Source organism: Nonomuraea sp. NPDC049649 (assembly GCF_040675175.1).
Lineage (GTDB): Bacteria > Actinomycetota > Actinomycetes > Streptosporangiales > Streptosporangiaceae > Nonomuraea.
Genome location: NZ_JBFAOH010000044.1, coordinates 1 through 53,740, shown reverse-complemented (window position 1 = coordinate 53,740; position 53,740 = coordinate 1). Strand labels below are relative to the sequence as shown.

The 53,740-nt window shown below is 70.2% G+C and carries 63 protein-coding genes (1 of these 63 cut by a window edge); 32 read left to right on the top strand and 31 right to left on the bottom strand.

Annotation, left to right across the window (positions count from 1 at the left end; genetic code table 11):
- On the bottom strand, positions 1-346 hold the 5' portion of the coding sequence (locus tag AB0J42_RS32865; RefSeq protein WP_364301435.1) for a TetR family transcriptional regulator C-terminal domain-containing protein. 284 nt of this gene lie to the left of the window's left edge; only the first 346 of its 630 coding nucleotides appear in the window; the start codon lies at positions 344-346; its stop codon lies beyond the left edge, outside the window.
- Between the two features lie 98 nt (positions 347-444).
- Between AB0J42_RS32865 and AB0J42_RS32860 the strand changes: the two genes are divergently transcribed.
- Both AB0J42_RS32860 and AB0J42_RS32855 read left to right on the top strand, forming a co-directional pair.
- The gene (locus tag AB0J42_RS32860) at positions 445-654 is read left to right on the top strand and encodes a hypothetical protein (protein ID WP_364301433.1); all 210 of its coding nucleotides are present in this window, start codon (positions 445-447) and stop codon (positions 652-654) included.
- On the top strand, positions 654-2,213 hold the full coding sequence (locus AB0J42_RS32855; protein WP_364301431.1) for a carboxylesterase/lipase family protein: 1,560 nt from the start codon (positions 654-656) through the stop codon (positions 2,211-2,213). The genes AB0J42_RS32860 and AB0J42_RS32855 overlap by 1 nt, the downstream gene beginning before the upstream one ends.
- Here the strand turns inward: AB0J42_RS32855 and AB0J42_RS32850 are convergent.
- Positions 2,203-2,607, bottom strand: coding sequence for a RidA family protein (locus tag AB0J42_RS32850; RefSeq protein WP_364301429.1), 405 nt, complete (start codon positions 2,605-2,607; stop codon positions 2,203-2,205). The genes AB0J42_RS32855 and AB0J42_RS32850 overlap by 11 nt on opposite strands.
- A 95-nt stretch (positions 2,608-2,702) precedes the next feature.
- Between AB0J42_RS32850 and AB0J42_RS32845 the strand changes: the two genes are divergently transcribed.
- On the top strand, positions 2,703-3,080 hold the full coding sequence (locus AB0J42_RS32845) for a helix-turn-helix domain-containing protein (protein ID WP_364301427.1): 378 nt from the start codon (positions 2,703-2,705) through the stop codon (positions 3,078-3,080).
- A 41-nt stretch (positions 3,081-3,121) separates the two neighbouring features.
- Positions 3,122-4,780 carry an alpha-amylase family protein gene (locus AB0J42_RS32840; RefSeq protein ID WP_364301425.1) on the top strand — a complete coding sequence of 553 codons (1,659 nt, stop codon included), beginning with the start codon at positions 3,122-3,124 and terminating at the stop codon, positions 4,778-4,780.
- Position 4,781: 1 nt separating this feature from the next.
- On the opposite strand, the gene AB0J42_RS32835 is transcribed toward AB0J42_RS32840, so the two are convergent.
- Positions 4,782-5,372, bottom strand: coding sequence for a TetR/AcrR family transcriptional regulator (locus tag AB0J42_RS32835; RefSeq protein ID WP_364301423.1), 591 nt, complete (start codon positions 5,370-5,372; stop codon positions 4,782-4,784).
- A 66-nt stretch (positions 5,373-5,438) separates the two neighbouring features.
- On the opposite strand from AB0J42_RS32835, the gene AB0J42_RS32830 reads away from it, so the two are divergent.
- Positions 5,439-6,170, top strand: a complete 732-nt coding sequence (locus AB0J42_RS32830; RefSeq protein WP_364301421.1) for an SDR family oxidoreductase — start codon at positions 5,439-5,441, stop codon at positions 6,168-6,170.
- 52 nt (positions 6,171-6,222) lie between these two features.
- Here the strand turns inward: AB0J42_RS32830 and AB0J42_RS32825 are convergent, their stop codons facing one another.
- From AB0J42_RS32825 to AB0J42_RS32810, 4 genes are all read right to left on the bottom strand, one after another.
- A complete protein-coding gene (locus AB0J42_RS32825) occupies positions 6,223-6,963 on the bottom strand; it encodes a cytochrome d ubiquinol oxidase subunit II (protein ID WP_364301419.1) in 741 nt (246 codons plus the stop codon).
- A gap of 9 nt (positions 6,964-6,972) precedes the next feature.
- Entirely contained in the window at positions 6,973-8,223 is a 1,251-nt protein-coding gene (locus tag AB0J42_RS32820; RefSeq protein WP_364301417.1) for a cytochrome ubiquinol oxidase subunit I, read from the bottom strand.
- Positions 8,224-8,322: 99 nt separating this feature from the next.
- Complete coding sequence (locus AB0J42_RS32815) at positions 8,323-8,991, bottom strand: response regulator transcription factor (protein WP_364301415.1); 669 nt, start codon at positions 8,989-8,991, stop codon at positions 8,323-8,325.
- Positions 8,988-10,115 (bottom strand): sensor histidine kinase, encoded by a 1,128-nt coding sequence (locus tag AB0J42_RS32810; RefSeq protein ID WP_364301412.1) that lies wholly within the window; start codon positions 10,113-10,115, stop codon positions 8,988-8,990. Before AB0J42_RS32810 ends, AB0J42_RS32815 begins: the two co-directional genes overlap by 4 nt.
- An 81-nt stretch (positions 10,116-10,196) precedes the next feature.
- Here AB0J42_RS32810 and AB0J42_RS32805 point away from each other — a divergent pair, with 81 nt between their 5' ends.
- Positions 10,197-10,409, top strand: a complete 213-nt coding sequence (locus AB0J42_RS32805; RefSeq protein WP_364301410.1) for a hypothetical protein — start codon at positions 10,197-10,199, stop codon at positions 10,407-10,409.
- A 9-nt stretch (positions 10,410-10,418) separates the two neighbouring features.
- On the opposite strand, the gene AB0J42_RS32800 is transcribed toward AB0J42_RS32805, so the two are convergent.
- The 8 genes from AB0J42_RS32800 to AB0J42_RS32765 form a co-directional block, all read right to left on the bottom strand.
- Positions 10,419-11,432, bottom strand: coding sequence for an acyl-CoA desaturase (locus AB0J42_RS32800; RefSeq protein ID WP_364301408.1), 1,014 nt, complete (start codon positions 11,430-11,432; stop codon positions 10,419-10,421).
- 79 nt (positions 11,433-11,511) lie between these two features.
- Positions 11,512-12,249: a hypothetical protein gene (locus tag AB0J42_RS32795; RefSeq protein ID WP_364301406.1), complete on the bottom strand. Its 738-nt coding sequence runs from the start codon at positions 12,247-12,249 to the stop codon at positions 11,512-11,514.
- Between the two features lie 125 nt (positions 12,250-12,374).
- Positions 12,375-12,587, bottom strand: a complete 213-nt coding sequence (locus AB0J42_RS32790) for a hypothetical protein (protein ID WP_364301404.1) — start codon at positions 12,585-12,587, stop codon at positions 12,375-12,377.
- Positions 12,588-12,658: 71 nt separating this feature from the next.
- Positions 12,659-12,976: a DUF3140 domain-containing protein gene (locus AB0J42_RS32785; protein ID WP_364301402.1), complete on the bottom strand. Its 318-nt coding sequence runs from the start codon at positions 12,974-12,976 to the stop codon at positions 12,659-12,661.
- Between the two features lie 28 nt (positions 12,977-13,004).
- On the bottom strand, positions 13,005-13,664 hold the full coding sequence (locus AB0J42_RS32780; RefSeq protein ID WP_364301399.1) for a response regulator transcription factor: 660 nt from the start codon (positions 13,662-13,664) through the stop codon (positions 13,005-13,007).
- A 424-nt stretch (positions 13,665-14,088) separates the two neighbouring features.
- The gene (locus tag AB0J42_RS32775) at positions 14,089-15,243 is read right to left on the bottom strand and encodes a histidine kinase (protein ID WP_364301397.1); all 1,155 of its coding nucleotides are present in this window, start codon (positions 15,241-15,243) and stop codon (positions 14,089-14,091) included.
- Positions 15,244-15,284: 41 nt separating this feature from the next.
- Positions 15,285-15,881 carry a hypothetical protein gene (locus AB0J42_RS32770; protein ID WP_364301395.1) on the bottom strand — a complete coding sequence of 199 codons (597 nt, stop codon included), beginning with the start codon at positions 15,879-15,881 and terminating at the stop codon, positions 15,285-15,287.
- A 183-nt stretch (positions 15,882-16,064) separates the two neighbouring features.
- Positions 16,065-16,868 carry an alpha/beta fold hydrolase gene (locus AB0J42_RS32765; RefSeq protein WP_364301394.1) on the bottom strand — a complete coding sequence of 268 codons (804 nt, stop codon included), beginning with the start codon at positions 16,866-16,868 and terminating at the stop codon, positions 16,065-16,067.
- Positions 16,869-16,971: 103 nt separating this feature from the next.
- Here AB0J42_RS32765 and fdxA point away from each other — a divergent pair, with 103 nt between their 5' ends.
- Genes fdxA through AB0J42_RS32745 form a run of 4 tightly spaced genes read left to right on the top strand, consistent with a single transcriptional unit; the run spans position 16,972 to position 20,067 of the window.
- Complete coding sequence (fdxA, locus tag AB0J42_RS32760; RefSeq protein WP_364301391.1) at positions 16,972-17,313, top strand: ferredoxin; 342 nt, start codon at positions 16,972-16,974, stop codon at positions 17,311-17,313.
- Positions 17,310-17,966: an ArsR family transcriptional regulator gene (locus AB0J42_RS32755; protein WP_364301389.1), complete on the top strand. Its 657-nt coding sequence runs from the start codon at positions 17,310-17,312 to the stop codon at positions 17,964-17,966. The genes fdxA and AB0J42_RS32755 overlap by 4 nt, the downstream gene beginning before the upstream one ends.
- Positions 17,957-19,594, top strand: coding sequence for a cytochrome c oxidase subunit I (gene ctaD / locus AB0J42_RS32750; RefSeq protein WP_364301387.1), 1,638 nt, complete (start codon positions 17,957-17,959; stop codon positions 19,592-19,594). Before AB0J42_RS32755 ends, ctaD begins: the two co-directional genes overlap by 10 nt.
- A complete protein-coding gene (locus AB0J42_RS32745; RefSeq protein ID WP_364301385.1) occupies positions 19,486-20,067 on the top strand; it encodes a nitroreductase family deazaflavin-dependent oxidoreductase in 582 nt (193 codons plus the stop codon). Before ctaD ends, AB0J42_RS32745 begins: the two co-directional genes overlap by 109 nt.
- Here the strand turns inward: AB0J42_RS32745 and AB0J42_RS32740 are convergent.
- Genes AB0J42_RS32740 through AB0J42_RS32730 form a run of 3 tightly spaced genes read right to left on the bottom strand, consistent with a single transcriptional unit; the run spans position 20,054 to position 21,149 of the window.
- Positions 20,054-20,602 carry a DUF488 domain-containing protein gene (locus AB0J42_RS32740; RefSeq protein ID WP_364301383.1) on the bottom strand — a complete coding sequence of 183 codons (549 nt, stop codon included), beginning with the start codon at positions 20,600-20,602 and terminating at the stop codon, positions 20,054-20,056. The two genes, AB0J42_RS32745 and AB0J42_RS32740, sit on opposite strands and share 14 nt — an antisense overlap.
- The gene (locus AB0J42_RS32735; RefSeq protein ID WP_364301381.1) at positions 20,599-20,928 is read right to left on the bottom strand and encodes a cupin domain-containing protein; all 330 of its coding nucleotides are present in this window, start codon (positions 20,926-20,928) and stop codon (positions 20,599-20,601) included. Before AB0J42_RS32735 ends, AB0J42_RS32740 begins: the two co-directional genes overlap by 4 nt.
- A gap of 44 nt (positions 20,929-20,972) precedes the next feature.
- On the bottom strand, positions 20,973-21,149 hold the full coding sequence (locus AB0J42_RS32730; protein ID WP_364301379.1) for a DUF6203 family protein: 177 nt from the start codon (positions 21,147-21,149) through the stop codon (positions 20,973-20,975).
- Positions 21,150-21,298: 149 nt separating this feature from the next.
- On the opposite strand from AB0J42_RS32730, the gene AB0J42_RS32725 reads away from it, so the two are divergent.
- On the top strand, positions 21,299-21,787 hold the full coding sequence (locus AB0J42_RS32725; protein ID WP_364301377.1) for a hypothetical protein: 489 nt from the start codon (positions 21,299-21,301) through the stop codon (positions 21,785-21,787).
- A gap of 23 nt (positions 21,788-21,810) precedes the next feature.
- Here AB0J42_RS32725 and AB0J42_RS32720 read toward each other — a convergent pair whose 3' ends face one another.
- Positions 21,811-22,341: a hypothetical protein gene (locus tag AB0J42_RS32720; RefSeq protein WP_364301375.1), complete on the bottom strand. Its 531-nt coding sequence runs from the start codon at positions 22,339-22,341 to the stop codon at positions 21,811-21,813.
- A 142-nt stretch (positions 22,342-22,483) separates the two neighbouring features.
- Between AB0J42_RS32720 and AB0J42_RS32715 the strand changes: the two genes are divergently transcribed.
- Together AB0J42_RS32715 and AB0J42_RS32710 are read left to right on the top strand one after the other, a co-directional pair.
- The gene (locus tag AB0J42_RS32715) at positions 22,484-24,298 is read left to right on the top strand and encodes an ABC transporter ATP-binding protein (RefSeq protein ID WP_364301373.1); all 1,815 of its coding nucleotides are present in this window, start codon (positions 22,484-22,486) and stop codon (positions 24,296-24,298) included.
- A complete protein-coding gene (locus tag AB0J42_RS32710) occupies positions 24,298-26,115 on the top strand; it encodes an ABC transporter ATP-binding protein (RefSeq protein WP_364301371.1) in 1,818 nt (605 codons plus the stop codon). Before AB0J42_RS32715 ends, AB0J42_RS32710 begins: the two co-directional genes overlap by 1 nt.
- Here AB0J42_RS32710 and AB0J42_RS32705 read toward each other — a convergent pair whose 3' ends face one another.
- Entirely contained in the window at positions 26,116-26,622 is a 507-nt protein-coding gene (locus AB0J42_RS32705) for a hemerythrin domain-containing protein (protein ID WP_364301369.1), read from the bottom strand.
- 296 nt (positions 26,623-26,918) lie between these two features.
- On the opposite strand from AB0J42_RS32705, the gene AB0J42_RS32700 reads away from it, so the two are divergent.
- On the top strand, positions 26,919-27,044 hold the full coding sequence (locus AB0J42_RS32700; protein ID WP_364301367.1) for a hypothetical protein: 126 nt from the start codon (positions 26,919-26,921) through the stop codon (positions 27,042-27,044).
- Between the two features lie 56 nt (positions 27,045-27,100).
- Positions 27,101-29,125: a hypothetical protein gene (locus tag AB0J42_RS32695; protein ID WP_364301364.1), complete on the top strand. Its 2,025-nt coding sequence runs from the start codon at positions 27,101-27,103 to the stop codon at positions 29,123-29,125.
- A 35-nt stretch (positions 29,126-29,160) separates the two neighbouring features.
- On the opposite strand, the gene AB0J42_RS32690 is transcribed toward AB0J42_RS32695, so the two are convergent.
- Entirely contained in the window at positions 29,161-29,655 is a 495-nt protein-coding gene (locus AB0J42_RS32690; RefSeq protein ID WP_364301362.1) for a hypothetical protein, read from the bottom strand.
- Positions 29,656-29,926: 271 nt separating this feature from the next.
- Here AB0J42_RS32690 and AB0J42_RS32685 point away from each other — a divergent pair, with 271 nt between their 5' ends.
- The 8 genes from AB0J42_RS32685 to AB0J42_RS32650 all read left to right on the top strand — a co-directional run bounded on the left by AB0J42_RS32685 (position 29,927) and on the right by AB0J42_RS32650 (position 36,787).
- The gene (locus tag AB0J42_RS32685; protein ID WP_364301360.1) at positions 29,927-31,447 is read left to right on the top strand and encodes an ATP-binding protein; all 1,521 of its coding nucleotides are present in this window, start codon (positions 29,927-29,929) and stop codon (positions 31,445-31,447) included.
- On the top strand, positions 31,444-32,112 hold the full coding sequence (locus tag AB0J42_RS32680; RefSeq protein ID WP_364301358.1) for a response regulator transcription factor: 669 nt from the start codon (positions 31,444-31,446) through the stop codon (positions 32,110-32,112). Before AB0J42_RS32685 ends, AB0J42_RS32680 begins: the two co-directional genes overlap by 4 nt.
- Before the next feature lie 123 nt (positions 32,113-32,235).
- Positions 32,236-33,633 (top strand): hypothetical protein, encoded by a 1,398-nt coding sequence (locus AB0J42_RS32675; protein ID WP_364301356.1) that lies wholly within the window; start codon positions 32,236-32,238, stop codon positions 33,631-33,633.
- Positions 33,630-33,971, top strand: coding sequence for a hypothetical protein (locus AB0J42_RS32670; protein ID WP_364301354.1), 342 nt, complete (start codon positions 33,630-33,632; stop codon positions 33,969-33,971). Before AB0J42_RS32675 ends, AB0J42_RS32670 begins: the two co-directional genes overlap by 4 nt.
- A 1-nt stretch (position 33,972) precedes the next feature.
- Positions 33,973-34,818: a class III extradiol dioxygenase family protein gene (locus AB0J42_RS32665; protein WP_364301352.1), complete on the top strand. Its 846-nt coding sequence runs from the start codon at positions 33,973-33,975 to the stop codon at positions 34,816-34,818.
- Positions 34,815-35,519, top strand: a complete 705-nt coding sequence (locus tag AB0J42_RS32660; RefSeq protein WP_364301350.1) for an alpha/beta fold hydrolase — start codon at positions 34,815-34,817, stop codon at positions 35,517-35,519. Before AB0J42_RS32665 ends, AB0J42_RS32660 begins: the two co-directional genes overlap by 4 nt.
- Positions 35,520-35,639: 120 nt before the next feature.
- Positions 35,640-36,029: a hypothetical protein gene (locus tag AB0J42_RS32655; RefSeq protein ID WP_364301347.1), complete on the top strand. Its 390-nt coding sequence runs from the start codon at positions 35,640-35,642 to the stop codon at positions 36,027-36,029.
- A 59-nt stretch (positions 36,030-36,088) separates the two neighbouring features.
- Positions 36,089-36,787: a ThuA domain-containing protein gene (locus AB0J42_RS32650; protein WP_364301345.1), complete on the top strand. Its 699-nt coding sequence runs from the start codon at positions 36,089-36,091 to the stop codon at positions 36,785-36,787.
- Here the strand turns inward: AB0J42_RS32650 and AB0J42_RS32645 are convergent.
- Together AB0J42_RS32645 and AB0J42_RS32640 are read right to left on the bottom strand one after the other, a co-directional pair.
- Positions 36,784-38,154 (bottom strand): plasmid pRiA4b ORF-3 family protein, encoded by a 1,371-nt coding sequence (locus AB0J42_RS32645; protein ID WP_364301342.1) that lies wholly within the window; start codon positions 38,152-38,154, stop codon positions 36,784-36,786. The two genes, AB0J42_RS32650 and AB0J42_RS32645, sit on opposite strands and share 4 nt — an antisense overlap.
- A 57-nt stretch (positions 38,155-38,211) precedes the next feature.
- Complete coding sequence (locus AB0J42_RS32640) at positions 38,212-38,649, bottom strand: anthrone oxygenase family protein (protein WP_364301340.1); 438 nt, start codon at positions 38,647-38,649, stop codon at positions 38,212-38,214.
- Between the two features lie 91 nt (positions 38,650-38,740).
- Here AB0J42_RS32640 and AB0J42_RS32635 point away from each other — a divergent pair, with 91 nt between their 5' ends.
- The gene (locus AB0J42_RS32635; RefSeq protein ID WP_364301338.1) at positions 38,741-39,274 is read left to right on the top strand and encodes a hypothetical protein; all 534 of its coding nucleotides are present in this window, start codon (positions 38,741-38,743) and stop codon (positions 39,272-39,274) included.
- Positions 39,275-39,531: 257 nt separating this feature from the next.
- Positions 39,532-41,049 (top strand): TROVE domain-containing protein, encoded by a 1,518-nt coding sequence (locus AB0J42_RS32630; protein ID WP_364301336.1) that lies wholly within the window; start codon positions 39,532-39,534, stop codon positions 41,047-41,049.
- A 1-nt stretch (position 41,050) separates the two neighbouring features.
- On the opposite strand, the gene AB0J42_RS32625 is transcribed toward AB0J42_RS32630, so the two are convergent.
- On the bottom strand, positions 41,051-41,740 hold the full coding sequence (locus AB0J42_RS32625) for an NAD(P)-binding domain-containing protein (RefSeq protein ID WP_364301334.1): 690 nt from the start codon (positions 41,738-41,740) through the stop codon (positions 41,051-41,053).
- 108 nt (positions 41,741-41,848) lie between these two features.
- Between AB0J42_RS32625 and AB0J42_RS32620 the strand changes: the two genes are divergently transcribed.
- Genes AB0J42_RS32620 through AB0J42_RS32610 form a run of 3 tightly spaced genes read left to right on the top strand, consistent with a single transcriptional unit; the run spans position 41,849 to position 44,020 of the window.
- A complete protein-coding gene (locus AB0J42_RS32620; protein WP_364301332.1) occupies positions 41,849-42,637 on the top strand; it encodes an aminotransferase class IV family protein in 789 nt (262 codons plus the stop codon).
- 43 nt (positions 42,638-42,680) lie between these two features.
- Complete coding sequence (locus AB0J42_RS32615; RefSeq protein ID WP_364301330.1) at positions 42,681-43,568, top strand: phosphorothioated DNA-binding restriction endonuclease; 888 nt, start codon at positions 42,681-42,683, stop codon at positions 43,566-43,568.
- A 5-nt stretch (positions 43,569-43,573) separates the two neighbouring features.
- Complete coding sequence (locus AB0J42_RS32610; protein WP_364301328.1) at positions 43,574-44,020, top strand: hypothetical protein; 447 nt, start codon at positions 43,574-43,576, stop codon at positions 44,018-44,020.
- On the opposite strand, the gene AB0J42_RS32605 is transcribed toward AB0J42_RS32610, so the two are convergent.
- A complete protein-coding gene (locus AB0J42_RS32605; RefSeq protein WP_364301326.1) occupies positions 44,017-44,418 on the bottom strand; it encodes a hypothetical protein in 402 nt (133 codons plus the stop codon). The genes AB0J42_RS32610 and AB0J42_RS32605 overlap by 4 nt on opposite strands.
- 162 nt (positions 44,419-44,580) lie before the next feature.
- Here AB0J42_RS32605 and AB0J42_RS32600 point away from each other — a divergent pair, with 162 nt between their 5' ends.
- A complete protein-coding gene (locus tag AB0J42_RS32600; protein WP_364301324.1) occupies positions 44,581-46,341 on the top strand; it encodes a hypothetical protein in 1,761 nt (586 codons plus the stop codon).
- 41 nt (positions 46,342-46,382) lie between these two features.
- On the opposite strand, the gene AB0J42_RS32595 is transcribed toward AB0J42_RS32600, so the two are convergent.
- The 4 genes from AB0J42_RS32595 to AB0J42_RS32580 form a co-directional block, all read right to left on the bottom strand.
- Positions 46,383-46,877, bottom strand: a complete 495-nt coding sequence (locus AB0J42_RS32595; RefSeq protein WP_364301322.1) for a hypothetical protein — start codon at positions 46,875-46,877, stop codon at positions 46,383-46,385.
- 72 nt (positions 46,878-46,949) lie between these two features.
- The gene (locus AB0J42_RS32590; protein WP_364301320.1) at positions 46,950-47,057 is read right to left on the bottom strand and encodes a DNA/RNA helicase domain-containing protein; all 108 of its coding nucleotides are present in this window, start codon (positions 47,055-47,057) and stop codon (positions 46,950-46,952) included.
- Entirely contained in the window at positions 47,015-48,571 is a 1,557-nt protein-coding gene (locus AB0J42_RS32585) for a DNA/RNA helicase domain-containing protein (RefSeq protein WP_364301318.1), read from the bottom strand. The genes AB0J42_RS32590 and AB0J42_RS32585 overlap by 43 nt, the downstream gene beginning before the upstream one ends.
- A gap of 178 nt (positions 48,572-48,749) precedes the next feature.
- Positions 48,750-49,349, bottom strand: a complete 600-nt coding sequence (locus tag AB0J42_RS32580; RefSeq protein WP_364301316.1) for an XRE family transcriptional regulator — start codon at positions 49,347-49,349, stop codon at positions 48,750-48,752.
- Between the two features lie 88 nt (positions 49,350-49,437).
- Here AB0J42_RS32580 and AB0J42_RS32575 point away from each other — a divergent pair, with 88 nt between their 5' ends.
- Both AB0J42_RS32575 and AB0J42_RS32570 read left to right on the top strand, forming a co-directional pair.
- Positions 49,438-50,055, top strand: a complete 618-nt coding sequence (locus AB0J42_RS32575; protein WP_364301314.1) for a class I SAM-dependent methyltransferase — start codon at positions 49,438-49,440, stop codon at positions 50,053-50,055.
- 148 nt (positions 50,056-50,203) lie between these two features.
- Positions 50,204-51,169: an alpha/beta hydrolase gene (locus AB0J42_RS32570; protein ID WP_364301312.1), complete on the top strand. Its 966-nt coding sequence runs from the start codon at positions 50,204-50,206 to the stop codon at positions 51,167-51,169.
- Between the two features lie 367 nt (positions 51,170-51,536).
- On the opposite strand, the gene AB0J42_RS32565 is transcribed toward AB0J42_RS32570, so the two are convergent.
- On the bottom strand, positions 51,537-51,950 hold the full coding sequence (locus AB0J42_RS32565; RefSeq protein ID WP_364301310.1) for a winged helix-turn-helix domain-containing protein: 414 nt from the start codon (positions 51,948-51,950) through the stop codon (positions 51,537-51,539).
- Positions 51,951-52,054: 104 nt separating this feature from the next.
- On the opposite strand from AB0J42_RS32565, the gene AB0J42_RS32560 reads away from it, so the two are divergent.
- The gene (locus AB0J42_RS32560) at positions 52,055-52,294 is read left to right on the top strand and encodes a hypothetical protein (RefSeq protein WP_364301308.1); all 240 of its coding nucleotides are present in this window, start codon (positions 52,055-52,057) and stop codon (positions 52,292-52,294) included.
- A gap of 342 nt (positions 52,295-52,636) precedes the next feature.
- Here AB0J42_RS32560 and AB0J42_RS32555 read toward each other — a convergent pair whose 3' ends face one another.
- On the bottom strand, positions 52,637-53,638 hold the full coding sequence (locus tag AB0J42_RS32555; protein ID WP_364301306.1) for an HNH endonuclease: 1,002 nt from the start codon (positions 53,636-53,638) through the stop codon (positions 52,637-52,639).
- Positions 53,639-53,740: the final 102 nt, after the last annotated feature.

Sequence of the window (53,740 nt, the reverse complement as noted above, 5' to 3'; positions counted from 1 at the left end):
AGGCCTGGGCGATCCGGAAGAGCCGCAGTTCCTCCTCGTTCCCCGGGATCAGCGCGTCCACCAGCGTGGTGAGCATCGCGGCCGGGTCCTCGTCTTGCTGCGCGTCGACCCGCACGGTGCCGCGGTCGTTGATCGCGGCGAAAGCCTCCGACAGGAGAGCGTCCTTGGTGGGGAAGTAGTGCTGGACCCGCCCGACCGAGACGCCCGCCTCCGCGGCCACGTTCCGGATGGTGACCTGGTCGGTGCCCGCCGTGTCGACGATGGCGAACACGGCCTCGATGATGTGCCGCCGCCGTTCGTCGTGGGCCGCGCCCAGCCCGCGCACGCCGGGCCGCTCGTCGCTCATGCCAACCCCTTTCCCAAGTCGATCGTACCGAATTGACGCGACCCCCGGACCGGGCCTAGCCTCAAATCAGTACAGACGTATTGATCTAAGGGGGAGTCGTGGTCAAAGCAGTGGGCCTGGTCATGGCGGTGCAGGGCGGTGGCGGCCTGATCAACAACGTGGCGGGCGGGGGGAAGAGCTGGTTCGTGCTGAACCATCTCGGGCTGCCGACGTCGCTCACGCTGCTCGGGCACGTGCTGCTGCTGGTCGCCGGGCTGGCGCTGCTGGGCAGGGGCGGGGTCCCGGCGTGGCTCAAGGGCGGCGACTGATGGCGGGCCGGATAGGACGCACGCTCCTGGCCGTCCTGGCGGGCGCCACCGTGCTCACGGGAGCCGCCTCAGCGGAAAGCCAGGTCGTCCGTACACGTGACGGGTGGGTGCGCGGCGTGGAGCACGCGAGCCACCGCGAGTTCCACGGCATCCCCTACGCCGCCGCCCCCGTCGGCGCGCTGCGCTGGCGGCTGCCGCGACCGCCGCAGCCGTGGCGCGGCGTGCGGGACGCGACCCGGCCCGGCCCCCGCTGCGCACAGCAGGCCTCGATCACCGGGACGCCCGCCACCGACGCCGAGGACTGCCTGTATCTGAACGTCACCGCCCCCAGGACGGCGAGCCCCCGCACACCGAAAGCCGTGATGGTGTGGCTGCACGGCGGCGGCTTCGTCGAGGGTTCGGGGAGCGAGTACGACGCCCGCCGCCTCGCCACCCAAGGGGACGTGGTGGTCGTCACGGTCAACTACCGGCTCGGCGTCTTCGGCAACTTCGGCCTGCCCGGCCTCGACGGCTCGGGCGCGTTCGGGCTCGCCGACCAGCAGGCGGCGCTCCGCTGGGTCAAGGCCAACGTACGGGCGTTCGGCGGCGATCCCAAGGCCGTGACGCTGTTCGGGCAGTCGGCGGGCGGGCAGAGCGTCTGCGCCCACCTGGCCTCCCCGACCGCGAAGGGCCTGTTCCACCGGGCGATCATCCAGAGCGCCTTCTGCACCGAGAACCTGCCCGCCAACCTGCTCGCGCCCGGCCTGCCGTCCGTGCCGCCCTGGGAGAGCCCGGACGCCCTCGCCGCCCGCGGCCTCAGCAGCGCCGCCGAACTCGGCTGCCCCGACCCGGCCACCGCGGCCGACTGCCTGCGCAGGCTCCCGGCCGAGCGGCTGATGACGGTGTTCGGCCAGTTCGCCGGGCCGGCCTACGGGAGCGCCGTCCTGCCTCGCGACCCCTACCGGATGCTCAGGGAAGGCCGCACGCACCGGGTCCCCGTGCTCTCCGGCAGCACCAAGGACGAGACCACGTACATCCAGGCGCTTCACGACCTGGCCGCAGGGCCGCTGACCGCTCAGGCGTACAAGCGGTACGTACGAGAGGCGTTCGGCGAGGACGCCGGGCGCGTGCTCGCCGCCTACCCCGTGCGCCGGGACGAGCCGCCCAGCCGCACCTGGGCCCGGGTGACCACGGACAGCGCGTTCGCCTGCCCCACCTTCGAGCGCAACCGGCTCTTCGCCCGCCACGTGCCGACGTACGGGTACGAGTTCGCCGACCGGTCCACGCCGCCGACCCTGCCGCCGGTCGGATACCCCTACGGCGCCTACCACTCGGCCGACGCGCTCTACCTGTTCGACCTGCGGGTGGGCGGGCCGGAGCGGGGCCTGTCGGCGGAGCAGCGCCGTCTCGCCCGCACGATCATCGGGCACTGGGCCCGGTTCGCCCGCACCGGGGACCCCGGCTGGCGGCGGACGCGGGACCGGAAGCCGTTCACGCTCTCCCTGGCCCCCGGCGCCGTCCGGCCGGTCGATCTGGCGCGCGAGCACCGCTGCGGCCTGTGGTCCACGGTCAGTCGATGACCGCCGTGACCTCGGCCTCGACGAGGATGCCGGGCTCGAAGAGGACGTCGACCCCGATCAGCGCGGCCGGGGGCGTGGCCAGGTCGAATTCGCGGGCCGCTTGCTCGACGCCCGCGTTGAACGCGTCGTACATCTCCCGCTTCCAGCCCGCGGCGTACCAGGTGAAGCGGACGACGTCGTGGAAGGTCGCCCCCGCGGCGTCCAGCGCCTTGGCGACGTTGCGGTAGACCTGGGCGACCTGCCCGGCGAGGTCGCCCGGGGCGACGAGCTCGCCGTTCTCGTCCCAGGCGACCTGGCCCGCGATGTGGACCTGTTTGCTGCCCGTCGACACCGCGACGTGGTGGTAGAGCGGGACCTGGACGTGGTTGCCGGGGTTGATGAGCGATACGGCCATGAGGTTCCTTACGTAGTCTCTTGCGGTTACTGAGGAACCCTAGGAGAGTGTTTCCTGACATGGAAGAACGCACTTTTCAGTGACTGGGGAACCCGATGGTGACCAAGCAGTTCAGCGGCTCGTCCGAGGCGGATCTGAGACGCGCCGACTCCCTGGCGCGGGAGATCTTCTCCGACATCGCCAACAAGTGGGCGCTGCTGATCATCGAGGCGCTCGGCGACCGCACCCTGCGCTTCAGCGAGCTGCGCGACGAGGTCGAGGGCATCAGCCACAAGATGCTCACCCAGAACCTCCGCATGCTGGAGCGCAACGGCCTGGCCGTGCGCACGGTCTACCCCACCGTGCCGCCCCGCGTGGAATACACGCTCACCGAGCCCGGCCGGGCCCTGCGCGCCACGGTCGACCTCATCTGCGACTGGACCCACCAGCACTTCGGCCACCTCGAATCCGCCCGCCGGAGCTTCGACGGCTGAAAACCCGTTCTTTACGGGTTCTTTGGGGTAGCTCGCCCCGCATGCGGATGACCTATACGAGCGACCTGTGGTGGAAGAACGCCGTCGTCTACTGTCTCGACGTCGAGACCTTCAAGGACGGCGACGGCGACGGGATCGGCGACTTCCGCGGGCTCACCCAGGAGATCGACTATCTCGCCGGGCTCGGGGTCACCTGTCTGTGGCTGATGCCGTTCTACCCCACGGCCAACCAGGACGACGGGTACGACGTCACCGACTTCTACAGCATCGACCCCAGGCTCGGCACGCTCGGCGACTTCGTCGAGTTCATGCGGACCGCCCACGACCGGGGCCTGCGCGTCATCGCCGACCTGGTCGTCAACCACACCTCCGACCGGCACCCGTGGTTCCTGGCGGCGTGCGAGGGCAAGGACGCGCCGATGCGCGACTGGTACGTCTGGAAGGACGAACCGGAGCCGGACCCGCAGCAGGTCGTCTTCCCCGACCAGGAGGACAGCGTCTGGGAGTACGACGAGCACTCCGGCCAGTACTACCTGCACAGCTTCTACAAGCACCAGCCCGACCTGAACATGGGCAACCCGGAGGTCCGCGACGAGATCTCCCGCATCCTCGGGTTCTGGATGGAGCTGGGGCTGTCGGGGTTCCGGGTGGACGCGGTGCCGTTCCTCATCGAGAACGTCTCGCCGGAGCTGGGGGATCCGCACGAGTTCCTGGAGGGCCTGCGCGCGTTCATGACCCGCCGCAACGGCGGCTCGGTGCTGCTCGGCGAGGTGAACCTGCCCTACAAGGAGCTGACGGCCTACTTCGGCGACGGCCTCGGCGACCAGCTCACTCTCTGCTTCGACTTCACCGCCATGCAGCGGGCCTGGCTGTCCCTGGCCCGCCAGGAGGCCGCGCCGCTCGCGGCGGCGTTACGGGACCGGCCCAAGGAGCCCAAGGACGCCCAGTGGGCGATGTTCCTCCGCAACCACGACGAACTGACCCTGGACCAGCTCGGCGAGGGCGAGCGGAACGAGGTGTTCCAGGCGTTCGGCCCGGAGGAGAACATGCAGATCTATGGCCGCGGCCTGCGCCGCCGCATGCCGGGCATGTTCGACGGCGACCCGCGCCGGATGAAGCTCGCCTACAGCCTGATGTTCTCCCTCCCCGGCACGCCGGTGATCTTCTACGGCGAGGAGATCGGGCTCAGTGAGAACCTGGACGTCGAGGGCCGCATGGCCGTCCGCACCCCCATGCAGTGGTCGGAGGAGGGCGGCTTCAGCCCCGCCGAGCCGGTCCGCCCCATGCCCGGCGGCCGCTTCGGCCCGGAACACGTCAACGTGGCCGACCAGAAACGCGACCCCGGCTCCCTGCTCCGCTGGTTCCAGCTCCTCATCGAGCGCTACCGCGAGTGCCCTGAGCTGGCCTGGGGCGACCACGCGGTCCTCGACGCCGGACACCCGTCCGTCCACGCCCACCGCGCCGACGCCGGCGGCGCCACGGTCGTCGCCGTCCACAACCTGTGCGACCAGGCGGCCCAGGCCGAGCTCGCCCTCGACGACCTCGCCGGCTGCCTGCTGACCGACCTGCTGGTGGACGGCACCGTCGAGGTCCCCGCCGCAGGCAGCGTGCGCCTCCCTCTCGACCCGTACGAGACACGCTGGCTACGGGTGTCATCCCGCACGAAGCCTGTGGAGGACGCCTCCGTCAAATCCCGGTGAATCACGTCGTCGCAGGCCAGGCGCGCATCGCCAAGGCAGCGGTCCGTTCCAGGTCGTCGCGGGTGGCGCCGTCGCGGGCCTGGGTGGACATGCCCTGGATGACCGCCGCGTAGTAGGCCGCCAAGCTCGCCGCGTCCGTGTCCGGCGGCAGGACTCCGGCCGTCACATCCTGCTCGATCCGTTCCCGGAGCGCGGCCTTGGCGGCCTCCCGCTTGAGCCGCAGATCCTCCTCGACCTCGGACGAATCGGGCCCGCAGTTCACCGCCGCTGAGATGATCATGCACCCGTGCGGGTGGTCAGGGTCGGTGTACTCGTCCGCGGCCTCGTACAGAATCCGCTCGATGGCCTGGCGGGCCGTCGGCTCCTCGGCGAGCGCGCGGGCGGTGAAGGCGCCGTAGCTCTCCTGGTAGCGCCGGAGCGCCTCCTCGAACAGCCGCCGCTTGTCGCCGAAGGCCGCATACAGGCTGGGTGGCCGGATGTCCATCACCGAGGTCAGCTCGGCGATCGAGGTCGCCTCGTACCCGTGACGCCAGAACGCCCGCAACGCCCGGTCGAGTGCTTCGTCACGGTCGAAGGTTCGCTTTCTCGCCATGCGAACCATTCTATAGCGATCGCTATGTTATCGTTCTGTAGCGATCACTACAGAAAGGAAGCGCGCATGAAGACCGCTCTGGTGACAGGTGCGAGCAGAGGCATCGGCCGCGCCACCGCGCTGCGACTCGCCCGCGAAGGACTCCGGGTCGGCGTCCACTACGGAGTGAACGAGGCGGCGGCCAAGGAGGTCGTCCGGCTGATCGAGGCGGACGGCGGCAGCGCCTTCGCACTCCGGGCCGACCTGGGCGACCCCGCCGAGGTCGAGTCCCTGGCCGCCCAGCTCAGGCAGGAGACCGACCGCCTGGACGTCCTGGTGAACAACGCCGGCATCGGCACCTCCGTACCGATCGACCAGGAGACGGTGGAGACCTTCGACCGCATCTTCGCTGTGAACGTGCGCGGCCTGTTCTTCCTCACCAAGCTCCTGCTGCCGCTCATCCCGGACGGCGGCCGCATCGTCAACGTCACCTCGGGCGTCACCCGCATCGCCTTCCCCCAGGCGATCGCGTACGCCATGACCAAGGGCGCGGTGCAGACCTTCACCCTCGCGCTCGCCAAGGAGGTCGGCCCGCGCGGGATCACGGTCAACAACGTCGCCCCCGGCATCATCGACACCGACGTGAACGCGGGCTGGCTGCACACCCCCGAAGGCCGGGAGTACGCGGCGAGCGTCCACGCCGTCAACCGGATCGGCGAGGCCGACGAGATCGCCGACGTCATCGCCTTCGCCGCCTCACCCGGCGCCGGCTTCATGACCGGCGGCACCCTCGACGCCACCGGCGGCGGCAACCTCTAGGCCACCGGATTCCCACAGGCTGGATGCCCCGTCCTTCAGGGCGGGGAGGATGTCACAGGTAGGAGGGGCCGGTGACGCGGTGCCGGAAGGTCCACCAGACCCAGCCCTGGGCAGCCACCATCAGCGGCATCATCGCCAGCATGGCCGGCACCAGCACCGCCCCCGACGTCCCGGGCTCCAGCGGCAGCCGGAGCCCGGCCAGCACCCCCACCACCAGCAGCGCCGAGGCCGTCAGCGCGTAGGTGCGGGCCTCGCCCGCGCCGCCCGACAGGGCAGCCGCCCGCCGCCGGGGCTCGCCGCGGAGCCGCAGCGCGGCGAAGGCCAGCCCGTGCGCGCCGAACAGCGCCGCCAGCACCGCGACGGGCAGCACCGCGAGCGCCCCGGTCAGCCCGACCAGCACGCCGCCGAGCAGCCCGCCCAGGCTCAGCGCCAGCCCCCAGCTCCCGGCGACGATCGCGCCGTCCCACCAGCTCTGCCAGCGCCGCCCGGTGAGCCGCCCGCGCAGCCACAGCCCCGCGTCCCTGGTCACCCACGACAGCAGCAGCGCCACGACCAGCGGGTAGTTGCCGCTCAGCAGCTCACCCTCCAGCTTCGGGAAGAGCCCGGCCAGCACCCCCGCCGTGACCACCAGCCACACCTCGTTGCCGAGGAAGAACGGCGCGATGGCGGCGATCACCTCACGCCGCTCTTCCGGCGTGCGCCCCAGGTACGGCAGGGCCATGCCGACCCCGATGTCGGCCCCGGCCAGCACCAGGTAGCCGAGCGCGAAGAAGGCCAGAATGAAGATCTCCACAGTCGCTCCTCAGAAGGCGGGGACGGGCTCGGGCTTCTCGGCGGGCCGCACGCCCAGCGCGACCCCGTCGGGCCCGCGGCGGGCGGCCCTGGCCAGCAGCCAGTAATTGATCACAACCAGTACGGCGAACACCGCGGCGAACGCGGCCAGCGAGAACCGCATCATCCCCTCGCTGATCGGCGACATGGCGTCCCGCGTGGTCAGCAGCCCGTGCACGGCCCACGGCTGCCGCCCCACCTCACGGAAGATCCACCCCGCGATCATGGCGAGGAACGGCAGCGGGATCGCCGCCACCAGCAGCACGTGCCAGGCCCGGAAGCGGTGCACCACCGGCCGGACGAGCATGAGCAGGAAGTTCAGCCCCGACAGCAGGAACATGATCGCGAACAGGATCAGCATCGCCAGCGCCGAGCTCCGCACCCACTCCTCGGGCGGCAGGTAGTAGCCGGGCCCGTGCAGCGCCGTCATCTCCGCCTGCACCTCGGCGGCCCGCTCGGCGTCGCCCGTCCAGGCGGCGAGCTTGCCCGGCTGCAGCGTGGCGAACCCGAGCCCGCCGAACGTGGCCGTGACCATCGTCGCGGGCAGCGCCACACCCACCCCGACCCGCAGCGACTTCCGGAAGAAGTCCAGGTCAGCAGTACGTTTGAGCAGGTGGTAGCCGCTCACCCCGGCCATGAAGAAGCCACCGACCATCATCGCCCCGCCCAGGACGTGCCCGAGCGCCACCATCGCCGCCGGGTTGGCCACCATCGCGCCGAAGTCGGTGATGTGCAGAGAGTTCCCGTCGAACCGGTAGCCGACCGGGTTCTGCAGGAACCCGTTGGCCACCAGGATCCAGAACGCCGACGCGTACGCGGTGAGCGTGACGATCCAGATCGTGGCCAGGTGCGCCCACCGGTTCAGCTTGTCCCACCCGAAGATCCACAGGCCGAGGAAGGTCGACTCGATGAAGAAGGCGACCATGGTCTCCAGCGCCAGCGCGGAGCCGAACGCGTTCCCGGCGAACTCCGTGAGCCCGCTCCACGCCATGCCGAGCTGGAACTCCATGACGAGCCCGGTGATGATGCCCATCGCGTAGTTGATGACGTAGAGCTGGCCCCAGAACCTGGTCATGCCCAGGTGGACCGGGTTCCGGCTGATGGTGGCCCGGGTCTGGATGACGGCCACCAGCGTGGCCAGGCCGAGCGTCAGCGCCACGAAGAGGAAGTGCGCGCCCGCGGTGAGCGCGAACTGCAATCGCGCGAGGTCGACGGTGTCCATGCGAGCCACCATCGCGTCACGGTCATGCCCGGGTCGTCCGCCCCGGGCGGGCATTCACCGTACGCCCGGGGTCACAGCCGACGCCCCGGATCGTACTCCTCAGGAGGTAAACCAGCCCGGCGTGATGATCCCGGCCTCGTAGGCGATCACCACGAGCTGGGCCCGGTCGCGCGCCCGGAGCTTGGTCATGATCCGGCTGACGTGGGTCTTGGCCGTGGCCGGGCTGAGCACCAGCCGGGCCGCGATCTCGTCGTTGGACAGCCCGCCCGCGACCAGCGCCAGCACCTCGCGCTCCCGCTCGGTGAGGGCGTTCAGCTCGGGGCCGGGCTCGGGCCGCTTGGCCCGCCCGGCGAACTCGGAGATGAGCCGCCGGGTGACGGACGGCGAGATGAGCGCGTCGCCCCGGGCGACCACGCGGACGGCGTGGATCAGCTCGGCCGGCTCGGTGTCCTTGACCAGGAACCCGCCCGCGCCCGCGCGCAGCGCCCCGTAGACGTAGTCGTCGAGGTCGAACGTGGTCAGGATGATCACCTTGACCGCGTCGAGCCGGGGGTCGCCGGCGATCCGGCGGGTGGCCTCCAGCCCGTCGAGCTCGGGCATGCGGATGTCCATCAGCACCACGTCGGGCCGCAGCTCGCGGGCGAGCGTCACGGCCTGCGCCCCGTCGCCAGCCTCGCCCACCACCTCCAGGTCGTCCTCGTCGCTGAGGATCGACCGGAACCCGGCCCGTACCAGGGTCTGGTCGTCGGCCAGCAGCACGCGGATCATGTAGCTCCGTTCAGCGGCAGAGTGGCGAGGACGCGGAAGCCGCCCTCCGGCCGGGGGCCCGCCTCCAGGCTGCCGCCCAGCGCGGCGGCGCGTTCGCGCATGCCGCGCAGCCCGAAGCCGCTGCCTTCGGTGTACGTGACGCCGGGCCCGTCGTCTTCCACGCGGATCATGATAAGTCCGTCGCCCGCGGTGACGGCCAGCCTCGCCTCCCCGGCCCCGGAGTGGCGGGCGACGTTCGTCAGCGCCTCCCGGATGATCCGGGTCGCGGCCAGATCGACCTCGACCGGCAGCCGGTCGAGCGGCCCGGACAGCTCGGTGTGGACCTTCAGCCCGGACGCCTGCACCAGCGCGTCCAGCCGCGACAGGCTGTCGGCGGGCGCGGTCGGCGCGTCCTCGTCCACCTGGCGCAGCACCCCCAGCGTGGTGCGCAGCTCGCGCAGCGTCTCCTTGCTCGTGTCCTTGATCGTACGGAGCGCCCGCTCGGCGTCCTCGGGCCGTTTCTTCAGCCCGTGCAGCGCGGCCGACGCCTGCACGTTGATCAGTGAGATGTTGTGACCGAGCACGTCGTGCAGCTCCCGGGCGATGCGCAGCCGCTCCTCACCGGCGCGCCGCCTGGCCTCCTCCTCCTTGCCGTACTCGGCCTCCCGCGCCCGGCGCTCGGCCTCCAGGAGGTAGGCGCGGCGGTTGCGGGTCACGCTGCCCGCCGCGATGGCCGCCACCACCCAGCCGGTGATCATCACGAAGGTGCCGTCGTCCACATGCCGGGTGCTGCCCGAGACCTCGCCCAGCCCCATCGCGAGCAGGGCGACCGAGCCGGTGGCGATGGCGGCGATGAGATGACCCCGCTCGGCCGCGGTGTAGAGGACCACGAACGGCAGGTAGATGATCGGCGCGTCGAGCGCGGAGAACGGAAAGTAGAGCCCGGTCGCGGCGACCACGACCACCAGGGCCACCACCGGATGGCGCTCACGGACCAGCACCCCGGCGAGCGCCACGGCCGGCAGCACCACGTCCAGCACCCCCGGCCCCAGGCCGGCGCGGACCACCCACGTGACGACCAGCACCAGCACCGTCACCACCACGATGACGAGCGACGCGATCGTGCTCGACGGCAGCCTGCGCATGCCCCCATTCTCCCCGCTCACGGAGCGTACGGGCCATACATCGGTAGTCGTAACCCGCCCGGCGGCGGGTACAGCCCCGGAATGAGCATCCAAGAGGAACTGCGGCGGCTCGACGAGGAGATCGCCCGGCTGAAGCAGGAGAACCGAGAGCAGCGCGAGCAGATCAGGGACATGGGCGCGACCGACCAGACGGAGATCGCCGCCCTGATCACCCAGGCCGACGAGCAGGCGGGCCTCATCGCCGAGCTGGAGGAACGCCGCGAGAGCCTGCTGCGCCGGCAGAACGGTGCGTGAGCGGGCGGGTCAGCGCAGTTCGGCCCCCACCTGGTGCAGGTGCCGCAGCGCCTGCCCGTACGAGGAGAACAGCCCGGTCTCCAGATAGCTGACGCCGATCTCCTCGCAGTAGCGCTGCACGATCGGCTGCGCCCTGCGCAGGTTGGGCGCCGGCATGTTCGGGAACAGGTGGTGCTCGATCTGGTAGTTGAGCTGGCCGAGCGCCACGTCGACGAGGAACCCGCCCCGCACGTTCCGCGAGGTGAGCACCTGCTTGCGCAGGAAGTCCAGCTTGTCCTCGGCGGTGAGGACCGGCATGCCCTTGTGGTTCGGCGCGAACGAGCAGCCCAGATACACCCCGAACACACCCTGGTGCACGAGCAGGAACAGCAGCGCCTTGCCGACCGGCAGCACCGCGAAGACCGCGCCGAAATAGAGCACGAAGTGCGCCAGCAGCAGCGCCGCCTCGGTGCCGCGGCGCCGGCCACCCGGCTTGAGCACCGACTTCACGCTCGCCACGTGCAGATGCCACGCCTCCAGCGTGAGCAGCGGGAAGAACCAGAGCGCCTGCCGCTTGGCGATGAACCGGGGCAGCCCGCGGCTCCGGCCCACCTGGTCCTCCGACCAGACGATCACCGCGGGGGAGACGTCCGGGTCGTGGTCCTCGTGGTTGGGGTTGGCGTGGTGCTTGTTGTGCTTGGTGTTCCACCAGCCCCAGCCGAGCCCGATGCCGAGGTTGCCGACCAGGATGCCGACGGTCTCGCTGGTCCGGCGGCTCCTGAAGATCTGCCGGTGGCCCAGGTCGTGGGCGATGAACCCGACCTGGGTGAAGACCACGGCGAGCACCACGGCCACGAGCAACTGCAGCCACGAGTCACCCACCCACACGAACAGCGCCCAGCCGCCCGCGTAGGCAGCCGCGACGAGGGCGCCGCGGACGGCGTAATAGACGGGACGCCGGTCGAGCAGACCGGCCTCACTGATCTTGGCGGCGAGTCTGGCGAAGTCACTGCCACGCGTCGCCACACTGACGGGATCGGCCACAGGTCTCCTCGATGTCGAGATGGACGGATGATTCCAGACTGTCCCATCCGCCGCGCCCGTGAAAGATCCACTCATGCGCTCAGAATCGGGTGAGCCGCTCCACCCGCGCTTCGAGCGGGCGCCGCGGCACGGTCGCCTCGGTGAACTCCGGCAGCCCCACGATCAGCTCGCCGTCCGAGATCCGCAGCCCGCTCGCCGCCGCGGGGGCGTCGATGCTGCGCCGCCCCATCCGGTAGAGGGCGCCGCGTCCGTAGTGTACCCGGATGCTCTCCAGCCCCGGCCGGACCCGTGCCAGGCAGGCGCCCATCGGCACCCCCAGCCGGTTCGGCGTCAGGCCGGTGTGCTCGCTCCCCGCCACCACCAGCGTCGGAGCGGCCACCGTGTCGAGCACCCGCCGGGCCATCGCCGACTCCCCGGCCGACCAGTCACCCGGGGAGTCGCCGTCGAACAGCGTCACCGTGATCGGGGCGAGCTGCCGCAGCACCGCCAGATGCCCCGCCGTCACCCGGCCGTCGCCCGCCCACCACTGCGGGCTCTCCAGCGGGGTGCCGTGCCTCAAGTACGTGTAGAGCTCCAGGGTCAGGTCGGCGTGCCATTCGAGCGCCAGGCTGCCGAGCTCCAGCTCCCGCATCAGCCGCAGAATGACCAGCGGGTTCTCCCGTACACCCGGAATCTCGCCGAGCAGGAGCAGACCGGTCTCCAGCAGCGACCGGCGCGCTCTCTCCAGGGCGGCCTCCTCCATCGGCAGCTCGAACCCGCTCGTGTCGAAGTCGGCCACGGCCCTCGTCAGGCCGTCGATGGTGTCAACGCCCGGCATGCCTCCCAGCCTGGTCCGGGCCGCCGGGCAGGGCAACGGCCCTTTCGCCCAGCGGTCATGCCCGCTCGCCCAGCGGTCGCATCACCCCGGGGACAGCCGGTCGCCCACCTGATCAGTGGGTCGGATCAGTCTGCGGACAGCCGGTCGAACAGCGCCAGCGCCGCCGTCCGCACGTCGTCGGGGGAGAGGCCGTCCAATGTCTTCCGTGCCTGCGCGGCGTCGCGGGTCGTCGCCAGAGTGATGGCGACGGACGACGCGGCGGCCCGGTCCACAGACCCCTCCGGCGCGGCGTCGGCGAGCTCCTGGGCGTCCGCGGCGAGGTCGAGATTGTCTCTCAACGGGCCTCCTCAGTCGGCTGGTCGGCCCATTGCACCACCCGGCGGCGCGGTCGTTCCATGACTTCGGCGCATCAGGGTCTGAGCGGGTCGTGCCCGGCGGTCATGAGCACCCGCCGCGACTCGTCGTCCGTCTTGTCGCCCACGGTCTCCACCAGGTCGATGACCTGCCGCATCACCCGGACGTCGTCGTCGGTCAGATCGACCTTGCGCTTGCCCAGCACGTGCAGCACACTCCTGCCCAGCTCGTCGACGCCCAGGTCAGGATGGGCCGTGAACGCCTCCTCCCCGGAGGCCTCGGCGAGCAAATAGGAGCGCAGCTCTTCCGAGGTCATGTTGACCACCCGGTGGAACTCGTCCCAGAGCATGTCCGTGTCGATACCTTCGGTCATGCCCGCCGCCTACCCGGCCACCCGCCGGTTACGCGCCCGGAACGGCCAGCCCCGACTCGTAGGCGGCGATCACCGACTGCACTCGGTCGCGCAGGCCCAGCTTGGCCAGCAGGTTGCTGACATGCGTCTTCACCGTATGCTCGCTGACCACCATCACCTCCGCGATCTCCGCGTTCGACAGCCCTCGCGCGATCAGCTGCAACGTCTCCCGCTCCCTCGCCGTCAGCACGTCCAGCGCCTTCCCAGCACCCCGCTTGACCGGGCGCGACGTGAACTCACGGATCAGCCGGGTCGTCACCGACGGCGCCAGCAGCGACTCACCCGCCGCCACCACCCGCACCGCGTTCACCAGATCGTCCCTGCGCACATCCTTCAACAGAAACCCGCTTGCCCCCGCCCGCAGCGCCTCATACACGTAGTCGTCCAGATCGAACGTCGTCAGCATCACCACCCGGCACCCGGTCTCGGCACACACCACCCTCGCCGCCTCGATCCCATCCATCCGCGGCATCCGGATATCAAGCAGCAGCACATCCGGCCGGTGCTTTCTGACCGCCGCCACCGCCTCCACCCCGTCCCCCACCTCAGCCACCACGGCGATATCGGCCTGCGCGTCCAGAATCATCGCGAACCCGCTCCGCACCAACTCCTGATCATCAGCCACCACCACCCGGATCCCCGCACTCATCTGCGCCTCCCTCCCCTTCCGCCCAAAACCTTCATAGACAGACCCCCCCTCCGAAACCCCCGACTACTCCTCTGAGGCAAAAGCGGGCGGCCGACCGTCCTTTCCGGAAACGGAAGCTGGAGGGGGCGGCCCACCCCGCTCTCCTGACACCCTCCGGTCGGCTCACCGCCCCTCGGGGAGCGGTCGTCGCAGGAATGGGCGGCGGACCGGCCGACCGTTCCTCTCCGGCCACGGCTGCGGTACGGGTGGGTGCCGCACTGGCCGACCACTGCTGCCTGGGAACGGCTGTGACAGGAGGGCGCGGCGCGGGGACCGACCCTTTCTCTCCGGGGACGGCCGTCGTACGAGTGGACGGCCCGCTGGCCGACGCCCGGTCTCCTGTGGCAGGGTCGCGGGACGGTGGGTTTCGCTGGCCGCTTCTCTTTCATGACAGGGGGAGGCGGGCGGAGACGCGGTAGCCCGGGGCGTCGCTGCGGGGGCCGATGGTGGCGGTGCCGCCGCAGGAGGCGGCGCGTTCGCGGATGACGATGAGGCCGTGGCCGCCGGAGGGGAGGGCGGGGGCCGTGCCGTGGCCGTTGTCGGTGATGTCGAGCATGAGGGTGTCGTCCTTCCAGGTGAGCCGGATCCAGGCGTGGGTGGCCCCCGCGTGTTTGACAGTGTTGGTGAGAGCTTCCTGGGCGATCCGGTAGGCGGCCACCGCGCAGCCGGGCGTGACCGGTCTGGGGTCGCCCGTCACCTCGTACGACACCCGCAGCCCCGCGCCCGAGACCTGGGCGGCCAGCTCGGGCAGGTCGTCGATGGAGGGCTGGGGAGCGAGCGGCGCCGAGTCCTCCTTGAGCACGCCGAGCATGCGCCGGATCTGCTCCATCGCGTCCCGCCCGGCCCCGGCGATGGCGTCGAAGGCCGCCTCCGCCCGTGCCGGGTCCTGTCTGACGGCGACCGGCCCGGCCTCGGCCTGCACCACCATGAGGCTGATGGCGTGGGCGAGTATGTCGTGCATGTCGCGGGCGATGCGGGCGCGCTCACGTTCGGCGGCGCGTTCGGCTTCGAGCTGGCGTTCCCGCTCCAGCCGGGCCGCCCGCTCCGCCAGCGCCGCCGCCTCGGCCTGGGAGCCGGCCGCGGCCCGCCCCAGCGCGTACGCGGCCACCAGCAGGATGCTGCTGCGCAGGGCAGTGTCCACAGAGCCGGGCAGGAGGAACGGCCCGATCACGGTCCCGGCGAGCAGCACCAGCCGGATCCGCCGGGGTGACCGCATGGCCACGGTGTAGTAGGCGACCAGCATCCCGTACCAGACGGGCTGTTCGGCGACGGGCCTGGCCAGGTCGTACAGCAGGCTGACGGTCAGTGACACGGCCAGCACCGTCACCGGGGCCCGGCGCCGCCAGGCCAGGGGCAGCGACGCGGCGACCGCGACCGCGTACCCCCACCAGTGCCACGGCGACCCGTCTTCGGCCCGGGTGGTCAGCAGCGGCCAGAGCTGCGCGCCGGTGACGAGGAGGGCGAGCGCGCCGTCCACGAGCAGGGGCGGCAGCGCTCGCGCGCGCCGCCGCAGCACGGTCACGAACGGTGACTCCGGCACGGCTTCCCATTCTCCCGCACCGTACGGAAAATCCCGAGATGTCATGAGACTGGAACGAGTCGGCCGCGCAGGGCCAGGGGGAGGAACGCGACCACAGCCAGGATGGACCCCACCGGGATGAGGTCGAGCGAGATCAGCGGGAGCGCGACCTGTCCCAGGACCAGCAGCGGCATCCAGGGCCGGACACGCCGCCGTACGGCGAGCTGGACCGCGAAGGCGAGCAGCGCGGCGTAGAACAGGACCGGCCCGGCCTGGTACACCAGCAGCGGCACCCCGGGCACCGCCTGGACCTGGTCGAACAGCGGCCCCATGTCCTCATGCCGGTCGGCCAGGAAGCCCACCACCACGTCGATGCCGAACTGGGCGATCGCGAACCCGATCCCCGCGAGCCCGGCGGCGTAGGTGACCGTCGCCAGGGTGTCGCCGAGCAGCCGGCGCATGTCCCGGAGCATCACCGCGAACAGCACCAGCGCCGCCATGAACGCCAGGTGCCCGACCGTCCAGGCCACCCCGGGCCCCATGACCCCGTCGAGTCCGTCGATGATCCTGAGCACCCCGTAGACCAGGGCGAGTAGCGGCGCTGCGACGTAAGAGAAGGCCGCGAGCCTGGTGGGCGGCGGGGCGGGGGCGCTGGACATGGCGGGCTCCTTCGAGAAGAGGTTGCCCACCTATCGTGAAATTTCCGGCCTCTCAGCGGATCGCCGCCACGACCTATCCTCGGCCTCACTCTCAAGAGTGAGATCGGGAGGGGCAAGCACGTCGGGCTCGACCGTTCCCCGCTCTCCTTCTCACGGGTTAGTGCGGAAGCATGCCTGGCCTTCTCACGAGTGGGTGTGGAAGAACTCTTTCAGTACGGGGGCCAGCACGTCGGGTTTGACCATGTGGGTCTGGCCGTCGAGGGTGCGGTGTTCGGCGTCGGGGAGGACGCGGGCCAGGTCGCGGGTGCCGTTGCGGATCCAGGCCGGGCTCTTGCCGCCGTCGACGACCAGGGCCGGCATCTTGACGCCGTCCCACCGTCCCTCCGGCAGCGGCCGGCCCTGCGCGAACTCGGTCACGAACGCGGCGTCGTACGGCAGCGTACGGGCGACTTTCTTCATCCCCGACCAGCCGGGCACGAGGGGCATGAGGGCGACCATCGGGGCGGGCAGGCCGACGCCTTCGCGCATGAAGTAGCGGATCGCCGCGCCCGGCTTCCCGGCCGCGAGCAGGGACTCCAGGGTGGCGGTGTAGTCGGCGGGCATGGGCGGGCGGGTGCCGTCGACGACGAACGGCGGTTCGTACACGGCGACCTTGCTGACCGGCAGCCCGCTCGCGGCGGCGGCCAGGGCCAGCGCGGCGCCCGAGGAGATCCCGTACAGGAAGACCGGTTCGCCGATCAGCTCGATCAGGGCGGCGATGTCCTCGACCTCCCGCTCGGGGGCGTACGGCGGGGTGTCGCCGCTCTCGCCGCGGCCGCGCCGGTCGTAGGTGTAGACGGTGTAGTCGCCGGTCAGCCGCTCGGCGAGCGGGGTGCTGGGGCCCGAGGCGCGGTAGCACATGGCGCCGTCGACGAGCAGGAGCGCGGGGCCCTGTCCGGTCCGGCTGTAGGCGATGGGGGTGCCGTCGCGGGAAGTCACCGTGGTCATGTCCTGTCTCCTCCGTCGGGTGCCCCCGAGCGTTTCACCGACAAATAAAGTTGTCAACAGCGCCGCATTGACTTCCCTTTTAGAGGATGAGCATCCTCTAAATATGACTTATGTGATCGCTGAGCCGTGTGTGGACGTGGTCGACCGGGCGTGCGTGGAGGAGTGCCCGGTCGACTGCATCTACGAGGGATCGAGGGCGCTCTACATCCAGCCGCTGGAGTGCGTCGACTGCGGGGCCTGCGAGCCCGTCTGCCCGGTGGAGGCCATCTACTACGAGGACGACCTACCCGACCGGTGGAAGATGTTCGCGGCGGACAACGACGCGTTCTTCAGCGAGACGCTGCCCGGCCGCGACGCGCCGCTGGATTCGCCCGGTGGGGCGTCCAAGCTCGGCAGGCTCGGTGTCGACACCCCGCTCGTCGCGAGCTACCCGGTGTCGTCATGACGGACCGGGCACGCGTCCACGAGGTGCTGTCGGTGCCCAGCCGGGTCGCCATCCTGGACCTGCTGCGCGACCGGTCGGAGCCGCTCGACGCCCGCGAGCTCGCCGCCGAGACCGGCCTGCACGTGACCACCGTCCGGTTCCACCTGTCGGCGCTGATCGAGGCCGGGCTGGTCACCGAGCGGGCCGAGCGGAGCGGCGGCCGGGGCAGGCCGCGCACGGTCTACTCGGCGTCCTGGGCGGCCGAGCCCGAGCACGGGCCCTACCAGGAGCTGGCCGAGCTGCTGGCCCGCCACTTCGCCGACACCCCGGCCCAGCGGGCGCGGCGGGCGGAGCAGGCCGGTGAGGAGTGGGCGCGGCGGCGGCTGAACCCGTCGGCCGCCGGGGACGCCCGGTCGGTCGTGACGGCGATGTTCGCCGAGATGGGGTTCGACCCCGAGCCGACCGAGGACGGGCACGTCCTGCTGCACGGCTGCCCGTTCCGCGCCAGCGCCCGCGAGCACCCCGAGGTGGTCTGCGGCGCCCACCGCGGGCTGCTGCGCTCCGCGCTCGAACGGCTCGACCCGGACGGGCCCGAACTGGAGCTGCACGCGTTCGTCCGTCCCGACCTCTGCGTCGTCGCGCCGGCCGAGCCGGGGAGCTCGCCATGGTCGTGAGTCCGCCGAAGGTCCATGAGCATGTCGAGACACCGGCGGGGCGCCGTCTGGCGTCCTGGCTGTCGTCCACGGACCACAAGGTGATCGGCTACCTGTATCTGATCACGTCGTTCGGGTTCTTCTTAGCCGGCGGGGTCATGGCGCTGGTCATCCGCGCCGAGCTGGCCCAGCCCGGGTTACAGCTGGTCACCAATGACCAGTACAACCAGCTGTTCACCATGCACGGCGCGATCATGCTGCTGCTCTTCGCGACGCCGCTCTTCGCCGGGTTCGCGAACGTGGTGATGCCGCTGCAGATCGGCGCGCCCGACGTGGCCTTTCCCCGGCTCAACATGGTCAGTTACTGGCTGTTCCTGTTCGGCGGCCTGATCGCGGTCAGCGGCTTCTTCACCCGCGACGGGGCCGCCGCGTTCGGCTGGTTCGCCTACACGCCGCTGTCGAACATCGCGAGCTCGCCGGGCATCGGCGGCGACCTGTGGATCATGGGCTTCGTGCTGAGCGGGCTCGGCACGATCCTGGGCGCGGTCAACTTCGTCACCACCATCATCGGCATGCGCGCGCCCGGCATGACCATGTTCCGGCTGCCCATCTTCACCTGGAACGTGCTGCTCACCAGCATGCTCGTGCTGATGGCCTTCCCCGTGCTCGCCGCCGCGCTGCTCGCGCTGGAGTCGGACCGCAAGTTCGGCACCCAGATCTTCAGCCCCGAGGTGGGCGGGCCGATCCTCTGGCAGCACCTGTTCTGGTTCTTCGGCCATCCCGAGGTGTACATCATCGCGCTGCCGTTCTTCGGCATCGTCACCGAGGTCATCCCGGTCTTCTCGCGCAAGCCGGTCTTCGGCTACATCGGCCTGGTCGGCGCCACCATGGCGATCGCCGGGCTGTCGATGACGGTCTGGGCGCACCACATGTTCCCCACCGGTCAGGTGCTGCTGCCGTTCTTCTCGTTCATGAGCTTCCTGATCGCGGTGCCGACGGGAGTGAAGTTCTTCAACTGGGTCGGCACGATGTGGCGCGGCCACCTGACCTTCGAGACGCCGATGCTCTTCGCGGTCGGCTTCATGGCCACCTTCCTCTTCGGCGGGCTCACCGGCGTCATCCTGGCCTCGCCGCCGCTCGACTTCCACGTCACCGACACGTACTTCGTGGTGGCCCACTTCCACTACGTGGTCTTCGGTACGGTGGTGTTCGCGATGTTCTCCGGCTTCTACTTCTGGTGGCCCAAGATGACCGGCCGGATGCTCGACGAACGACTCGGCAAGATCCAGTTCTGGCTGCTGTTCATCGGTTTCCACACCACGTTCCTGGTGCAGCACTGGCTGGGCATGGTGGGCTTCCCGCGCCGCTACGCCGACTACGGCGTCAACGACGGCTTCACGACCCTCAACCAGATCTCGTCGGTGGGCGCGCTCATCCTGGGGCTGTCGACGGTGCCGTTCCTGCTCAACGTCTGGATCACCGCGCGCAAGCCGCGCTGGGTGACGCTGGACGACCCGTGGGGCTTCGGCAACTCGCTCGAATGGGCCACCAGTTGCCCGCCGCCCCGCCACAACTTCACGTCCATCCCGCCCATCCGCTCCGAACGGCCCGCGTTCGACCTGCACTATCCGAGGGAGCGAGCACCATAGAGATCCTCGGCACGCCCCCGCAACCGTCCGGGCTGCGCCGGACGCTGTTCCGGCTGCCCATCCACCTGTACCGGCTCCGGCTGGGCTGGCTGCTGGGCGGCCGGTTCATGCTGCTCACCCATACCGGGCGGGTGTCCGGCGAGCCGCGCCAGGCGGTCATCGAGGTCGTCGGCCACGACGCGGCGAGCGGCGGTCACATCGCCGCCGCCGGGTACGGCCGCCGCTCCGACTGGTACCGCAACATCCTCAAGACGCCCGAGGTCACCGTCCAGGTCGGCAACCGCGCCCGGCCCATGACCGCCCGGCCGCTCAGCGCGGACGAGGGCGCCGACCTCATGGCGAGGTACGCGCTCCGCAACCCGCGCATCGCCAGGCGGCTGGCCAAGCTCATGGGCTTCCTGGTCGACGGCTCCGAGTCCGACTTCCGGGAGGTCGGGCGGCGCATCCCGTTCGTCCGCTTCACTCCTCGCTGACCTCTTTGCTGATCACGTCGTACACCAGCAGACCGTCCTCCCGCACCCGCGCGCCCGCCGTCGGCCGGTGCTCGGCCGCCGAGCCGCTGTGACTCAGGTGCAGCACCGGCACGCCCCTGACCAGCACCGCGAAGTCGGCGATGAGCCGCCGGTGGCAGCGCCACCAGAGCGACTCCGAGCACATCACCGCCGTCCGCGTCCGCGCCGCCTGGGCCAGCAGCTCGTCCATCGCCTCCAGGAAGGCCGGGTCGCGCGTATAACCCGCGTAGCCGCGGAAGGAGTCGTTCTGCCAGAAGACGTCGGGCGAGCCGGGCGCGGGCTTGCGGAAGCCGCCGAGCCGCTGGTCCCACCGGTAGGCGATGCCGGCTTCCGGCAGCCAGCGGGCCAGCTCCTCACGGCGCGCGTCCGGGTTGCGCCTGCTGCCCGGCGCCGTCCGTACGTCCACCACCGCTTCCACGGCGGCGTCGCGCAGCACGGTGGCCAGCTCCGCGCGGCCCGCCGTGCCGTGACCGAAGGTCAGCAGCGGAAGCGTCATACCTTCGCGACGGTCAGCAGGCAGGCGGCGTCCTCCAGCGCCTCCAGGCTGTGGCGGGCGTCGGGGATCACCAGGTAGTCGCCCGTCATGCCGTCCCAGGAGTCGTCGCCGCTGACCAGCCGGACCCGGCCGTGCAGCACCATCAGGGTGGCCTCACCGGGGTTCTCGTGCTCGGCGAGCGACTGCCCGGCCTTCAGCGCGATGAGCGTCTGCCGGAGCACGCGCTCGTGCCCGCCGTAGAGGGTTTCGGCGCTGCGGCCCGTCGAGGCGTCGGCGGCGCGCTTGAGGTTCTCGCGTACGAGTGCGTCCAGCGATGTCTTCTGCATGTTCCGAGTCTGGCACCCGAGGTGACCGGAGATGACGTCCAGGGTCAGGAAAGCCGGCGGTGTCCTGCGCCGCTCCGGGCCCTGTGCTCCGTCGTCTCCTGTTCCTGCTCCCGCCGCCGCTTGCGCCGCCGCCCGAGATACCAGCCGATCCCGAGCGCGGTGAGACCGAGGGGAGTACGCGCGAGCCACCGCGCCAGCACGACCTTGAGGAAACCCTTCATGACCGTGCCCTCTGCCCGGTGCGCACGGGCTCACACGAGGCGCCGGCGTGGAATCCGGGGTGTCATGACCGCGCCTCCGCACCGGCTCACACGAGCGGCGTTAGCGAGCTGAAACCGGGATGTCAGCGGGGCTGTCTAATATCCGCGCCATGAGCATGGGGACGGCGCACTTCGTACACGTGGACCTGCACGTCCGCCACCGCCAGGCCTACCTCGTCGACGACGAGGCGACCGGGCCTCATGGGCTGCCCGACGACGATCCGGCCCACCCGGTCGGGATCATCCGGGTCGAGGAGGGGGCGGCGTTCCTGATCACCGGGGCCGACACGGGGACGGTCGGGTTCACGGTGGCGGTGGCCGATCGCGATCCGGGGCCCGAAGACGAGTTCGAGGACATCGTCGAGGTGAATTTCCGGTCGGCGGTCGGCCGGGTGGCGCTGCACGAATGGGGCGGCCCCGCCTACGAGCTGCCGCCGCTGCCCGCCGGCCCCGGGTGGTACCGGCTGAGATACCACGCCCGGGGGATGGACGGGCCGGACGACGACTACCTGCTGCAGATCTGGCCCGAGGAGGCGGCCGCGCCGCGGGTGGTCAAGAGCAGCAGCGCCACCCTGCGTTTCTGGCAGTGTCCGGTCTGAGTCCGGTCTGAGTCCGGGCTGAGCTAGAGCCAGCTCGCCCGTACGCTCTCGCCGTGGCCGGCGGGGGCGGTGCCGAGCTCGCCGGCGCGCACGGCGGCGAGGGTGCGTTCCACGCAGGCGATGATCTCGGGGGTGCGCTCGCGCAGCGCGAGCGCGTCCTGCGGGTACGTCTCGTCCACGTTCCCCTGCTTGAGCACGCCGTCCAGGTCGGACAGCCGGTCGGCGAGCCAGCCCAGCGGGTCGGACGACAGTTCCCTGGCGAACACCCGCGGGCCCGGGTCCCAGCCGGTGAAGACCGGGTGGTGGTGCGTCCTGTCGAAGCTGCCCGGCCGCCCGTCGACCGACTCCAGCAGGTCGACCCGCCAGATGGGCCTGCCCAGGTTGATCGGGCGGGCCGAGTAGACGGTGCCGCGCAGCTCGCCCTCTTCGAGCATCCGCAGTTCGAGCCGGACGCCGTGCTCGGGACCCTCCTGGCCCTTCTGCGGCTCCGGGTCCTGGAAGTAGATGTCGCTGACAGCCACGCCGATCCGATCGAAGCCGAAGATGTACAGCACGTGGCACCCCTCTCTGTCGGTCTCCCTCTACGGAGTATGAGCATGTCTCAGCGCCCGAGAAAAGCAATGGGAAAGTGTCGGTGGCGGCTGGTAGACAAGGTTGGTTGGTTGCCCGTCGTCGACCGGTCAGGGGGCCGTGGCCGTGAGCAGCAACAGTGCGGAGTTCTCCACCGGGGGGCCCGGCTACGACCGGCGCGGCCCGGTGCGCTGGCTCTGGTCCCACCTGCGCAGCCACCCGCTCCACCTGGCCGGGTTCCTCGGCGGCTCGCTGATCATGACCGTGCTCAACGGCATGGTCCCGCAGCTCACCGGCGCGGCCTTCGACGCGGTGCTGGGCGACGCCGGCGCGCTCGGCGTGATCGTGCTGGTCATGCTGGTCGTGGTGCTCTTCCGCGGCCTGTTCGACCTGTGGGCGCGGCTGTCGGCCGAGGTGCTGGCCAAACGGCTGGAGCGCGACACCCGCGACGAGCTCTACGTGAGCCTGCTCGGCAAGAGCCAGACCTTCCACAACCGCCAGCGGGTCGGCGACCTGATGGCCCGGGCCGCCAACGACATCCGCCAGCTCTCCATCATGATCACCCCGGGCGTCGACCTGATCGTCGACTCCGGGCTGAGCGGCCTGGTGCCGCTGTTCTTCATCGCCGCCATCGACCCCCGGCTGCTGCTCGTGCCGGGCGTGTTCGCCGTCCTCTTCGGCCTCGCGCTCTGGCACTACATGCGCAAGCTCAACCCGGTGGCGACCCGGATGCGCGAGCAGTTCGGCGACCTCAACGCCGGGCTCAACGAGGCCGTGCGCGGCATCGAGGTCATCAAGGTCACCGCCCAGGAGGCCCAGGAGCGCAGCCGGTTCCGGAAGTTGGCCAGGCTCTACCGCGACTCGTTCGTACGCAACGGCCTGGTGCAGGCGCGCTACCTGCCGACGCTGCTGTTCGCCGCCGCGATGGCGGGGGCGCTCTGGCACGCGCTCGCGCTCCACTCCGCCGGCCAGCTCACCATCGGCGACGTGGTGGCCTTCATGGGCCTCATGGGCATGCTCGGCTTCCCCACCCAGATGTCGATCTTCACGTTCTCGCTGGTGCAGATCGGCATCGTGGCCGCCCGCCGGATCCTCGCCATCGCCGACGCCGAGACCGAGCTGGAGCAGCCCGCCGAGGGCCACGCCGCGCCCATCACCGGTGAGATCGTCTTCGAGGACGTGACGTTCGGCTACGAGGGCGGCGACCCGGTGCTGCGCGGGCTGTCGTTCACGGTCCAGCCGGGAGAGACGGTCGCCGTCGTGGGCGAGACCGGCTCGGGCAAGACCACGCTGACCAAGCTCGTCCCGCGCATCTACGACGTCACCTCCGGCCGCGTCCTGGTCGACGGGGTCGACGTGCGCGAATGGGACCTCGACTCGCTGCGCTCCCAGATCTCCGCCATCGAGCAGGACATCGTGCTGTTCTCCCGCTCGGTGGCCGAGAACATCGCCTTCGGCCTCGGGCAGCAGGCCGGCCGCGACGCCATCGTACGGGCGGCTGAAGACGCGCAGGCCGCCGAGTTCATCGGCGAGCTCGACGACGGCTACGACACCGTCATCGGCGAGCGCGGCATCACCCTGTCCGGCGGCCAGCGCCAGCGGCTGGCCATCGCCCGGGCGCTGCTGACCGACCCGGCGATCCTCGTGCTCGACGACTCCACCAGCGCCGTCGACTCCGCCACCGAGGACCTGATCCAGCAGGCCATCGGCCGGGTGCTCGAAGGCCGCACCACGCTGCTGATCACCCACCGACTGTCCCAGATCCGGTGGGCCGACAAGATCCTGCTGCTGCGCCGCGGCGAGCTGGTCGACTTCGGCACGCACGACGAGCTGCTGGCGCGGAGCCCGCTCTACCGGCGGATCTTCGCTCACTACGACGAGACCCTGCCCGGCGGCGGCGACGCGCCTGTGCTGGCAGGCGAGCAGGGGAGGGCGGGCTGATGGGCTTTCTGATGGACGGCCTGGAGGCCGAAGACTACGACCGCACCTACGACGACCGCGAGCTGCTGCGCCGCATCCTGTCCTACTTCCGGCCCAAGTTCGGCGCGATGCTGCTGGTCGCCGCCATGATCGTGCTGGGGTCGCTGGGGCAGGCGGCCGGGCCGCTGCTGATCAGCTGGGGCGTCGACGCGGTCCAGGACGGCACGATCGGCGACATCGCCTGGCCGCTCACCGGGGCGCTGCTGCTGACCGGGGTGCTCGGCTGGGTGTTCAACTTCTTCCGGCAGTGGTACAGCGCGCGGGTGACCGGCGACGTCGTCCTCCGCCTGCGCGAGGACGCCTTCGACGCGGTGCTCCAGCGCGACCTGTCCTTCTACGACGAGACGCCGTCCGGCCGGATCGTCAGCCGGGTCACCTCCGACACCGACGACTTCGCCACCGTCTCCACGCTCACCATGGACCTGATCAGCCAGGTGCTCATGGTCGGTTTCGTCACCGTGCTGCTGTTCATGCGCAGCGTCGAGCTGGCCCTGCTGACGCTGCTGGTGGTGCCGGTCGTGATGGGGCTGGCCCTGCTGTTCCGGCGGCTCGCCCGCAGCAGCACCCGCAGAGCGCAGCGCTCGCTCAGCCGGGTCAACGCCAACCTCCAGGAGACGATGGGCGGCATCGCGGTGGCCAAGAGCTTCCGCCAGGAGCGGCAGGTCTACGAGGAGTTCCTGCCGATCAACCGGCAGAGCTACCAGGTGACGCTGCGGCAGGGGTTCGTCTTCTCGGGCATCTTCCCGGTGCTGTTCCTGGTGGCCGGGCTGGCCACGGTCGCCCTGGTGCAGCTCGGCGGGAACGCCGTGCTCGGCGGCGGGCTGTCCGCCGGCGACTGGTACCTGTTCCTCCAGGGCGTGGCGCTGTTCTGGTTCCCGCTGACGTCGATCGCCGCGTTCTGGTCGCAGTTCCAGCAGGGGCTGTCGGCGTCGGAGCGGGTCTTCGCGCTCATCGACGCGGAGCCGCGGGTCGTCCAGACGGCGTCGGAGCCGGTCGGCAGGCTGGCCGGGCGGATCGAGTTCCAGGGCGTCACCTTCGGCTACGACCCGGCCAGCCCGGTGCTGCGCGACTTCGACCTGCGCATCGAGGCCGGCGAGTCGGTCGCGCTCGTCGGCCACACCGGGGCGGGCAAGTCCACGCTGAGCAAGCTGATCACCCGCTTCTACGAGTTCCAGGAAGGCCGGCTGCTCATCGACGGCCGCGACATCCGCACGCTCGACCTCGGTGACTACCGCAGGCAGATCGGCGCCGTGCCGCAGTCGCCGTTCCTGTTCAGCGGCACCGTCGCCGACAACATCCGCTATCCCAGGCCCGACGCGACCGACGACGAGGTGCGGGCGGCCGCGGCGGCGGTCGGCGGCGGCGACTGGGTCGACGCCCTGCCCCACGGCCTCGACACCGACGTGGGCGAGCACGGCCGGGCCCTGTCGATGGGCCAGCGCCAGCTCGTCGCCCTCGCCCGGCTGCTCATCCAGGATCCGGCGATCGTGGTGCTCGACGAGGCCACGGCCAGCGTCGACCCGCTCACCGAGGCGCAGATCCAGGAAGGGCTCGACGTGGTGCTGGCCGAGCGGACCTCCATCGTCATCGCTCACCGGCTGTCCACCATCGAGCACGTCGACCGCATCATCGTGCTCGACCACGGCCGCATCGTCGAGGAGGGCGACCACGCCACCCTGCTGGCCCGGGGCGGCCGCTACTGCCAGGTCTACAACACCTACTTCCGCCACCAGTCGCCCAACTACCGGGCCGGCACCGGGTTCGTGCCCACGGCCTGATCACAGGGAGGCGACGACCTCCTGCATCTGGGTCTTGCCGGTCCCGAACCTGCCCTTGCCGCGGGTCTCCCGGCGCGGCTCCCCGCGCAGCGCGTCCAGCTCGCGCTGCCGGGCCTCCGCGAACGCGCCGCCCAGCTCGGCCAGCTCCTCCGGCGTCAGCTTGCGGGCCATCATCGGCAGGATCGTCGTCTCCTCGTCGGCGATGTGCTCCATCACCGCCACGACGAGCCGGTGCAGCGCGCCGCAGAACTCCTCGGTCGAAGGCGCGGCCCGCCGCAGTTCGTCCAGGTGGATCTCGGCCTCCTTGTGCTGGGCGAGGCCGTGGTGGGCGTCGAGGCGGGGATAGACCAGGTCCTCCTCGGCGCGGAAGTGCGCGGTCAGCAGGGCGTGCAGCGCGGCGACGGCGGGCCCCGGGTCCTTCTGGTTCAGCAGCAGGCGCTTGAACAGCACCTCGATCCGGCGGTGGTCGGCCTGCACGAGGACGATGACGTCGTTCCGCTCTGTCATGGCCCCCGGGGTACCCCCGGAATGCCCGGCCAATCCCACACCCCGGCAGCGTGGCGGTCAGCGCAGGGCCACGGGCCAAGCCACCCGAAGGCGCCGGTCAAGCCTCCGGAAAGCGGCATGCCGTATCACTGAGGCATCCGCCCCCGAAGGAGCGCCGCGATGAACCGTCGGCCGACCCTCACGCTCGCCACCGCGCTCGTCACCGCCGGAACGCCGGCGGCGGTGCCCGCGCAGGCCGCCGCCAGACCTTCGCCAACGGCCAGCCGGCCTGGTCGCCCAGGCTGGGCGGACACCTCGTGGTGGCCGCCTGGCGGGCGGGCGGGAACGCGTACGTCGACCGGTGGAACATCAAGGGCTGCGACACCAACCTCATCGGCCCGTCCAGCTGCCAGAAGCACTGGTCAGTCTCGGTGACCGGCTGATCTCGTATACAGTCGCAACGTTTCAAGACCGGAACCAGGCGACGGGAAGCGAGCTCTTGCGCACCCATTTCGAGCCGGAAGAGGCCGAGGAATTCGAGGCGGCCAAGGATCTGCTGATCCGCCGCTGCCAGACCTGGGCGGCCGGGCGTGAGCCGGCCGCCGACGAGATGCTGCTGGCCGCGGCCCTGGACTCGCGGCACCGCAGCCGCGACGGGCGGCTCGGGTTCTGGGACCCCGGCCAGGTGCGGCGGCTCCTGCTGGAGTGGATTCCTCACTACGTGGTCGCCCCGCCGGACGTCACCGCCGCCACGGAGAGCCTGCGGACCTTGCTGCGTTATATGGACGCGGCCGGGCTGCTGGACCCGCGCGGCGCCGCGCTGCCCGAGCTGGAACGGGCGGTGACCGAGGCCGCCGCCGAGTACCCCGCCGCGGTGGCGGACGAGCTCCGCTGGGGTGTGGCGAAGTACTGGGCGCAGAAGGCGTTCGACGCAGGCGTCGACCTGACCGACCCCAAGGCGCTCGACAGGTTCCAGCGGGACGTCGACGCGGGCCGGGTGCCCTACGACCAGGACACGCTCGACAAGCTGTTCGTGGCCCGGATGACCGGTGCCGGTCCCGACGAGGAGCGGGCGTTCTCCCAGCCGCCCGTGGCCCTGCCGCCCGCGTCGGAGCTGGCCGAGGCGGCGGCGCGGAGCCAGGTCGTCCGGCAGCTGACGGCCCTGGCCGAGTGGGCCGGAGCGGAGGGACGGCCGCTCACCGGCACGGGAGCGCTCCGGCTGGCCGACGCCCGCGAACTGGCCGGACTCCTCGGCACCGGGGAGCAGGACCTGAAGGTGCGCAGCTCGACGGAGATGCGCCGGCTCAACCTGCTGTTCAGCTGGGCGAAGAGCACCCGGATCGTGCGGGTGAGCAAGGGGCGGCTGTACCGGGTGGCCAAAGCGGCGCCGCTGCTGCGCGATCCGGAGCGGCTCTGGGCTCGGGCCTTCGAGGCGTTCTTCGAGCTCGGCGACGCGATCGGGCCGCCGGTGTCGGGGTGGAGCGGCCCGCCGATCCTGCCGCGGGTCTTCGACGAGGTGCTGACCGACGTGCTCAACAGCGCGTACGGGCTGCCGGAGCCGCTCCCCGTGGCGCGGCTTCAGGAGACGGTCTGGCTGGCCTGCCAGAGCGACTTCCTGCTCTCAGCCATGGTGGAGGACATCCGGCGCGAGCAGGTCGACCGCGACCTCGGCCGCGCCCTCGACGTGCTGGCCGAGCTCGGCGCGGTGGAGCTGAGCCACGGCCTGGCCGACGAGCTGTACTCGCTCGACCTCGCCGGCCCCGACGAGCCCGGAGGCCTGGACGAGGACCTGCAGCCGCTGCCGCCCGAAGTCCGCGCCCGCCTGCGCACCCGCCTCGCCGAGCCCGGCCCCCTCGTCCGCCTGACCCCGCTGGGCCTGCGGGCCACCCGGGAGAGGATGCTCGCAGACGGCCGGGACGTCCCCCTGGTCGGCGAGCTGGCCGGCGCACCACCGGCCGGGCTGCTGGGCGTGCTCGCGGAGCACTACACCGCCGAGACCGGCGCCCTGGAGCTCGAAGGCTGGCTGGCGGCCCACGGCGGCAGCATCGATCCACTGCTCGACGCCATCCGCGCCTGCCCCTTCCGGGCGCGCGCGTCCGCCATGCTCAACGTGCTGGTCCACGCTCATCCTGACGGCACGCGACTGCTGCGGGACCTGCGCGGCGACCGCGAGCTGGGGCCGCTCGCCGTGACCGCGCTGACCGAGGCCGGAGACCTCGCACCGCACGACCTCACCCCGGGGGAGCAGCTGATGCTGATGGCCGAAGGGCTGCTCACGCTTCTGGAGCTGGCCGGACCCGAGGAGGCCCAGGCGCAGATCCGCAAGATGGCGGGCAAGGACGCGGCGGAGGTCGTCGAGGCGGTGGCGAATTCCGGCCACCCGGCGGAGGAGTGCCTGGCGGAGTTCCGCGCCCTGGTCGCCGAGCCGATGCGGGCCGGCCGTCACCGGCTCCGCCTGGTGGGCCGCCCGGCGCCCGGTTCCCGCGGCCGCCCCGACGGCCGGGGGAAGAAGCGCAGGCGCTGACGGGGGTCAGCGCAGGGCCGCCGTCTTGCCGCCGTTCAGCTGAGGGGCGCGGCTCCGAGCCTCGCCGGCAGGGCGCGGCGCCAGGACTCGGTCTTCTCCAGCTCGTTGAAGGCGAACAGGTGGAAGCCGCTCAGGTGCTGGTCCGCGCCCGGGAGGCCCTTTCGGGTCGGCAGGTCGATGCCGCGTTCCTTGAGGCGCCTGGCCCAGGTGGTCGTGGTGGCGGCGTCGCCTGCGATCACGAAGATGCCGTCGGCCCCGGCCTCGTCAAGCTGGGTTACGACGTCGTACAGGTGCTGCTTGTCTCTGACCAGGCGGGCCGGGACGTGCGGGGCGACCGTGTAGCCGTGCCCGGCGAGGCGGCGGATGACGGCACTTGGGCGCGCGCCCGTCCTGGCCGGGATGCGACAAGTGACGTAGTCAGGCTCACGCAGTTGCATGGCCCGGGCCCGCTCGGCCTCCTTCAGCCGTTTGCGCTCGTCCTCGCCCATGCTGTCCGGGAGGTGGGTTTCGAAACGGACCAGGAACTCCATCACGGCCTCCGTGTCGGTGTGCGTGCAACCGTAGACCGCCGGGGGCCGCGTGTGATGGGACGCCCGGCCCCTCGCGCCGCGTATCTTCCGGAACCGGCGGCTACGTCAAAAGTCGTATCCTTCGCGGCGCTGGTGGACGAACTAGTGCCGTCCTTAATGAACCGGGGCATCATGGGTCTCGGTGACGTGCGGTGATCCGCCACCTCCAGCGACAAGGACGGCCCCCATGGCACACGACATCGGGCCCCCACGCCCCCGACCTCCCAGGGATGTGCGCTTATCCGCCGCGCTGCTGGTGGAGAGGGCGCCGGATGGGCTGGCGGTGATCGATGCCGCTGGGCGGTTCGTGATGGCCAATCCGGTGGCGCTGGAATTGTGTGGGCTGACCGCTCGCGAGGTGCCGGGGGCGGTCTCTCCGTTTCCGGCGCGACTCGTACATGAGGATGGGGATCCGGAAGAGGTCGTGGTGTGGGAGCCCGCGGCGGGGGCGCGGCGGGAGTTCGCCTGCCGGATCAGGGCGCTGCCGGAGCGGGGGGAGCGGCTGGTGGCGTTCCGGGATGTGACCGAGAGCCGGCGGTATCAGCGGAGGCTGGCGGCGATCGCGAACGCGGCGAGCCGGGTGGCGGCCAAGCGGTCGCTGAGCAGCACGCTGGACGCGCTGGCGAACGAGGTGCTGGCGGCCGACGCGCTGGCGGCGGTGCAGATCCTGACGGTGAACGCCACCAGTGAGCGGTTCCAGATCATGGGGATGGCGGGGTTCGGCAAGACGGCGGACTTCTTCGACAAGCTCGTGGAGTGCCTGGAGGCGGGCGCCGCGATCCGGATGATCGACGCGTTCAACGCGCGCGAGCCGGTCGTCGTCCCGCACCGCTACGAGACGATCATGACGCACCCGGCGTGGGAGCCGCTCCGCGACTACATGCGCCACCCGGAGTGGGACTGGTTCGCGAGCGTCCCGCTGATGGTGCGCGGCGAGCCGGCCGGCATCCTCAACGCCTACTTCGCGCCCGGCCAGGAGATCGGCGGCACCGCCCTGGACTTCCTGCTCGCGATGGCCGAGCAGGCGGCGCAGGCGGTCGACTACGCCGCGCTGCTGGAGCGGGAGCGGGAGGTGGCCCGCCGCGAGGAGCGGCAGCGCCTGGCCAGGGACCTGCACGACTCGGTGGTGCAGCAGGTGTTCTCGATGGGCATGCAGGTCGAGTCGCTGGCGATGCACTCCGCGCGCGGCTCCGTCGTCGACTCCGGGTACGTGAAACGCGTCGCCGAGGAACTGGGCCACATCTCCAAGGCGGTGCTGACCGACCTGCGCGCCATGGTGATGGACCTGCACCCGACCGCGCTCGCCGACCGCGGGCTGGCCGCCGCGCTGGGCGCGCTCGCCGACTCCACCATGAACCGTACGGAGCTGGACGTGCGGCTCTTGATCTCCGATCCGCACCACGAGCTGGACGACCTGGAGCCGGAGCTCCGCGAGGACGTCTACCGCGTGATCGCGGAGGCGGTGCACAACAGCGTCAAGCACGCGCAGGGTTCCCGCGTCACCGTCGATCTCGGGCTGACCGGTTCGGGGACGCAGCGGTGGCTGACGGGGGAGGTCGCCGACGACGGGCGCGGACTGCCCGGACAGCCCGCTGAGGAGGGGGGCTTCGGTATGACAGCGATGAAGGAACGCGCCGGGCGGTGGGCGGGCCGGCTCACCATCCGCTCCGAACCGGGCAAGGGCACCGTGGTCAGCTTCGTCCTGTCGCTGCCCGCCACCCTGCCCACCGGACTCCATGGGAAGGTCTCATGATCGGGGTGCTGGTGGTGGACGACCACGCGGTCGTCCGGCGCGGCGTCGTCGCCTATCTGGAGGCGCTGGAGAACGTCGAGGTCGTCGGCGAGGCCGCGAACGGGCGCGAGGCCGTCGACTGCCTGGAGGCGCTGGAGGTGCGCCGGGAGCCGCTGCCCCGGGTGGCGCTGATGGACCTGATCATGCCGAAGATGGACGGCGTCGAGGCGACGGCCGAGATCGCCCGGCGTTTCCCGAGCGTCCGGGTGGTCATCCTGACCAGCTTCGGCGAGGTCGAGCGCATCCACGCCGCGCTGGAGAACGGCGCCGCCGGCTATCTGCTCAAGGACGCCGGCCCGTCCGACGTCGCGGCGGCCATCCACGCGGCGGCCAACGACGACGTCTTCCTGGACGCGGCCGTGGCGCGGCGGCTGGCCCAGAAGATGCGTTCCCCGCAGAGCGGCGTGGCCGGTCTGACCAGCCGGGAACGGGACGTGCTCGTCCTGATCGCCGAGGGCTGCTCGAACCGCGAGATCGCCGAGCGGCTGGTCATCAGCGAGCGGACGGCGCGCACGCACGTCAGCAACCTGCTCAGCAAGCTCGGGCTGCGCTCGCGCACGCAGGCGGTGCTCGCCGCGATGCGCGAGGGTCTGGTGGATCCGCCGAGCACGTACGGGCGACGCTAGTTTCCTACGTCATTTGTCGCGGTTTCTCTAGGACGGGCAGCGCTATAAGAGCCGTCAATTGCGCAATTCGCCGGGTCGGGGCCCTGCATAGCATCCTGGGCAGGCCACGATAAGGAGACGCGGATGACCGGCCCGAGTTTGCAGGACGTTCTCAACGGCGTGGGGACCACTGTCGCGGAACACCTGCGCAATCTCCCGGCCGGGCCGAACGTCTATCCGGGAGTGCCGCCGGAATACACGAACTGGCGAAACGAGCAGTATGCCTGGCAGCACACTTGCGTCCTGTTCAACCAGTCGTACCATATGGCGGAGCTGCTGGTGGAAGGCCCGGACGCGCTGAAACTGCTGACTTATCTGGGATACAACAGCTTCGCGAAATTCCCGGTCGACTCGGCGAAACAGTTCGTCCCGTGCACGCCCGACGGATATGTCATCGGGGACGTCATCCTGTTCCGCCTGGCCGAGCAGACCTTCAACCTGGTCGGCCGCATTCCCGCGCTGCACTGGGTGCGTTTCCACGCGGAGACCGGCGGCTACGACGTGACGACCACGCTCGACGAGCGCTCGGCGGCCCGGCCCGACCCGTTCAACCGCACCTCGTACCGCTACCAGATCCAGGGGCCGAACGCCTCGGCCGTGATCGAGAAGGTCACCGGGCAGCCCGCCCCCGAGCTGAGGTTCTTCCACCTCACCACGATCACCATCGCCGGCAAGCGGGTCCGCGCCCTGCGGCACGGCATGGCGGGGCAGCCCGGCTACGAGTTGTTCGGGCCCCGGGCCGAGGGCGAGGCCGTGCACGCGGCTCTGGTGGAGGCCGGTGAGGAGTTCGGGCTGCGACTCGTCGGCGGTCGTGCGTACTCCTCCAACACCCTCGAATCGGGATGGATCCCCTCGCCGCTGCCCGCGATCTACACCGGCGAGGAGCTCAAGGCCTACCGCCAGTGGCTCCCGGCCGACTGCTACGAGGCGAAGGCGTCCATCGGCGGCAGCTTCGTCTCCGACCGGGTCGAGGACTACTACCTGACGCCGTGGGACCTCGGGTACGGCTCCTTCATCCGGTTCGACCACGACTTCGTCGGGCGGGAGGCGCTGGAGGCGATGGCCGGCCGGCCGCACCGCAAGAAGGTCACGCTCGCGCTGAACACGGCCGGCTTCCTCCAGGCGATGGGCACGCAGCTCGAACGGGGGACGCCGGCCAAGTGGTTCGAGTTCCCGTCGGCGGTCTACTCGATGCACCCGTACGACCTGGTGAAGGCCAACGGCGCGCCCGCCGGGATCTCCACCTGGATCGGCTACAGCTGGAACGAACGGAAGATGCTGACGCTGGCCATGCTCGACGCCGAGCACGCCGTGCCGGGCGCCCAGGTGCAGCTCGTGTGGGGGGAGCCGGACGGCGGCTCGGGCAAGCTCACGGTCGAGGGCCACGGCCAGCTGGAGATCACCGCCACGGTCAGCCCCGTCCCCTACGCCGAGGTGGCCCGGAAGATCTACGCCGACGGCGGCTGGCGGGTGCGGCAGTGAGCGAGGACCCGATCCCCGACACGCCCCTGCTCGACAGGGAGCGGCTGCTGCGCGGCTACCGGATGAACAAGATGGCGATGGGGCTGGGCGACCCGGCCAACCGGGCCGCGTTCCTGGCGGACGAGGCCGCGTACCTGGACCGGTTCGGCCTGACCGATGAGGAGAAGACCGCGGTGCTGAACCGCGACTGGCGGGAGATGATCCGGCTCGGCGGCAACCTCTTCTTCATCCTCAAGATCTCCGCCGTCGACCCCGTACGCATCACCGAGATCGGCGCCCATCAAGCCGGCATGGACCACGAGACTTTCCTGCGGGACAGGCTCGGGAAGAAGGTGTGACGTGGCGACCATCGTCGGCGGGCTGGGCACCTCGCACGTGCCGTCCATCGGGGCGGCGCTCGACAAGGGCCTGCGGGACACGCCCGAGTGGAAGCCGTTCTTCGACGGCTACCTGCCCGCCCGGGAGTGGGTGCGCGAGCAGCGGCCGGACGTCGCGGTCGTGGTCTTCAACGACCACTTCAACGCGATGTTCCTGGACCGGGTGCCGACCTTCGCGGTCGGCTGCGCCCCCTCTTACCGGCCGGTCGACGAGGGCTGGGGGCCGCGGGCGATTCCGGCTTTCGAGGGGGAGAGCCGTTTCGGCTGGCACCTCGCCGACACCCTCGTGGCGAGCAAGTTCGACCCGGAGATCATCCAGGAGATCGAGGTCGACCACGGCCTCCAGGTGCCGATGGAGCTCTTCTGGGGCAGGCCCGCGGACGCCTGGCCGGTGAAGGTCGTGCCCATCTTCGTCAACGTGCTGCAGTACCCGATCCCGCTGCCCGAGCGCCTGTACGAGCTCGGCCACGCGCTCGGCCGGGCGATCGAGACCTACGACAGCGACCAGCGGTTCGTCGTCCTCGGCACCGGCGGCCTGTCCCACCAGCTCCAGGGGGCGCGGGCCGGGTTCCTCAACCCGGAGGCCGACCACCGCTTCCTCCGCGACATCGCCGACGATCCGGACGAACTGGCGAGCTGGAGCCGGGAGCATTACGTCGAGACCTTCGGCCAGGAAGGCGCCGAGGTCATCATGTGGCTGGTCATGCGCGGCGCCCTCAGCCGCGACGTGGTGGTCAGGCACCGGCACTACTTCTCGCCCGCCTCCATGACCGGAGCCGGGATGATCGTCATGGAGAACGCGGTATGAGCACGTTCGTCCTGATCCACGGCGCCTGGCACGGCGGCTGGGCGTGGCAGCGGGTCGCCCCGCTGCTGCGCGCCGCCGGCCACGAGGTCCACACACCCACCCTGACCGGTGTCAGCGACCGCGCCCACCTGCTGCACCCGCAGGTCGGCCTCTCCACCCACGTCCAGGACGTGGTGGCGCTGATTGAGGCGTACGACGCCCGCGACGTGGTGCTCGTCGGCCACAGCTACGCCGGTCAGGTCGTCACCGGCGTCGCCGACCGCATCCCCTACCGCCTGTCCCGGCGCGTCTACCTGGACGCGTTCGTCGGCGACGACGGCGAGGCCGCGATCGACCTGCTGCCGGAGACCATCGCCGGGCACTACCGCGAGTCGGTGGCGGGGCCGGGCTTCGGCTGGCTCATCCCGGTCCGCTCCCTCTCCGTCCTCGGCGTCACCGGCCAGGCCGACCTCGACTGGCTCTCCCCGCGCCTCACCCCGCACCCCTGGCTCACCTACACCGAGCCGCTCCGCCTCACCGGCGCGGGCCGGCGGGTGCCCGCCGCGTTCATCGAATGCACCGCCTGGATGCGCGTCTTCACCCCGCACGCCGCGCGGGCCGCCGCACGCGGATGGCCGGTGTACGAGATCGCGACCGGCCATGAGGCGATGGTCACCGCCCCGGCCGAACTCGCCGGCCTCCTCATAAAGCTCGCCGGCTAGACCGTGTGGCGCTGGTCACGTTCTATGTGTGGATTCGTCCACAGATGAGGGGCGGGCTTCTCCGTAATGTCCGTGGTGCCGGACGGAACCGGCAGCACCGAAAAACGGGGAGGAACTCCAATGCGCAAGACCTTCGCGATCGCGGCCCTGGCCGGCTCGATGGCCGTCACCGGCCTGGCGATCAGCCCGGCGGCGGCCCAGGCCACCACCACGACGCACAGCCAGTGGGGCAAGGTCTTCTCCAGCGACCACAAGGCCTACACCTTCGGCAAGACGTGGAAGAAGCACGGCAAGGTCTTCACGAAGTGGCACGGGGTGGACAAGCGCGGCGGCAAGAAGGGCTGGGTCTGGTTCGAGTACTACCAGAACGGCAGCTGGCACCGCTTCAACAAGTCCTGGGACGGCAAGGTCATGGGGGCCTGGAGCGGCCGGGGGATCAAGAAGATCTACACCTTCACCTGCTGGGCGGGGAAGTTCGACAACTGCGGCCGTAAGTACCGCATCTTCTAGAACGCCCCCCGGAGGTGCGACGATCGGATACGTCGAACCTCCGAGCGATTGGCGCAAGAATGGCGAACCGTAAGGCTCTGGTGGTGCGCGGCGGCTGGGAAGGACACGTCCCGGTCGCCGCCACCGACCTTTTCGTCCCCTTCCTCGAAGACCACGGCTTCGAGGTGCACAAGGCCGATTCCCCCTCACCGTACGCCGACGCGGCGTTCATGACCGAGATCGACCTGATCGTGCAGTGCTACACGATGGGGACGATCGAGCCCGACGAACTCGCCGGCCTGCGCGCCGCCATCGAGTCGGGCACTGGAATGGCGGGCTGGCACGGCGGCATCGCCGACTCCTTCCGCAACTCGTCCGACTACCTGCACCTCATCGGCGGCCAGTTCGCCTGCCACCCCGGCAAGGACCCGGCCGAGCCGCACGACGACCCCGAGGCCCACAACTTCGTCCCCTACACCGTCAACATGCTCCCCGAGGCCGCCAGCCACCCCATCACCCAGGGCCTGACGGACTTCGACCTCGTGACCGAGCAGTACTGGGTGCTCACCGACGACTACATCGACGTCCTCGCCACCACCACCCAGAAGGTCCGCCCCTGGGACCCCTGGCACCGCGAGGTCACCTCACCCGCCATCTGGACCCGCCGCTGGGGCAAGGGCCGCATCTTCGTCACCACCCCCGGCCACAGCCTCGACGTCCTGCGAGACGACACCGTACGGACGATCATCGAACGCGGCATGCTCTGGGCGGCCCGCTAACCCCATCCCTGGGCGACCAGAATCCGCCGCACCCCGTACGCGCCGAGCGCCGTCAGCCGGACGGCGGCGCCGGCGCGCACGACGGCGAGCGTGGGCTTCAGGATCTCCCGCAACAGCGCACTGGGCGAGACCAGGCCCGGCCCCCGCTCCCGGTAGTCTTCCAGCAGCTCCCGCATCAGCGACTCGGCGACATCGGGGTCGGCAGGGTCGCCGGTCGGCTCGATGACCCCGGCCAGCGCCCAGACGCCCATCGCGTCGGCGGCGGCCCGCGCGAACCCTTCGGGGCGGCCGTACCCGGAAGCCGCACCGATCACCAGCGCGGGCAGCAGCACCGGGAACGGCTGATCGGGCAGCTGGTCCAGGAGCTGCACGGTGATCGAGAACATCTCCCGCGCGTCGTCACGCGCCCAGGCGCGCCGGTCGCTCCGCCCGCCTCGCGTACGAGCACGCAGGACCCCGCCCAGCAGCGACGCCCAGACCTCCACCCGATCCCCGGCGTCGCCCTCCTCCCACCTCCGCACGGCAGGACCGGCGACGGCCTTGGACCCGCGGACCTCGACCAGCCCGGCCTCGACGGCGGCGGGCCACAGCACACCCAGGCCCGGCAGGTCCTTGGCGGACTTCACCTTGCCCGGCGGGCTGACCGCCTCCTCGCCGGGCAGGACGGGCGCGGCCAACCCGAGCTCGATCTCGGCCTGCAACGCCTCCGCCGGGCGGGGCAGCCCGCTGGGCGTCAGCGCCCGCCCGGAACCCGCCCAGTCGGCCAGCGCGAGCGCCCGCCGCACCAGCTGAGACCCCGCGGCCGGCTCGGCCAGCCCGGACACCGGCGAGGTCTCCCGCTCCGGCAGCACCACCTCGAGCTGCGCGAGCCGCGGGAACAGCCCGGTGAACGCCGCGTCGACCTCATCAAGGCCCTCGGGCAGGTCGCGCCCCGCCACGCCGTCCAGGGCCTTGTTGACCGTGCCGGGATCGAAGGCGCCGGGCACATAGGGCTCGTAGGAATCCTCCTCCGGAGCCTTCTCCGCGCCCCCGACGCAGACCGGATAGCGCGCGTCCGGCTCGGCCGGGACGATGTCCTCCACCTCGACCAGGTGACGCCACTCATCGCCCAGGTCGTAGATGTAGTGCAGTGCGGCTCCGGGGCGCGGCAAGACCTCGATCAGCCGTACGGAATCCTCGTGGAACAGGTCCGGCCCATCCAGCAGCGGGTCCGGCCCGTAACGGACGTGATCCGCGTCGAAGAGGTGCAGGTGGTCGCCGCCCCACTCGAAGGCGACCTGGAGGATGTCGCCGAGCTCGCCGAGCGTCACCGCGGACGGCACGCGCAGGCGCCGCCACACGGCCGGGCGGAAGTCGGTCAGCGTCACTTTCAGATGGTGCACGAGAGGCATCGGCTGGCTCCGGCGGTGAGGGGTGGAGCCAGCCTAGAGCAGGGTCAGACCGATTCCGACCAGAGCGAGGCTGAGCAGGGACGCCGCGGCGCGGACCGTGTTCCAGGCGGTCCACCGCGGCGCGTACTCCTGCCACGCCATCGTCCCCGCCTCCATGGCGTTGTTCATCGGCACGTTGATCGCCGCCGTGACCAGGAAAGAGCCCACGGCGTTCACCCCGGCGGCGGCGTAGAACCAGACCGCCGCCGGGCCGCCGCCCACCACCCCCGCCGCCAGCGCCGCGACCGGCGCGCCGAGGAACACCACGTAGAGCCAGGGGTTCAGGATCTTCCTGTTGATGCTCCGCATCGCCGCCCCCGCCTGCTCGGCCCCGACCGCTCTGAGGCCGGGCATCACCGACATGGAGAAGGCGTAGAAGAGGCCGGCGAGGGCGCCGTGCAGCACCAGCGCGGCGAGAGGCAGTACCAGCATGCTCCTCATGCTGACCTCCCGGTTCTGGACGGGCCATCTTCTGCACCCTCAACCGCATACGCCGCCGTCTCTTTTGTGGTGAGATATGCCGGTGGAACGCGCGAGTCAGCTCGTCGGCGAGACGTTGATCTTCTGCTTTCTCTTCGCCCTGATCACCGGCGGCTTTCTCGCCTACCATTTCGTCCCCGGGGACGACGTTGTCATCTACGACGGCTCCTACACGCCCCTGCACGGCGTCCAGATGAGCCAGGCGTACGAATCGGCCCTCAGGATCGGCCTCGACGTGGACGGCGGCATGCTCCTGCGGCAACTGCACCACAAGTCCTTATACGTGCTCATCCTCGGCGTCGTCATCTGGGTCCTGCTCGCCCGGCACCGATACGCGATCATCTCGCTGGGCCTCTGCGTCGTCGGCGGCCTCACCGGCTACGCGTCAGTCGACGACCTGCTCAGTAAGTACATCCCGGGCACCACCTGGATCTACGTGCTGCACCTCTTGGTGGCGCTGGGCATGGCCGCCGCCCTGGTGAAAGCCTCCCGCCTGGAGGCCGCCAGTCAACCCCGCACCGTCGGCCTCGTGTTCCTGGCCGGTTGCATCGCCTTCGTCACCATCTACTGGCTCTGAAAATAGGAATGCGCCGGGTGACGATGACCGGTTACGGTGATCTCGACCTCAAGAGGAAAAGACCTCATAGGGGTGCCCGGTGCGCAGGCAACGGTTACTTCGAAATGGGATCGAGTTGTTGCGGGTTCGAATCCCGCCGTCTCGGGAAACCGGGGCGTAGCTCAACCTGGCAGAGCACTACGTACCGTCGCCGACTTCGATCTCGGGCACCCCTTTTCTCATGCCTCGACACGACGGGTGAAAGGAGTTGTTCCGTCATGGCGAAGTTCAACACGATCCCGTCCGTCCGTACGTACGAAGGCGCCCCCGCATACCGCCGCGACGCCAAGGGCGAGCTCTTCCTCCTGGCCGTGTCGAACATGGTGGGGGAGACCACCTTCTACGAGCCCGCCGCCGACCGCGACGAGCGGTTCCGCGCGCTCGTCCACCAGGTCGCGGTCGAGGACTTCGACTGGCTCGCCGGCTTCCTGCCGTGGCTGCGCACCGAGGCCAACCTGCGCAGCGCCCCGGTCGTCGCCGCGCTGGAGGCCGTGAGGGCTCGCCTGGCCGCCGGCCTCGAAGGCGGCAACCGGCAGCTTGTCGTGAGCGTGCTCCAGCGGGCCGACGAACCCGGCGAGGCTCTCGCGTACTGGATGTCCACGTACGGGCGAGCGGTGCCGAAGCCGGTGAAGCGGGGCATCGCCGACGCGGTGCGCCGCCTCTACAGCGAGCGGTCGCTGGTCAAGTACGACACCGAGGCTCGGAGATTCCGCTTCGGGGACGTCATCGAGCTGGTGCACCCGTCGCCCGACCCGGCCAAGCCGTGGCAGGGTGACCTGTTCCGGCACGCGCTGGACCGCCGGCACGAGCGCGACAACCCGATCCCGGACTCGTTGAGGACGTTGCTCGCCCGTACCGACCTGCTCGCCCTGCCCGTCGCCGAGCGGCGCGGCGTGCTCGGCGACCAGGCGCGGCTGGCCGCGGCGGGGATGACGTGGGAGGCGCTCGCCGGCTGGCTCCAGGGGCAGATGGACGCCGACGCCTGGGCCGCGGTGATCCCGTCCATGGGCTACATGGCCCTGCTGCGCAACCTGCGGAACTTCGACGAGGCGGGCATCCCCGGCGAGCTCGCCGAGCGGATCGCGGCCAAGCTCACCGACCCGGGCGAGGTGGCCCGGTCGCGTCAGCTCCCGTTCCGGTTCTACTCGGCGTACCTGGCGTCGCGGCGCTGGCGTCAGGCGCTGGAGCAGGCGCTGACGCTGGCCACGGCCAACGTCCCGGCGTTCCCGGGCCGCACGCTGGTCCTGGTCGACACCTCGGCGTCGATGACGGGCGGGTCCATTTCGGCCCGCTCGACGATCACGCCCGCTCAGGCGGCCACGCTGTTCGGGGTGATCCTGGCGGCGCGCGGCGACCGGGTGGACCTGCACGGGTTCGCCGACGGCGTGTTCCGCCACGAGGTCAGGCGCGCGTCCGTGCTGAAGGAGGCCGAACGGTTCTGCCGCCGGTTCGGCGAGGTCGGTCACGGCACGCGGATCGCCGAGTCCGTACGGGCGACATATAAGGGGCATGACCGGGTCGTCATCCTGTCCGACATGCAGACGATGGGCGGCGAGGTCACGCGCGCGGCGCCCGCGGACGTGCCGATCTACGGCTACAACCTCCAGGGCTACCGGTATGCGGCGATGCCGACAAGCCGGGCGAACCGCCACGAGTTCGGCGGCTTCTCCGACGCGGCGTTCCGGATGATCCCGCTGCTGGAGGCGGGCGCGTCCGCCGCCTGGCCCTGGCTGTGAGTTACTGCATGTCGCGGTAGCGGCGGGCGGCGGCCAGCGCCTCGCGCAGCTTGTCCGCGCTCACGGGCGCCCCGGCCCCGCCGACGTCGCCGTCCGCCGCGTACGGCACCACGTACGCGGCGGTGTCCCGCTGGAACCGCCACCCTTCGGACAGCGGCCCCACGTCGACCACGTCGTACCCCAGCTTGTCCAGCAGCTCGGCAGCGGCGGTCTTCGCGTCGGCGTCGTCCCCCGCGATCGGCAGCGCCGTCCGGTCGTCCGCCCCCGGCGGCCGGCCCAGCGACGCCAGATGCTTGTAGAAGATGTTGTTGAACGCCTTGACCACCCTGGCCCCGGGCAGGTGCCGCTGGACCAGCTCGCTCGTGGTCGTCTCCTCGGCGTCCAGCTCCGGGATCTGCCCGTCGCGCTGCGGATAGTAGTTACAGGTGTCCAGCACCACCTTCCCTGACAGCGGCTCCGCCGGCACCTGGCCGATGGCGCCCAGCGGCACCGTCACCACCACCCAGTCCCCGGCCGCCCCCGCCTCGGCCGGGGTGGCGGCCCGGGCCCGCGGCCCCAGCTCCTCGACCAGCCGGGCCAGGGTCTCCGGCCCGCGGGAGCTGCTCAGGACGACGTCGATACCGGCATCCACGGCGAGCCGCGCGAGCGTGCTGCCGATGTTGCCACTGCCGATCAATCCAAGAGTTGCCATGCCCGCGACATCCCCGCCTGCCGGACGCCTATTCCTCCCGGTTGACCTTCGAGCGGTGTGAACCCTTACCGTCCCTCACCGACACGTCCCTTACACCGGAGGAGAACCATGTCTTCCTTCGTCAACGGCCGCCCGGCCACCGCCGAGGACCTGACGCCGCTCGCCTTCGCGGGCCACGCCCACTTCACCGCCATGCAGGTCCGTGACGGCCGCGTACGAGGCCTCGACCTGCACCTGGCCCGGCTCCGCACCGCCTCCCTGGAACTCTTCGGCCAGGCACTCCCCGACGACCAGATCCGCACCTACCTGCGGGCGGCAATCCAGGACGGCCCACCGGACCTCTCGCTGACGGCCACCGTCTACTCCTCGTCGGGCGAGTTCACCGCCGCCGCCCCCGACCTCGCGCTGCTGGTCCGCACCGGCCCGCCCGCCTCAGGCCCCCGAGGACCGCTCGCCCTGGCCGCCTTCGAGCACGAACGCTTCCTCCCCGCCATCAAGCACGTCGGCGAGCCGGCCAAGACCTACTACCTCCGCCAGGCCGTGGCCCAGGGCTTCGACGACGCCGCCTTCCTCGACCGCCGAGGCCGCCTCAGCGAGGCGTCGATCTGGAACCTGGCGTTCTGGGACGGCACGTCCGTGGTCTGGCCCGAGGCCGACATGCTCACCGGCATCACCATGACCATCCTCCGCCGCCAACTGCCCCACCTCGGAATCCCCCAGCGCACGCAGCAGATTACCCTCGCGGACCTGCCTGAATTCACCGGGGCCGTGGTCATGAACTCTTGGACCCCGGGGATCGCGGTCCACCGAATCGCCTCGGTATCCATCCCCGAAGCCCCATCATTCGTACAGACCCTGCACGAGGCATATCAGGCCGAACCACCCGTCGTGCCCTGAGCGACCCTGACGAGGCCGGAGGATCGCTCTACACTGGCCGATCGTGGACTGGGTCGAGCGGGTCGCCGAGGTCCGGCGCTGGACGCGGGGCGGCGAGCGCGCGCCGCACAAACCGCTCCTCCTCCTGTACGCGCTGGGCCGGTTCCAGCGCCACGGCAACCGGCCGATCCCGTTCAGCACCGCCGAGGGCGAGCTGAAGACCCTGCTCAAGGAGTACGGACCGCCCCGCGACACCAGCCCCGGCTACCCGTTCCACCATCTGACCAGCGACGGGCTCTGGCTGGTCGAGACTCTGCACGGCCCCGGCAGCCCCGGCCCCGAGCTGGGCAGGTTGCGCGACAGCCAGGCCACCGGCCGCCTCCACCCCGACCTGGCCCGCGCCCTGTCGGAGGAGCCCGGACTGCTGGGGCGGATCGCCCGCTACCTCCTCGACGCCAACTTCGCCCCGTCCCTCCACACCGACCTGTGCATGCTGGCCGGCCTGGACCTGGAGACGGCGGAGACCACCGGCGAGGTGAAGAAGCCGCCGCCCGTCCGCCGCGGCCCCGGGTTCCGCGACCAGGTGCTGATGGCGTACGAGTACTGCTGCGCGTTCTGCTCGTACGACGGCTGGCTGGACGGCGCCGCGGTCGGTCTCGACGCCGCCCACGTCCGCTGGTGGGCGTTCGACGGCCCCGACGACCTGGCCAACGGGCTCTGCCTCTGCGCGATCCACCACAAACTGTTCGACAAGGGCGTCCTCGGCCTGACCGCGGACCGCACCATCACCGTCTCGGCTCGCTACGTAGGCCGTTCGCAGGCCTCCCGCGAGATGGTCCTCTCCCTGGCCGGCCGCCCCGCCCGCGAACCCCAGCCGGGCCTCGACATGGTCAAACCCGACCACATCACCTGGCACGCCCGCCAGGTCTTCCGCACCCCCGCCCGCGGCTGACCCCCATGAGGCGATTCGCCGTCGCGAGCGCATGGCTGACCGCCTTCATCCTCGTCCTCCCGGCGGCGGGCCTGGCGGTCGCGGCCTCGTCACTCCGCGAGCCCGTGATGTTCCTGGCCTGGTACCCGGTGCTGCTGGCCCTGGCCTACCTCCTGGGCCTCATCATCCTCGCCCTGCTCGGCCTCTCACCCGCGTGGCTGCGGGCGCTCGTGGCGGCGATCCTGACGTACGCGGTCGTACTCGCCGATCCGCTCACCACCACGATGGCGAGCTTCCCGATCCACGTGATCAGGTGCGGCGGGCTGCCCATCGTCGCCACCGACTTCGCCGCCGCCAGAAGCTACACGGTGCCCAGCAGCGAGCACTACCTGGTGACGCCGCTGGACACCCGCTTCTTCTGCACCGAGGCCGAGGCCCGCGCCGCCCGCTACCACCGGCGGCTGGAGTACTAGCCGCCCTGGGTGAAGATGGTCCGCTGCTTCGAGCACTTCCCGGTGGGCCTGTAGGCGGTGCCCCGGCAGACCTGGACCTTCATCTGCAGCACGTACCCGAAGCTCCTGCGGAAGGTGCCGACGCCGGTCCTGCAGTTGTAGAAGCCGACGTTCTTCCAGCGGCCGTTCTTCGCGCTCTGACCTCGTACGATCACCCACGAGCAGGCCTTCCCGGGGGTGTCCCGCACACTCCCGGTGACGGTGAAACCGGACTTGCCGACGGTCACCTTGCCCCAGGCGCGGGCTTTGGCATCGCTGGAGTACACGGACCCCCAGTTCCAGGACCTGGCGGCGGCGGAGGCCGGGGTGGCCAGGGTCAGGGGGAGGGCGAGGGCGACGAGGAAGGCAAGCAAACGCATGGGGGAGCTCCGAGGTCGTACGTGACGTGATCACCTCTAGGGAAGGCCAGCCGCCTTGCGGGCCACTTGAATCCGGCTGTGATTGAGAAGGTATAAGGCGTTTACCCCGGATGTCTGTTGTGCTTGACTCCCGGCTTGTAGCCACCCCATCGGGGAGGGTCCATGGGGGAGTTCGTCGGGATCGATCCCCTCGGCGCGGAGAAGCTGATCCGCCAGATGGAGGCCGGGAAGGACGTCCTGGACAGGGCGCGGCCAGGGCTGGAAGCGGCGATAGCCGAGGCCGGTGACACCTGGACGGGCAGCGCGGGGGTCACCGCGATGCACCGCGCCTGGGCGTTCTTCCACGAGTCGCAGCAGGACCTCACCTGGCGCATCGCCACCCTCAAACGGATGGTGCCGACCCGGCAGCAGGGCATGCTGACCGGCACCCTCCCCTTCAGCAGCCAGACAGCAGCGGCACAGGCCGCCAAGAAGGACGCCGACGCCATCACCCAGGCACTCAAGAACCACGACCGGCACCTTTCCGGGCAGAGCTGGAACGAGGTGGACAAGGCCCTCTCGGCCCTCAAGGGAAAGCTCGACGATCCCGCCTACTCCACAGCCCTGCTCACGGCACTCGGGCCGCAGACCTTCACGAAGCTGCTCCGAGACTGGATGAACACCAACGCCGCCGGCGACCGCCGAGGGCTGACCCCGGACGCGCTCCAGCGAGCCACCGACTCCTCACCCGGGCTACTGGCGCGTGCCTTCGCCAGCGCGGAGAGCTCCGGCAAACTCGGCGGCGAGTGGCAGAAGATGGTGGAGACCGCCCCCTCCGACATCCTGACGACCCTCGTCGCGCTCGCCCCGCAATCCGTCACGTTCCTCAACAGGGTGGGGACCCAGCTCCTGAACCGCCCGCCGAACTCCGACGCCTACCCCACAGACCCCAACTGGAGCCTGCACAACCTGGTCAAGGCGTACGAGGCGAACCCGGACGCGTTCCGGCGATTACTCGCAGAGCACCCCAAGGAGGCGGCGGTACTCCTAGACGCCTACACCATCCGCACAACCGGCGTCCCCGCCTATGAGGAGACGCTGGCCAAGGCACTGGACGGCGCCTTGAAACCAGGCTCCGGACCGGATGACGTACGGGAACGAGCCTGGCTCACGGTCATCAACAGCATCGGAGATGAGCACACCCTCTGGGTCGGCGGCAGCCTCGGAACCTTCGCCGACTCGCCCATCAGCCGGGCACTGGCCCGCAACATCACGCCCATCCTCGACCATCTGGCTCGAGGACAGGCCGAGCGGAACTCGCCGGAACTGCCCAGCCTGAGCCCCAGACCTCCCTGGGATCAGCTCGACCCCGCGGTAAGCGCCCGGTTCATGGGCGCCCTGATGCAGGACTCCGCCGCGGCCGACACCCTGATGAAGGCGAGCGCTGAATACACCAAGAAACTGGACATGGGCCGTTACCACCCCTTTGACCAGAACACCGACATTCAGGCCGCGCACGTCAACCTCGCCGAGCGTACGGGCGCGATGGCGAACCTGCTGCTGGCCGGCTCCACCTACGCCGAGTGGAGCGACGACGAGTACGCCGAACGGATAGCCGGTTTCGTCCTCATGCCCGTCGACTACTTCAGCGAGTACTTCCCCGTGGTCGGCAAGATGGCCTCCGTCGGCAAGGCCAAGGGGCAAGACGAGGTCAAGGACCTCCTGAAGGGCCTGATCACGGACTACCTTGACAAGAAGACGCCGGGCACCGCCAGGACCGTCGCCGGCAGGCTCGTGAACGCGCAAGTCAACTGGCTGAACGAGTCACTCAAGGCGCATGGGCAGCCGCCGTTGACGGCATCGCAGGAGGCGTTGATGAGGAACGCGATGGTGGGGCGGATGCATGACGCTTTGCTGGATGCGCTGGAAAGAAGGGGAGGCTGATCACGCCCCTGAGAGAGGTGCCCGATCCCCGGTGACCTCGTTCAGCCGCTGATCGGGTAGCACTCCGTCTTGCCGACGATCATGATGTTGGGGGTCGGTTCCATGCGAGCGAGGAGTACGAAGGTCAACCTGGCCTCCGGGTTTACCACCACGGCGACGCTGAGGTTGTCCTCCCAGAGGTCCAGGTTGTCCACGACCTCTGTGTAATAACCCTTCGTGATGAGCTCGGTCTTCAGCAACCCGATCAGGCTGAGCGGACTCTCGGCGGACGGGTTCGCGAAGTCGCCTTTCGCGATGTAGTAACGCTGCTCTTCATCGTTGAGGCAGGTCGCGTCGCGATCCCCATTAGTAGCCCGCTCTTGCTTCAGCCCCGTCAAGCCCGCCTTGATACCGTCGACCAGGTCGTCTCCATCACTCACGAGCTGCTGGGTCGCCTCCGCCAACGTCGGCCGCTCCGGCTCTCCCGAGCAGCCGGTCAGAGCCGCGAAACAGGCGAGTATCGCGGCAGTTCCTCTCGCTAACGCACCCAGGCGCACGCCCCGGACGATATCCGACCGCCCGCCGCTCGTACATCCATTTCGTCCTGATATAGCGAGCCGCAATAGAGCTCAAGCCGGATCCGGAGGCACAAGTCGCGAAAGGAAGCCCCGCAGCTCAGGGTCCACCGCGTAGATCACCGTGCCGCGCATGCCCCGGGTGAGCAGGACCTTGTACACGTGCCGCACCAGCAGGTCGAACTCGCCGTCCGAGACGCTCTTACGGCTCTTGAAAGCGGGGGGTCGGGGCGGGGGTCGCTCCAGGGCCAGCAGAAGCCGGCGGTCATGCGGGCGGTGCCCTGCTGTGCGGCGAGGAACGCTTCGAGCTCGTGCGGGGAGCCGGCGAGCCGCAGCTCGAAGTCCTCGTCGTCCCACGCCGTCGGGCCGCCGTCGGCGAGGCCGAGCAGGCGGAGCACCCACTGCTCGTACTTCCGGCTGCCGCCGCAGCGGAACTGCTCGTCGAGGGAGACGCGGCGCACGGCGTAGCCCTTGTGGCGCGCGTACGCCTCGATGCCGTCCGCGGTGCCGAGCTCGCCCGGCCGCACCACCTGGTGGTCGTCGAGGAGGAAGACCGGCACCCGCGCCGCGGACATCAGCTCGTCGAGCTGGCTGCGGCCGGTGCGTTTGGCCGCGGGGGTGAAACGGTGGGTGGAGGTTTCGCGGATGCGGTGGGCTTCGTCGCAGATGAGGACGTCCACGCCGTTGGGTTCGGCGTCGGTGAAGCTGTTGAAGTACTTGAAGAGGTTCTTGATCCGGGTGTTGCCGCGGCCGGGGTAGCGGCGCATGGTCTCGGTGAAGGAGTTCGAGCCGGTGGCGTGGAAGGTCGAGCGCCCCTGCCTGAACAGCTCGCCCAGCAGCGACAGCGCGATCACGCTCTTGCCGCTGCCCGGGCCGCCGGTGACGATGACCACCTGCTTGGAGTCGGCGCGCCTGGCCCGCTCCACGGCCCCCATGACCAGCTCGTACGCGACCTGCTGCTCGTCCAGCAGCGTGAACTGCTCGCGCTCGCGGATCTCCTTCGACGCGTACGACATGAGTTGCTTGCTCGGCCCCACCGCGCTGTTGAGGAGGCGGTCGGCCGCGTCGGCGCCCGGCTTGTCGTCCAGCCGCTCGCTCAGGTAGCGGAGGAACTCGCCCCGCCGCTGCTTCGTGAACAGTCGGCTGCGCTCGTCCCGCACCTGCTCGGCCAGCCCTTCGACGTCCAGATCGCCAGCGTTGTGCAGGTACGCGACCCCGGACACCGCGTCCGGCCTGCCGCTGAGCACGCCGAGGAAGTCGGTCATGTACTCGCAGTACCGGCGCACCTGCTCGACCGGATGCAGCGTCTCGCCGCCCGGCATGCCGTCCACGATCACCAGGTGCTCGCCGGCCTCCGACGGCTCGGCCCGGCTCCACTGCTTGAGCTCGACCACCACGTACGAGTCCTCGCCCGTACGCGGATGCACCCCGGCGAGCACGACGTCGGCGCGGCGGCTCGTCAGGGGGAGCTTGTACTCCACGAGCATCTCGACCCGCTGCAACCCGGCGTCGGCGAGGTCACGGGCCAGCGCGGGGAGGCTGCGCTGCCACGACTTGACCTCGGAGGGGGAAGGGCGGTGCCCGGTGGAGTTCCGCACGTGTTCGGCGATCAGCTCGGCCAGGGTGGCCTCGTTGGGCGAGAGCACGTTCTCGACAGACAGCCGCAGCGCCGGCACGGAATGTCCCCCAGGCAGCACGAGATAACTCGTGCGGGTGGGGGCCTATCCGCTCCGGCGTGAGCCGTGCGAGCGCGGAAGCCCGTCGGGCCGCATCACAGGTCATCGAGAAGCGTAGCGGTGGGGCTTGGGCTAGGGAACACCTGGATCAGGTGGGGTGCGCAGCTCCGCACTGGCGCTAGTTTCCGGTGTGAGACGGCCGATGAGTCTCGGGGCGTACGTGCGAACGCACCCCGTGCACGTCGAACAGGATGAGGAGCTCGACCGCACCGCCGTCGGCGCTGCCCAGCCAGTGTGGCGAGGACGTGTCGAACTCGACTGCCTCACCGGGCTGCAACGTCAGGTCGCGTTCGCCGAGCACGAGCCGCAAGTGACCGTTGAGCACGTACAGCCATTCGAAGCCTTCGTGAGTCTGCGGGGTCGGTTCGGGTGGTGCCGACCAGGCGGGGATGATCATCTTGAACGCATGCACCCCGCCCGGTCGCCGGGACAGTGGAATGAAGATCATTCCGAAGCGTCTGATCGGCTTCAGGTGGATCCGCGGGTCGCCGGTGCGCGGGGCTCCCACGAGATCGTCCAGCGGAACGTCGTAGATACGAGCCAGCGGCAGCAGCAACTCCAATGTCGCCCGGCGCTGCCCGCTCTCCAGCCGGGACAGAGTGCTCTCCGACACGCCGGTCGCCGCCGCAAGGGCGGCGAGGGTGAGGCCGTGGTCACGACGGAGCGCACGAAGGCGCGGCCCCACCCCGGCGAGCACGTCGTCCGTTTCGCGATTCACCGGGCCATCTTGCCAGAACGGCAAGATTGCGTGCCAGATCTGGCTAGCTCAGCAAAAGTGGGCGCACACATCGACAGAAGGAGTCCTGATGAGCGCCATCACGTTCTGGGACGGCGTCCACGCGGCCCGACCGCAGGCCGTCGACCCGCAACCCAATGCTCGCCTTGTCGAGACGGTTACGAATCTGCCGCCCGGCGACGTTCTGGACCTCGGATGCGGCGACGGCGGCGACGCGCTGTGGCTCGCCCGCCGGGGCTGGCACGTCACCGCGGTAGACATCTCGGCCGTGGCGGTCGAGCGGCTCGACGTCCTGGCCCGCTCACAGGGCCTCGGCGATCGCGTCATCGCCGTGCGGCACGACCTGCACGAGTCTTTCCCGCAGGGCGGGTTCGACCTGATCTGCGCCCACTACCTGCACACCCCCTTCGAACTGGACAGGGCTGCCGTCCTGCGCTCCGCCGCGCACGCTCTGCGCGTGGGCGGGCGGCTGCTGGTCGTCGACCACGGCTCGACCGCGCCGTGGTCGTGGAACCAGGATCCCGACGTCCGCTATCCGACGGCGGGGGAGGTCGCCGCAGGCATCGGCCTGGATCCGGCGACCTGGACGGTCGAGCGGGCCGACGCACTGCGCCGGATCGCGACCGGACCGGGCGGACGCACCGCCGAGGTCATCGACCACGTTCTGCTCATCCGCCGCACCGCCTGACGCGGCAACGCCGACCCGGCACAGGCCGGGCACTCACGATCGAGGAGACCGGCCGCCACATGCCGGCTTCTTCAGGACAGGAACCATGATCACCGCAACACAACCGTCGGTGCGCCGCGCCCTTCGGCCCGCGCGCACCGTGGCGACCATGACACTCACCCTCCTGCTGGCGATCGGCACTGCGGCCTGTGCCGCCCCGACAGCCCGCGAGGTCCCCTCTTACGCCGTCGCCACCCAGGGCGATGCCCGGTTCGACAAGAGCTTCCGCCATGCGTTCGCCGACGTCGACGGCGTCCGCATGCACTATGTGACCGGCGGCAGCGGCACGCCGGTGGTGCTGATCCACGGTTGGCCGCAGACCTGGTACGGCTGGTGGCCGATCATGCCGGCCCTCGCCGAGAAGCACACCGTCTACGCTGTCGACCTCCCCGGACTGGGCGACAGCACCGGCTCGCCGACCGGCTACGACAAAGCCACCCTGGCTCGATACGTGCACACCTTGATCGCCGATCAGCTCGGGGTACGTGACGCCGCCGTCGTCGGACACGATCTCGGCGCCGCGGTGGCCTTCCAGTACGCCAGCCAATTCCCCGATGACACCGCCCGCCTCGGCTACTTCGACCTGCCGTTGCCCGGGCCCGGGATCGACGCGTCCACGTACCGCTCACTGAGCTGGCACATCGCCTTCCACTCTCAGCCGCGGGTCCCCGAAGCGGTCGTGAGTGACGACGTCCGCGAGTATCTGGCGCTGTTCTATCCCCAGGTCTCTTACGGTGGCACGGCGTTCGGCGGAACCTCCGATCGATCACCGTTCACCGACGCCGAGATCGACGAGTACGCACGGACCTACAGCCGCCCCGAGGCCCTGTCGGCCGGTTTCGAGCTCTACCGCGCCCTCGACAGGGATGTCCGCGACACCGTGGCGGCGGCACCCGTACGTGTCCCGACCCTGCTCATGACCGCCCAAGGGCAGCTCGACGCGATCCGAGCCACCGTGGCCCCGCGCATGACCAACATCGTGCGAGCGGTGGACGTGCCGAACGCGGGGCACTGGCTCGTCGAGGAGAACCCACAGGTCGTCACCGCCGAGCTGATGCGTTTCCTCGACGGATGACCGCCGCCGAGGCGCTGCCCGGACCCCCACATGGCTCCGCTGCCATGCCTTGACCTCGGAGAGGGAGGGGCGGCGCCCGGTGCGGTTTCGCACGTGTACGGCGATCAGTTCGGCCAGGGCGGCCTCGTTGGGCGAGAGCACGTTCTCGACAGACAGCCGCAGCGCCGGCACGGAATGTCCCCCAGGCAGTACGAGAGAACTCGTGCGGGTGGGGGCCTATCCGATCCGGCGTGAGCCGTGCGAGCGCGGAAGCCCGTCGGGTCGCATCACATGGTCACCGAGAAGCGTAGCGGGGCGCCTGGGCTAGGGAACACCGCTGGGCGCGTTGGCTTCGAGCGTGGTGGGATGAACGCCGGCTAAATCGACGCTAGCCCTCGTCTCCAGCCTTCACGATGGTCCTGTCGGCGGCGAGCAGCCGCGTTTCTCCTGATGGATCGGTGATCACCAGGACGGGTACGCCCTCAGCCACGCCGATTTGTCTGCGCTCGGGTTCGGTGGGCATGCGAGCTGTTACTTGGGTGCCTGGGGCGATCTCGACGGTGGCGGCTTCGCCGGCCTCTCGGACGCGTGAGCCGCGTAGTTCGGTGACGATGAGCCCTTCTCCCCTGAGCATGGCCATGGCACGACGGACGGAGTCGCGGGAGATGCCGAACTCGGCCACGTAGTCGCTCTCAGCGGGGAGCCTCTGCCCAGGGCGGAGTTCCCCTCCTTCGATGCGTGCCCGGATCAGGTCAGCAAGTTGCTTGTAGACCGGGCGGTCGGCGCTGGGGTCAATGGCCATGGCATCAACGCTAGGTACCACTGTACGTGCTTCCGATTGCACGTTCGTACGTATGTAGCTACATTCGGAGAAGCAGTTGACCCTCTTCTTGATCGGCTGAGCCTATGACGCTTCAAGAACTCGCGAACCAGTACCCGAACTGGGTGATCTGGCGTGGTGTGGGCGAGACCGGGCCCGGAAGCTGGTACGCCACCCGTCGTGGGAGGCGCCTGAGCCATGCCCAGCTCCGGGCTGGAATGGCTCAGACCGTGGCCGGTGACGACGAGGACGCGCTCGTCCAAGAGCTGCAACGGCAACACGAACTCGCGTTCCAGTTCTCCCGCAACACGTGGACGGGCTCATGACCGCCGCGGAGGATCTCGCAGCGCGGTATCACGGGATCCACCCCGCAGCCCCTCAAGCCGGCTACGAGCGCATCGACTGGCAGAAGTGGGACGCCCGTGTTGCTCGCGTACGGGTGCGCGACCATACGTGTGAGTGCCAGGTAATCGTGTACGAGTTGTGTCAGGCCGGCGGATTGCTGGTCGTCCGGCGGCTGTACCGGTCTGAGGGAGTGGCCGTTCACCGATCCGAGTGGCTGCGTGCTGCTGAGGCCGAACGGTTGTGGATGCGGATTCTGCTCGGACAAGCTCGATGAGAGGTGATCGGGACCAGCTGGGTGAGGCCTTGCTAGCCGCTGTCTGCTGTCACATCTCGCGGTGTACGCGCTGGAGGAAGCTGTACCACTCGCCGGCGCGCTCACCCGTGTACCCGTAGAGCTTGAGCGTTAGCTGGAGGGTTCGCTTCAAAGGGTGAGGGGACTTCAAGATCGCCTCATTGCGTTTGGCCAGGCGGACCAGCTCGTCGTGGTGTGGTGGCCGGTTGCTCTTCCGGCTGTTGCAGGAGGCGTGGGCCGGGGCGAGGTTCCAGATGGCGTCGAGATCGATCTTCCCGCCGAATAAGCGCATGAACGAGTACGGGAAGACATGGTCTACTGCCAGCTCATCAATGCCGAGCGTCAGCGGTTCGCCGCAGATCATGCAGCGGCCGTGTTGAAAGCCGATGACAGCCTCGGTGACGCCTGTGACCGGGCGGCGCCGCTGCTTGTCTGTGATCACTAAGTTGTCCAGGTCGACCGCGACACCCTGCAAGACGAGACTCTGGCCAACCCCGGCGGCGAAGGACGTCTCGACTATGCTCCACCGTGCTGCCAGCTCTGATTGCAAGGTCGTGGCCTGCTGGGATAAGGCTACTTCCCGTAAGTGGTCGGTCAGCTTGACCACGCGCTGGCGGGAAGAGCCGGTCAGCTCGTAGAAGCGGTGGGGGAGTTCCACGCCGCCGCGCAGATTGTGGAACTTCTGCATCACCATCTGCTGCATCGACTTCATCGCGAGGGCGAGAAGCTCCTCTGTTGGCGAGCCGAGCCGTGCGGACTCCTCGGCCTCGCGCTGCGCCACAGCTAAGAAGTCCGTGTCGCCGACCTTCGTGTTCAACGATGCCTGCGGAGCTTGGGCCAGGTGGCGGACCAGGCTCATGGCGTACGGCTTGGCCAGGTCACGGAGCGGAATGTCCTCGCGCCCCGCAGCAGCGGCTTCCAACAGTGCCTCACCTAAGGCGAACTTGTAGGTGCGGGAGTTGGCGCCCATGAGGACCGCGAGCCGCCAGGACGAGCGGGCGGTCGGCTCTTCGCGAAAGAAGTCCACAGTCATCCGTGCTGGTCGCGTCCGAGATGCGGTGTAAAAGTGAACGAGCGTAGGGTGCCGTGCTGAACCGACCAAAGTTCGCACTACGCAAGGACCTACGCTCGTGGC

Excerpts from the sequence above, each read along its gene's own strand:
- AB0J42_RS32640 (WP_364301340.1), bottom strand. The coding sequence starts at position 38,649 with ATGCTGGTACTGCCTCTCGCCGCGCTGGTGCTGCACGGCGCCCTCGCC.
- AB0J42_RS32795 (WP_364301406.1), bottom strand. The coding sequence starts at position 12,249 with ATGCCGGGCGTTGACACCATCGACGGCCTGACGAGGGCCGTGGCCGAC.
- AB0J42_RS32835 (WP_364301423.1), bottom strand. The coding sequence starts at position 5,372 with ATGGCGAGAAAGCGAACCTTCGACCGTGACGAAGCACTCGACCGGGCG.
- AB0J42_RS32840 (WP_364301425.1), top strand. The coding sequence starts at position 3,122 with ATGCGGATGACCTATACGAGCGACCTGTGGTGGAAGAACGCCGTCGTC.
- AB0J42_RS32850 (WP_364301429.1), bottom strand. The coding sequence starts at position 2,607 with ATGGCCGTATCGCTCATCAACCCCGGCAACCACGTCCAGGTCCCGCTC.
- AB0J42_RS32625 (WP_364301334.1), bottom strand. The coding sequence starts at position 41,740 with ATGGCAACTCTTGGATTGATCGGCAGTGGCAACATCGGCAGCACGCTC.
- AB0J42_RS32610 (WP_364301328.1), top strand. The coding sequence starts at position 43,574 with ATGAGGCGATTCGCCGTCGCGAGCGCATGGCTGACCGCCTTCATCCTC.
- ctaD (WP_364301387.1), top strand. The coding sequence starts at position 17,957 with ATGGTCGTGAGTCCGCCGAAGGTCCATGAGCATGTCGAGACACCGGCG.
- AB0J42_RS32565 (WP_364301310.1), bottom strand. The coding sequence starts at position 51,950 with ATGGCCATTGACCCCAGCGCCGACCGCCCGGTCTACAAGCAACTTGCT.
- AB0J42_RS32725 (WP_364301377.1), top strand. The coding sequence starts at position 21,299 with ATGAGCATGGGGACGGCGCACTTCGTACACGTGGACCTGCACGTCCGC.
- AB0J42_RS32740 (WP_364301383.1), bottom strand. The coding sequence starts at position 20,602 with ATGACGCTTCCGCTGCTGACCTTCGGTCACGGCACGGCGGGCCGCGCG.
- AB0J42_RS32650 (WP_364301345.1), top strand. The coding sequence starts at position 36,089 with ATGGCGAACCGTAAGGCTCTGGTGGTGCGCGGCGGCTGGGAAGGACAC.
- AB0J42_RS32810 (WP_364301412.1), bottom strand. The coding sequence starts at position 10,115 with ATGCGCAGGCTGCCGTCGAGCACGATCGCGTCGCTCGTCATCGTGGTG.
- AB0J42_RS32820 (WP_364301417.1), bottom strand. The coding sequence starts at position 8,223 with ATGGACACCGTCGACCTCGCGCGATTGCAGTTCGCGCTCACCGCGGGC.
- AB0J42_RS32660 (WP_364301350.1), top strand. The coding sequence starts at position 34,815 with ATGAGCACGTTCGTCCTGATCCACGGCGCCTGGCACGGCGGCTGGGCG.
- AB0J42_RS32570 (WP_364301312.1), top strand. The coding sequence starts at position 50,204 with ATGACACTCACCCTCCTGCTGGCGATCGGCACTGCGGCCTGTGCCGCC.
- AB0J42_RS32575 (WP_364301314.1), top strand. The coding sequence starts at position 49,438 with ATGAGCGCCATCACGTTCTGGGACGGCGTCCACGCGGCCCGACCGCAG.
- AB0J42_RS32755 (WP_364301389.1), top strand. The coding sequence starts at position 17,310 with ATGACGGACCGGGCACGCGTCCACGAGGTGCTGTCGGTGCCCAGCCGG.
- AB0J42_RS32815 (WP_364301415.1), bottom strand. The coding sequence starts at position 8,991 with ATGATCCGCGTGCTGCTGGCCGACGACCAGACCCTGGTACGGGCCGGG.
- AB0J42_RS32655 (WP_364301347.1), top strand. The coding sequence starts at position 35,640 with ATGCGCAAGACCTTCGCGATCGCGGCCCTGGCCGGCTCGATGGCCGTC.
- AB0J42_RS32785 (WP_364301402.1), bottom strand. The coding sequence starts at position 12,976 with ATGACCGAAGGTATCGACACGGACATGCTCTGGGACGAGTTCCACCGG.
- AB0J42_RS32735 (WP_364301381.1), bottom strand. The coding sequence starts at position 20,928 with ATGCAGAAGACATCGCTGGACGCACTCGTACGCGAGAACCTCAAGCGC.
- AB0J42_RS32710 (WP_364301371.1), top strand. The coding sequence starts at position 24,298 with ATGGGCTTTCTGATGGACGGCCTGGAGGCCGAAGACTACGACCGCACC.
- AB0J42_RS32745 (WP_364301385.1), top strand. The coding sequence starts at position 19,486 with ATGGGCCACCAGTTGCCCGCCGCCCCGCCACAACTTCACGTCCATCCC.
- AB0J42_RS32560 (WP_364301308.1), top strand. The coding sequence starts at position 52,055 with ATGACGCTTCAAGAACTCGCGAACCAGTACCCGAACTGGGTGATCTGG.
- AB0J42_RS32805 (WP_364301410.1), top strand. The coding sequence starts at position 10,197 with ATGAGCATCCAAGAGGAACTGCGGCGGCTCGACGAGGAGATCGCCCGG.
- AB0J42_RS32830 (WP_364301421.1), top strand. The coding sequence starts at position 5,439 with ATGAAGACCGCTCTGGTGACAGGTGCGAGCAGAGGCATCGGCCGCGCC.
- AB0J42_RS32620 (WP_364301332.1), top strand. The coding sequence starts at position 41,849 with ATGTCTTCCTTCGTCAACGGCCGCCCGGCCACCGCCGAGGACCTGACG.
- AB0J42_RS32680 (WP_364301358.1), top strand. The coding sequence starts at position 31,444 with ATGATCGGGGTGCTGGTGGTGGACGACCACGCGGTCGTCCGGCGCGGC.
- AB0J42_RS32765 (WP_364301394.1), bottom strand. The coding sequence starts at position 16,868 with ATGACCACGGTGACTTCCCGCGACGGCACCCCCATCGCCTACAGCCGG.
- AB0J42_RS32770 (WP_364301395.1), bottom strand. The coding sequence starts at position 15,881 with ATGTCCAGCGCCCCCGCCCCGCCGCCCACCAGGCTCGCGGCCTTCTCT.
- AB0J42_RS32675 (WP_364301356.1), top strand. The coding sequence starts at position 32,236 with ATGACCGGCCCGAGTTTGCAGGACGTTCTCAACGGCGTGGGGACCACT.
- AB0J42_RS32855 (WP_364301431.1), top strand. The coding sequence starts at position 654 with ATGGCGGGCCGGATAGGACGCACGCTCCTGGCCGTCCTGGCGGGCGCC.
- AB0J42_RS32690 (WP_364301362.1), bottom strand. The coding sequence starts at position 29,655 with ATGGAGTTCCTGGTCCGTTTCGAAACCCACCTCCCGGACAGCATGGGC.
- AB0J42_RS32605 (WP_364301326.1), bottom strand. The coding sequence starts at position 44,418 with ATGCGTTTGCTTGCCTTCCTCGTCGCCCTCGCCCTCCCCCTGACCCTG.
- AB0J42_RS32705 (WP_364301369.1), bottom strand. The coding sequence starts at position 26,622 with ATGACAGAGCGGAACGACGTCATCGTCCTCGTGCAGGCCGACCACCGC.
- AB0J42_RS32845 (WP_364301427.1), top strand. The coding sequence starts at position 2,703 with ATGGTGACCAAGCAGTTCAGCGGCTCGTCCGAGGCGGATCTGAGACGC.
- AB0J42_RS32600 (WP_364301324.1), top strand. The coding sequence starts at position 44,581 with ATGGGGGAGTTCGTCGGGATCGATCCCCTCGGCGCGGAGAAGCTGATC.
- AB0J42_RS32730 (WP_364301379.1), bottom strand. The coding sequence starts at position 21,149 with ATGAAGGGTTTCCTCAAGGTCGTGCTGGCGCGGTGGCTCGCGCGTACT.
- AB0J42_RS32555 (WP_364301306.1), bottom strand. The coding sequence starts at position 53,638 with ATGACTGTGGACTTCTTTCGCGAAGAGCCGACCGCCCGCTCGTCCTGG.
- AB0J42_RS32780 (WP_364301399.1), bottom strand. The coding sequence starts at position 13,664 with ATGAGTGCGGGGATCCGGGTGGTGGTGGCTGATGATCAGGAGTTGGTG.
- AB0J42_RS32630 (WP_364301336.1), top strand. The coding sequence starts at position 39,532 with ATGGCGAAGTTCAACACGATCCCGTCCGTCCGTACGTACGAAGGCGCC.
- fdxA (WP_364301391.1), top strand. The coding sequence starts at position 16,972 with ATGACTTATGTGATCGCTGAGCCGTGTGTGGACGTGGTCGACCGGGCG.